The sequence below is a fragment of the Wolbachia endosymbiont (group A) of Tromatobia lineatoria genome, from assembly GCF_964028565.1.
GTDB lineage: Bacteria > Pseudomonadota > Alphaproteobacteria > Rickettsiales > Anaplasmataceae > Wolbachia > Wolbachia pipientis.
In genome coordinates this window covers 288,358-346,028 of sequence record NZ_OZ034791.1, presented here as the reverse complement: position 1 = coordinate 346,028, position 57,671 = coordinate 288,358, and the positions used below count along the sequence as shown (strand labels likewise).

The 57,671-nt window shown below is 36.1% G+C and carries 49 protein-coding genes, 1 other RNA gene and 7 pseudogenes (1 of these 57 running past the window's edge); 28 read left to right on the top strand and 29 right to left on the bottom strand.

All coding sequences use genetic code 11. The features are described from left to right. Positions 1-262 carry the 3' end of a hypothetical protein gene (locus tag ABWU48_RS01810; protein ID WP_264705779.1) on the top strand. The gene continues 521 nt to the left of window position 1, outside the view, so the window shows 262 of its 783 coding nt (coding positions 522-783); the start codon falls outside the window, past its left edge; it ends in the stop codon at positions 260-262. On the opposite strand, the pseudogene ABWU48_RS01805 reads toward ABWU48_RS01810, so the two are convergent. Both ABWU48_RS01805 and glpX read right to left on the bottom strand, forming a co-directional pair. Further along, positions 237-1,069, bottom strand: a pseudogene (locus ABWU48_RS01805) (IS5 family transposase). The gene ABWU48_RS01810 and the pseudogene ABWU48_RS01805 overlap by 26 nt on opposite strands. A gap of 168 nt (positions 1,070-1,237) precedes the next feature. Next, positions 1,238-2,155, bottom strand: a complete 918-nt coding sequence (gene glpX / locus ABWU48_RS01800) for a class II fructose-bisphosphatase (RefSeq protein ID WP_264706164.1) — start codon at positions 2,153-2,155, stop codon at positions 1,238-1,240. Between the two features lie 126 nt (positions 2,156-2,281). Here glpX and ABWU48_RS01795 point away from each other — a divergent pair, with 126 nt between their 5' ends. Further along, positions 2,282-3,643 (top strand): ankyrin repeat domain-containing protein, encoded by a 1,362-nt coding sequence (locus ABWU48_RS01795; protein ID WP_353288451.1) that lies wholly within the window; start codon positions 2,282-2,284, stop codon positions 3,641-3,643. A gap of 85 nt (positions 3,644-3,728) precedes the next feature. Here the strand turns inward: ABWU48_RS01795 and ppdK are convergent, their stop codons facing one another. Continuing rightward, positions 3,729-6,464: a pyruvate, phosphate dikinase gene (gene ppdK / locus ABWU48_RS01790; RefSeq protein WP_353288510.1), complete on the bottom strand. Its 2,736-nt coding sequence runs from the start codon at positions 6,462-6,464 to the stop codon at positions 3,729-3,731. A 210-nt stretch (positions 6,465-6,674) separates the two neighbouring features. Here ppdK and ABWU48_RS01785 point away from each other — a divergent pair, with 210 nt between their 5' ends. Further along, positions 6,675-7,526, top strand: a complete 852-nt coding sequence (locus ABWU48_RS01785) for an Rpn family recombination-promoting nuclease/putative transposase (protein ID WP_015589151.1) — start codon at positions 6,675-6,677, stop codon at positions 7,524-7,526. Positions 7,527-7,632: 106 nt separating this feature from the next. On the opposite strand, the gene ABWU48_RS01780 is transcribed toward ABWU48_RS01785, so the two are convergent. Beyond that, positions 7,633-8,988, bottom strand: a complete 1,356-nt coding sequence (locus ABWU48_RS01780; protein WP_353288450.1) for a phosphomannomutase/phosphoglucomutase — start codon at positions 8,986-8,988, stop codon at positions 7,633-7,635. 34 nt (positions 8,989-9,022) lie between these two features. Between ABWU48_RS01780 and ABWU48_RS01775 the strand changes: the two are divergent. The 4 genes and pseudogenes from ABWU48_RS01775 to ABWU48_RS01760 all read left to right on the top strand — a co-directional run. Further along, positions 9,023-10,795 (top strand): annotated as a pseudogene (locus tag ABWU48_RS01775) (hypothetical protein); the annotation flags it as partial. A 69-nt stretch (positions 10,796-10,864) separates the two neighbouring features. Continuing rightward, the gene (locus ABWU48_RS01770) at positions 10,865-11,209 is read left to right on the top strand and encodes a hypothetical protein (RefSeq protein WP_353288448.1); all 345 of its coding nucleotides are present in this window, start codon (positions 10,865-10,867) and stop codon (positions 11,207-11,209) included. A 509-nt stretch (positions 11,210-11,718) separates the two neighbouring features. Next, positions 11,719-11,982, top strand: coding sequence for a hypothetical protein (locus ABWU48_RS01765; RefSeq protein WP_007552904.1), 264 nt, complete (start codon positions 11,719-11,721; stop codon positions 11,980-11,982). Next, positions 11,972-12,487 (top strand): transposase, encoded by a 516-nt coding sequence (locus ABWU48_RS01760; RefSeq protein WP_353286540.1) that lies wholly within the window; start codon positions 11,972-11,974, stop codon positions 12,485-12,487. The genes ABWU48_RS01765 and ABWU48_RS01760 overlap by 11 nt, the downstream gene beginning before the upstream one ends. A gap of 352 nt (positions 12,488-12,839) precedes the next feature. Here the strand turns inward: ABWU48_RS01760 and tsaD are convergent, their stop codons facing one another. From tsaD to ABWU48_RS01740, 4 genes are all read right to left on the bottom strand, one after another. Then, positions 12,840-13,847, bottom strand: coding sequence for a tRNA (adenosine(37)-N6)-threonylcarbamoyltransferase complex transferase subunit TsaD (tsaD, locus tag ABWU48_RS01755; RefSeq protein WP_209473117.1), 1,008 nt, complete (start codon positions 13,845-13,847; stop codon positions 12,840-12,842). A gap of 156 nt (positions 13,848-14,003) precedes the next feature. After that, the gene (locus ABWU48_RS01750; RefSeq protein WP_264706012.1) at positions 14,004-14,204 is read right to left on the bottom strand and encodes a hypothetical protein; all 201 of its coding nucleotides are present in this window, start codon (positions 14,202-14,204) and stop codon (positions 14,004-14,006) included. 82 nt (positions 14,205-14,286) lie between these two features. Next, positions 14,287-15,024: a hypothetical protein gene (locus ABWU48_RS01745; protein WP_209473121.1), complete on the bottom strand. Its 738-nt coding sequence runs from the start codon at positions 15,022-15,024 to the stop codon at positions 14,287-14,289. Positions 15,025-15,552: 528 nt separating this feature from the next. Then, positions 15,553-16,689, bottom strand: coding sequence for a cysteine desulfurase family protein (locus ABWU48_RS01740; RefSeq protein ID WP_209473123.1), 1,137 nt, complete (start codon positions 16,687-16,689; stop codon positions 15,553-15,555). 155 nt (positions 16,690-16,844) lie between these two features. On the opposite strand from ABWU48_RS01740, the gene ABWU48_RS01735 reads away from it, so the two are divergent. Beyond that, the gene (locus ABWU48_RS01735) at positions 16,845-17,543 is read left to right on the top strand and encodes an alpha/beta hydrolase (protein WP_353288447.1); all 699 of its coding nucleotides are present in this window, start codon (positions 16,845-16,847) and stop codon (positions 17,541-17,543) included. 238 nt (positions 17,544-17,781) lie between these two features. On the opposite strand, the gene ABWU48_RS01725 is transcribed toward ABWU48_RS01735, so the two are convergent. Together ABWU48_RS01725 and ABWU48_RS01720 are read right to left on the bottom strand one after the other, a co-directional pair. Further along, the gene (locus tag ABWU48_RS01725; RefSeq protein ID WP_007549198.1) at positions 17,782-18,456 is read right to left on the bottom strand and encodes an ABC transporter ATP-binding protein; all 675 of its coding nucleotides are present in this window, start codon (positions 18,454-18,456) and stop codon (positions 17,782-17,784) included. 39 nt (positions 18,457-18,495) lie between these two features. Beyond that, positions 18,496-18,957, bottom strand: a complete 462-nt coding sequence (locus ABWU48_RS01720) for a HesB/IscA family protein (RefSeq protein ID WP_010081891.1) — start codon at positions 18,955-18,957, stop codon at positions 18,496-18,498. 47 nt (positions 18,958-19,004) lie between these two features. On the opposite strand from ABWU48_RS01720, the gene ABWU48_RS01715 reads away from it, so the two are divergent. The 3 genes and pseudogenes from ABWU48_RS01715 to tnpC all read left to right on the top strand — a co-directional run bounded on the left by ABWU48_RS01715 (position 19,005) and on the right by tnpC (position 22,736). Next, positions 19,005-20,204 (top strand): deoxyguanosinetriphosphate triphosphohydrolase, encoded by a 1,200-nt coding sequence (locus tag ABWU48_RS01715; RefSeq protein WP_353288446.1) that lies wholly within the window; start codon positions 19,005-19,007, stop codon positions 20,202-20,204. Further along, on the top strand, positions 20,204-21,286 hold the full coding sequence (gene ribD, locus ABWU48_RS01710; protein WP_209473133.1) for a bifunctional diaminohydroxyphosphoribosylaminopyrimidine deaminase/5-amino-6-(5-phosphoribosylamino)uracil reductase RibD: 1,083 nt from the start codon (positions 20,204-20,206) through the stop codon (positions 21,284-21,286). Before ABWU48_RS01715 ends, ribD begins: the two co-directional genes overlap by 1 nt. Before the next feature lie 111 nt (positions 21,287-21,397). Beyond that, positions 21,398-22,736 (top strand): annotated as a pseudogene (gene tnpC / locus ABWU48_RS01705) (IS66 family transposase). Positions 22,737-22,888: 152 nt separating this feature from the next. On the opposite strand, the gene rpe reads toward tnpC, so the two are convergent. Then, positions 22,889-23,569: a ribulose-phosphate 3-epimerase gene (gene rpe, locus ABWU48_RS01700; protein WP_264706008.1), complete on the bottom strand. Its 681-nt coding sequence runs from the start codon at positions 23,567-23,569 to the stop codon at positions 22,889-22,891. Positions 23,570-23,663: 94 nt separating this feature from the next. Then, positions 23,664-24,092, bottom strand: a complete 429-nt coding sequence (locus ABWU48_RS01695; RefSeq protein ID WP_353288445.1) for a zinc-ribbon domain-containing protein — start codon at positions 24,090-24,092, stop codon at positions 23,664-23,666. A 75-nt stretch (positions 24,093-24,167) separates the two neighbouring features. Here ABWU48_RS01695 and dapD point away from each other — a divergent pair, with 75 nt between their 5' ends. Further along, on the top strand, positions 24,168-24,998 hold the full coding sequence (dapD, locus tag ABWU48_RS01690) for a 2,3,4,5-tetrahydropyridine-2,6-dicarboxylate N-succinyltransferase (protein WP_264706007.1): 831 nt from the start codon (positions 24,168-24,170) through the stop codon (positions 24,996-24,998). 6 nt (positions 24,999-25,004) lie between these two features. Here the strand turns inward: dapD and ABWU48_RS01685 are convergent, their stop codons facing one another. Beyond that, a complete protein-coding gene (locus ABWU48_RS01685) occupies positions 25,005-25,289 on the bottom strand; it encodes a DUF2610 domain-containing protein (RefSeq protein WP_010962783.1) in 285 nt (94 codons plus the stop codon). Then, on the bottom strand, positions 25,290-25,661 hold the full coding sequence (locus ABWU48_RS01680) for a hypothetical protein (RefSeq protein WP_022626336.1): 372 nt from the start codon (positions 25,659-25,661) through the stop codon (positions 25,290-25,292). It abuts the gene before it with no gap. A 101-nt stretch (positions 25,662-25,762) separates the two neighbouring features. On the opposite strand from ABWU48_RS01680, the gene ABWU48_RS01675 reads away from it, so the two are divergent. Next, entirely contained in the window at positions 25,763-26,812 is a 1,050-nt protein-coding gene (locus ABWU48_RS01675) for a class I SAM-dependent methyltransferase (RefSeq protein WP_209473138.1), read from the top strand. 256 nt (positions 26,813-27,068) lie between these two features. Here the strand turns inward: ABWU48_RS01675 and terL are convergent. The 5 genes and pseudogenes from terL to ABWU48_RS01650 form a co-directional block, all read right to left on the bottom strand. Continuing rightward, positions 27,069-27,593: pseudogene (terL, locus tag ABWU48_RS01670) on the bottom strand (phage terminase large subunit); the annotation flags it as partial. Between the two features lie 20 nt (positions 27,594-27,613). Then, positions 27,614-28,446, bottom strand: a pseudogene (locus tag ABWU48_RS01665) (IS5 family transposase). A gap of 57 nt (positions 28,447-28,503) precedes the next feature. Next, positions 28,504-29,439, bottom strand: a pseudogene (locus tag ABWU48_RS01660) (terminase); the annotation flags it as partial. A gap of 741 nt (positions 29,440-30,180) precedes the next feature. Next, a complete protein-coding gene (locus tag ABWU48_RS01655) occupies positions 30,181-31,755 on the bottom strand; it encodes a penicillin-binding transpeptidase domain-containing protein (RefSeq protein ID WP_353288444.1) in 1,575 nt (524 codons plus the stop codon). Then, positions 31,710-32,549: pseudogene (locus tag ABWU48_RS01650) on the bottom strand (polysaccharide deacetylase family protein). The gene ABWU48_RS01655 and the pseudogene ABWU48_RS01650 overlap by 46 nt, the downstream one beginning before the upstream one ends. Before the next feature lie 122 nt (positions 32,550-32,671). On the opposite strand from ABWU48_RS01650, the gene ABWU48_RS01645 reads away from it, so the two are divergent. The 4 genes from ABWU48_RS01645 to ABWU48_RS01630 all read left to right on the top strand — a co-directional run bounded on the left by ABWU48_RS01645 (position 32,672) and on the right by ABWU48_RS01630 (position 36,574). Continuing rightward, entirely contained in the window at positions 32,672-34,180 is a 1,509-nt protein-coding gene (locus tag ABWU48_RS01645; protein WP_353288443.1) for a YifB family Mg chelatase-like AAA ATPase, read from the top strand. 83 nt (positions 34,181-34,263) lie between these two features. Beyond that, positions 34,264-34,731, top strand: a complete 468-nt coding sequence (locus ABWU48_RS01640; protein ID WP_353288442.1) for a hypothetical protein — start codon at positions 34,264-34,266, stop codon at positions 34,729-34,731. Positions 34,732-34,979: 248 nt separating this feature from the next. Then, positions 34,980-36,176 (top strand): cell division protein FtsZ, encoded by a 1,197-nt coding sequence (gene ftsZ / locus ABWU48_RS01635; RefSeq protein WP_353288441.1) that lies wholly within the window; start codon positions 34,980-34,982, stop codon positions 36,174-36,176. After that, on the top strand, positions 36,176-36,574 hold the full coding sequence (locus ABWU48_RS01630) for an EVE domain-containing protein (protein ID WP_007549395.1): 399 nt from the start codon (positions 36,176-36,178) through the stop codon (positions 36,572-36,574). The genes ftsZ and ABWU48_RS01630 overlap by 1 nt, the downstream gene beginning before the upstream one ends. A 33-nt stretch (positions 36,575-36,607) precedes the next feature. On the opposite strand, the gene ABWU48_RS01625 is transcribed toward ABWU48_RS01630, so the two are convergent. Next, positions 36,608-36,787 (bottom strand): hypothetical protein, encoded by a 180-nt coding sequence (locus ABWU48_RS01625; protein WP_353288524.1) that lies wholly within the window; start codon positions 36,785-36,787, stop codon positions 36,608-36,610. Positions 36,788-36,802: 15 nt separating this feature from the next. After that, positions 36,803-36,934 carry a hypothetical protein gene (locus tag ABWU48_RS06275; protein ID WP_255322244.1) on the bottom strand — a complete coding sequence of 44 codons (132 nt, stop codon included), beginning with the start codon at positions 36,932-36,934 and terminating at the stop codon, positions 36,803-36,805. 24 nt (positions 36,935-36,958) lie between these two features. On the opposite strand from ABWU48_RS06275, the gene ybeY reads away from it, so the two are divergent. After that, positions 36,959-37,411: an rRNA maturation RNase YbeY gene (ybeY, locus tag ABWU48_RS01615; RefSeq protein WP_010082473.1), complete on the top strand. Its 453-nt coding sequence runs from the start codon at positions 36,959-36,961 to the stop codon at positions 37,409-37,411. Between the two features lie 86 nt (positions 37,412-37,497). Beyond that, positions 37,498-38,286, top strand: coding sequence for a succinate dehydrogenase iron-sulfur subunit (locus ABWU48_RS01610; protein WP_353288440.1), 789 nt, complete (start codon positions 37,498-37,500; stop codon positions 38,284-38,286). A 3-nt stretch (positions 38,287-38,289) separates the two neighbouring features. Here the strand turns inward: ABWU48_RS01610 and ABWU48_RS01605 are convergent, their stop codons facing one another. The 4 genes from ABWU48_RS01605 to ABWU48_RS01590 are packed head-to-tail and all read right to left on the bottom strand — an operon-like array spanning position 38,290 to position 41,723. After that, positions 38,290-39,426, bottom strand: coding sequence for a hypothetical protein (locus ABWU48_RS01605; protein WP_010962793.1), 1,137 nt, complete (start codon positions 39,424-39,426; stop codon positions 38,290-38,292). Between the two features lie 42 nt (positions 39,427-39,468). Continuing rightward, entirely contained in the window at positions 39,469-40,248 is a 780-nt protein-coding gene (locus tag ABWU48_RS01600) for a GNAT family N-acetyltransferase (RefSeq protein ID WP_353288439.1), read from the bottom strand. Continuing rightward, a complete protein-coding gene (locus tag ABWU48_RS01595) occupies positions 40,238-40,720 on the bottom strand; it encodes a phosphatidylglycerophosphatase A (RefSeq protein WP_006279290.1) in 483 nt (160 codons plus the stop codon). The genes ABWU48_RS01600 and ABWU48_RS01595 overlap by 11 nt, the downstream gene beginning before the upstream one ends. Before the next feature lie 19 nt (positions 40,721-40,739). Beyond that, a complete protein-coding gene (locus ABWU48_RS01590; RefSeq protein WP_010962796.1) occupies positions 40,740-41,723 on the bottom strand; it encodes an NAD(P)H-dependent glycerol-3-phosphate dehydrogenase in 984 nt (327 codons plus the stop codon). Between the two features lie 325 nt (positions 41,724-42,048). On the opposite strand from ABWU48_RS01590, the gene ABWU48_RS01585 reads away from it, so the two are divergent. Next, positions 42,049-42,819 (top strand): response regulator transcription factor, encoded by a 771-nt coding sequence (locus ABWU48_RS01585; RefSeq protein WP_010962797.1) that lies wholly within the window; start codon positions 42,049-42,051, stop codon positions 42,817-42,819. Positions 42,820-42,870: 51 nt separating this feature from the next. Here the strand turns inward: ABWU48_RS01585 and rnpB are convergent. Both rnpB and ABWU48_RS01575 read right to left on the bottom strand, forming a co-directional pair. Further along, positions 42,871-43,220: RNase P RNA component class A (rnpB, locus tag ABWU48_RS01580), an RNA gene on the bottom strand. A gap of 157 nt (positions 43,221-43,377) precedes the next feature. Continuing rightward, a complete protein-coding gene (locus ABWU48_RS01575) occupies positions 43,378-45,480 on the bottom strand; it encodes a hypothetical protein (protein ID WP_353288438.1) in 2,103 nt (700 codons plus the stop codon). Positions 45,481-45,704: 224 nt separating this feature from the next. Here ABWU48_RS01575 and nuoE point away from each other — a divergent pair, with 224 nt between their 5' ends. The 3 genes from nuoE to ABWU48_RS01560 all read left to right on the top strand — a co-directional run bounded on the left by nuoE (position 45,705) and on the right by ABWU48_RS01560 (position 47,929). Beyond that, a complete protein-coding gene (gene nuoE, locus ABWU48_RS01570; RefSeq protein ID WP_264329512.1) occupies positions 45,705-46,205 on the top strand; it encodes an NADH-quinone oxidoreductase subunit NuoE in 501 nt (166 codons plus the stop codon). Then, on the top strand, positions 46,206-47,420 hold the full coding sequence (gene tgt, locus ABWU48_RS01565) for a tRNA guanosine(34) transglycosylase Tgt (protein WP_010082445.1): 1,215 nt from the start codon (positions 46,206-46,208) through the stop codon (positions 47,418-47,420). A 191-nt stretch (positions 47,421-47,611) separates the two neighbouring features. Then, positions 47,612-47,929, top strand: a complete 318-nt coding sequence (locus ABWU48_RS01560) for a hypothetical protein (protein WP_010082444.1) — start codon at positions 47,612-47,614, stop codon at positions 47,927-47,929. Between the two features lie 6 nt (positions 47,930-47,935). On the opposite strand, the gene ABWU48_RS01555 is transcribed toward ABWU48_RS01560, so the two are convergent. Beyond that, on the bottom strand, positions 47,936-49,207 hold the full coding sequence (locus tag ABWU48_RS01555) for a M16 family metallopeptidase (protein ID WP_353288437.1): 1,272 nt from the start codon (positions 49,205-49,207) through the stop codon (positions 47,936-47,938). After that, positions 49,204-49,824: a superoxide dismutase gene (locus tag ABWU48_RS01550; RefSeq protein WP_010082437.1), complete on the bottom strand. Its 621-nt coding sequence runs from the start codon at positions 49,822-49,824 to the stop codon at positions 49,204-49,206. Before ABWU48_RS01550 ends, ABWU48_RS01555 begins: the two co-directional genes overlap by 4 nt. Positions 49,825-50,745: 921 nt before the next feature. Between ABWU48_RS01550 and ABWU48_RS01545 the strand changes: the two genes are divergently transcribed. The 5 genes from ABWU48_RS01545 (at position 50,746) to ABWU48_RS01525 (ending at position 57,303) form a co-directional block, all read left to right on the top strand. Next, positions 50,746-52,152 (top strand): cytochrome ubiquinol oxidase subunit I, encoded by a 1,407-nt coding sequence (locus ABWU48_RS01545; RefSeq protein WP_006280502.1) that lies wholly within the window; start codon positions 50,746-50,748, stop codon positions 52,150-52,152. Further along, entirely contained in the window at positions 52,145-53,167 is a 1,023-nt protein-coding gene (cydB, locus tag ABWU48_RS01540; protein ID WP_353288509.1) for a cytochrome d ubiquinol oxidase subunit II, read from the top strand. Before ABWU48_RS01545 ends, cydB begins: the two co-directional genes overlap by 8 nt. A 250-nt stretch (positions 53,168-53,417) precedes the next feature. Further along, positions 53,418-54,302 carry a GTPase Era gene (era, locus tag ABWU48_RS01535; protein WP_010082484.1) on the top strand — a complete coding sequence of 295 codons (885 nt, stop codon included), beginning with the start codon at positions 53,418-53,420 and terminating at the stop codon, positions 54,300-54,302. Continuing rightward, a complete protein-coding gene (locus ABWU48_RS01530; protein WP_353288436.1) occupies positions 54,295-55,116 on the top strand; it encodes a 3'-5' exonuclease in 822 nt (273 codons plus the stop codon). The genes era and ABWU48_RS01530 overlap by 8 nt, the downstream gene beginning before the upstream one ends. A gap of 207 nt (positions 55,117-55,323) precedes the next feature. Further along, entirely contained in the window at positions 55,324-57,303 is a 1,980-nt protein-coding gene (locus tag ABWU48_RS01525; RefSeq protein WP_353288435.1) for a porin, read from the top strand. The last annotated feature ends 368 nt before the right edge of the window (positions 57,304-57,671 follow it).

The following is a 57,671-nucleotide window of genomic DNA, read 5'->3' as shown; positions in this document are numbered from 1 at the left end:
CAAGTTCTCTTGTACTCACGATAACATGATTTCAATAGTGCAACCGGCATTTAAGAGTGCTGTAAAAGAAGCAATAGAAGAATTGGAAAAGGAGATAAAAGAACTTCAAGGTAAATCAGATCAAAACTCAAAAAGAAAATTGGAAAGAAATCAGGTATGGCAACGTGAGTTTGAGCGAATGACAAATGAAGGCAAGTTAGAAGAGAATATAAGAGGTTGTCCGGAAACTAGTAAATTCAAGCATATTCCCTCTTTAACATAACCCTACTCATAGCTAGGTATATGAAATTCTCAGTGGATGTTGTGAGTAAATCATACTCCTTCGATAGCCTTCTATTCCTATTAACCCAAGCAAAAGTCCTTTCTACAACCCATCTTCTTGGCTGTACTTTAAACCCTTGTTCTCTTGTTGGTAGTAGCTCAGGTGGCGTATCTTTGTGCACCCAAAATCTACATGGAGGCCTTTTAACAATTTCAATATCTATGTCATATTCTTCCTTTATGTGATTCTTTAAATTTCTTCCTTGGTATCCCATGTCAGCCCACATTTTTTTAACTTTAGTATATTTTGTTCTCATATTGTTTAATGCTATTTTAATACCATCTCTATCATTTTCGTTAGCAGCGCCTACGTAACAACCTAGTATAAAACCCTGAGTGTCTGTAATTATATGCCTTTTTCTACCCTTTACTTTTTTACTTCCATCATAGCCTTTGATCCCCCCTTTTCTGTAGTCTTTACAGATTGACTATCTACTATACAGGCACTCGGCTGCTCATTCCTTCCTATTTTTCTTCTACTATATTTTGTAATTTCATAATTCATTTTCTCAAAAATTCCCTGCTTCTTCCATTGCCTGAACTGCTCATACACAGTCTTCCATAGCGGAAAATCATTTGGTAAATACCGCCATTGACACCCTGTACGCAATACATAGAAAATTGCTTCTAATATTTCTTTTTTGCTATACTTTGGCGGCCTTCCTCCTTTCTTGTATGATACTCTGAAGTGTTTTTCTATTCTTGCCCATTCCCTTTCGCTTAGATCTGTTGGATACTTTTTTCTCATCTTTACCCCGTACTAAAATTTCAGATATTATAGCCTTTTACTTGTTTCCGGACAACCTCTCAATAGATTTACAATACTAGAAAACATTTCACACCTCTATTGTTATAAGTAAACTTGATTATATCTTAATGCTAAATGTTGTAAAGCTAAAATTAGAAACTAAAAAAGCTAACATAAGTTCTGCATTGTTTGCAGCTTTATCAGCTTATTAGGTAGAATTATTAAAGAACTAGTTGAACATATGTTATCAACTCCATCCACAAGTTCTCCGCTTGTTACTCCAGTTGCAATAAACACTGATTCACCTCTTGCCATATCTTTTACGGTGTAGATTTTTTCTGGGTCATGGATATTTAAATTTTTTGCTCTTTCTTTTAATTGATCCGTGTCAAATATTAATCTTCCCTCCATCTGCCCACCGATTGAACTCAGCGCTGCAGCCGCAAGCACCCCTTCTGGTGCCCCTCCTATTCCGATATACATATCATGATTGCCATTTACTAGTGAAACTACGGCTGCAACATCGCCATCATCTATTAGTTTAATTTTTGCTCCTAATTTCCTGATTTTCTCTATTAATTCATTGTGCCTTTCACGTTTAAGTACAGTTACCACGAGATCATTCACTTTGCATTTTTTTGCCTTGGCTAAATTGTCTAGATTCTTTTCAATGCTATTTTTTAGTGAGACTACACCCTCTGGAAGATTTTTTCCTACTGCTATCTTTTCCATATAAACATCAGGTGCATGTAAAAAATTACCTTTTTTCGTTGCAGCAAGAACGGACATTGCCCCTGATTTGTAATGAGCACAAATCGTAGTGCCTTCAAGTGGGTCAACGGCAATGTCGATTTCAGGACCATTTCCAGTGCCAACCTTCTCGCCAATATATAGCATCGGCGCTTCATCTCTCTCACCTTCACCAATTACGATAGTACCATTTATTTCCATTGAATTTAATACTGTACGCATTGCATCAACTGCAACCTGATCAGCCCTTTTTTCATCACCAAAGCCTGCCAATTTATACGCAGCAAGTGCTGCAGCTTCGGTCACTTTAACTAATTTATAGGCTAAATCTTCCATCATTTGCTTTAAGAACTATATTCAATATGTATCATGATATATCATGCTGCTTGAAACTGCAATATGTCTTGACTGATTATTAGGGAGTTGATATAATATAAGCATTATAGTAGTGGGATTATAGTTATGGCATATAGTTATGATGATGTTAGAAATTTCTATCTAGATATAGATAGAATTACAGGACGTGATAACACAGTTACTAGTTTGGAAGAACTAAAAAAGAGGTTAAGGAAAGAAGTTAATTTTCAAGATGAATGTGAAGGAGGCAATTCATTAGGGAACCTACTTCTAAAACATGCAACCGAAAATAACAACCCACGCGTTAAGGATTTTCTCCTCCAAAATGGGTATGAACCCCTTCAACAAGAGCAAATAACCGCAGCAATAAACAAGGAAGAAGAGGCACCTAATGTGGAAGAGAATAGAGCAGACAGTAATGAAGTAGATTCTAGTAACTTCATAAACCCTGGTATGACTGCTGAAGTACTTTACGAGCAACTAATACAAGGGAAAGAAACAAATCTGGCAATTTTTGACTCGTTTGCAAATGCTGTAAGAGAGTCCAATATTACCGGCGATCGTGGCATATTTCTAGATGTTGTAAAATTGTTTACAGATTTAGATGCTGTAATCCATCTTACAGATACTGCTTCCAGAACTATATTGGGCATAGCTACAATAACAAAACAAGCTGACGTTGTTAAGGTACTTTTGGATAGTGGCAAATTTTATGAAGAAGAAAAATTTAACGCTCTGTGTCTTGCTATTACTCAGGATAATGCCCAAGAAGCTGAGCTAATTTTAGGTTACGTGAGTCCTGCAAACAGGAAAGAGGCTTTACAAGTGGCCATACAGGTAGGTAAAACTAAAATTGTTAATGCGTTCTTGAATAGAGGTAAGCTTAATGAAGAAAATAGAGCAGAACCCAGCAGCAGTAATGGAAACATTGGTAGTAGACCTGTAGCAACAGTGCCTCCAGTTAGTACTAATGGTGATAATCGCAATCACGACAATGAAATACCTGTAGTAACAGAGACTAACCAAACTACCACGCCAAATAGTGATAATGTTAATGGCCAATCAAATCATAATAACAAAAATAAAACGCCTGTAATACCAGAGGCTAAGCAAACTGCCACACCAAATAATGATAATAAAGCTAACGGCTTTGTAGATGCTCAATTTTCTGTGCCAAATGAAAAAGAAGCTAAATATAAAAAAAGCAAGGAAAATTTTTACACCTCATTAACAAAAGATGTTGTTGGAGTTGTTATTACAGGATTATTCATTACTGCTGCTGTGATGGTTCCATTTGTAACTGGTGCAGTGATTTGTGGTGTTATAGCTGCTTTGGTTGCAATAGCTACCGGGTTGCATGTAAAAAATTCTACATTACCAAGTTATAGGGAGATGAGAGAGAATGAAGTTGAACGTGTAACAGGATGTCATCCCAGTGCCCAGACACTGGGATCCAGAAGGTCATAATAAAAACTAGATTCCAGCGTCACGCGCTGGAATGACACCCTCTGGTGGGCTCAAACCATATGAGTAGCCAACACTGCCACTATACTTACCTAGCAAATTTAGATCTAACACTAAACTGTGCTGCCACTAACTTTGCAACCGGTACTCTATAGGGTGAGCATGAAACGTAATCCACCCCTGATTCGATGAGAAACTCTATGGATTTTGGATCTGCTCCATGCTCTCCACATATACCCAGTTTTATTTCTTTTCGGGTTTTTTTGCCTCTTTCAATGGCTATCTTGATTAACTCCCCTACCCCTTCGATGTCCAGCACTTCAAATGGATCATTGTCAAATATGTTGTTTTTCTTATAGGAATCGAGGAAATTAACTGAATCATCTCTTGAAAGTCCCATGGTTGTTTGCGTTAAATCATTAGTGCCAAAACTAAAGAACTCTGCATGTTTTGCTAACTTATCAGCAATCAGTGCCGCTCGTGGTAGCTCTATCATTGTTCCAATTGAGTACGCCTTGTCTGATGTCATTCCAGCGCGTGACGCTGGAATCTGCTTCTTGATCCTAGCTGAGATGACAGAGGATTCTTTCTTTGCTAGCTCGCATATCAGAATAAATTCTTTCTCATTCATTATAAAAGGGATCATGATCTCAGGCTTGATTTCTACATTTTTTTCCTTTTTTAGCTCATTTGCAGCACTAAGTATTGCCCTAATCTGCATGCAATATATTTCAGGATGAGAAATAGCAAGTCTACAACCTCGATGACCAAGCATTGGGTTCTTTTCTGATAACTGTGCTATTTTATTTTTTACTGACTCAACTGACTTACTAAGTGATTTGACAATTTTTTCTATAGTAGACTGATCATTGGGTAAAAATTCATGCAAAGGTGGATCAAGCAACCGTATAGTGACTTCCCTGCCCTCCATAATAGAAAATATTTCTTTGAAATCAGACTTTTGCATTTCTTCTAGTTTAATGAGCGCATTTGCCCTTTCATTTTCATCGTCAGCTATTATCAATTTTTGAATGAATTTGATTCTATCACTAGCGAAAAACATATGTTCTGTGCGACATAAGCCTATACCTTCTGCACCGAATTCTTTTGCAATTTTTGCATCTTTTGGAGTATCAGCGTTCGCTCTCACTTTGACCGTTTTGATTTCATCTATCCAGTTGATTATCGTTTTGAATTCTTGCGATAATTCAGGTGAAATTGTAGGAAGAATGCCAAGCATAACCTCCCCTGTTCCTCCGTTGATGGTAATTGGTTCACCTTTATTTACTTTTGTATCCCCTACAGAAAAGAAAGTTCCATCTTTATCGATATAAAGTCCACTCACACTGCAAATGCATGGCTTACCCATTCCACGGGTTACAACAGCAGCATGCGAGGTCATCCCTCCCCGTGCTGTTACTATGCCACTTGCAGCATTCATTCCATTAATATCTTCAGGACTCGTTTCTGACCTTACTAAAATCACTTTTTTACCCTGCTCTGCAGCTTTTTCAGCATCACTTGCACTAAACACTACATATCCAGAAGCAACCCCTGGAGAAGCCGGCAGTCCCTTCCCTATTACTTTCTGGTCACCCTTAACGTCAAGAACTGGATGCAATAAATTGTCAAAGGTTTTTGGATCAATTCTCAATATTCCTTCTTCTTTTGTAATCGTTCCTTCGTTTACCATATCAACTATTATGCGAATAGCAGCTTCAGCCGTGCGCTTGCCAGACCTAGTCTGCAAAATCCATAACTTACCGTCCTGCACAGTAAATTCGATATCCTGCATGTCTTTATAATGCCTTTCAAGTTTTTCACATACCGCGCATAATTCCAGGTAGACACTTGGCAGCAACTTCTCCATGGTGTTTTTTTGCTCTCCGTCAATTGGCATAGGAGTATAAACACCAGAAACCACATCCTCACCCTGAGCATTAACCAAAAACTCACCAAAAAGCTTTTTTTTCCCAGTTGAAGGATTTCGTGTAAATATCACACCAGTTGCAGAATTATCATTTAAATTACCAAAAACCATTGCTTGCACGTTGACCGCTGTTCCAAGGTTTTCAGGAATATTATGTATTCTTCTATAGGAAACAGCCCTATCATTTTTCCAAGAGGCAAATACTGCATTAACTGAGTTTAACAATTGCTCTTCAACGTTCTGCGGGAAATGTTTCTCAGTTTTTTCATATACTATCTTTTTAAAATCGTTAACAATTCTCTTTAAAACATCAACATCAAGATCAGCTAAGCTTTTTGCTCCACTCTTTTGCTGCTCATTATCAACAACATCTTGAAATAGGTGATGATCAAGCTGTAGTACAACATTGGAGTACATCATGATGAAACGGCAGTAGCTATCGTAAGCAAAACGTTCGCCACTTTTCTTTGCAAGCCCAACAACGGTTTCATCATTTAGACCAACATTTAAAATAGTATCAAGCATGCCCGGCATTGAACTAACACTACCAGAGCGTATTGAAACTAATAAAGGATTATTTAAATCCCCAAATTTACAACCGATGTCATTTTCGAGCATCGCCATGTAGTTTTTGATTCCACTACATATGTCATTCCAGTGCGTGACCACATTTTTTTCTGGATCCGAGTAGTCAGCTACTTGGATAACAGAAGATCTATTGTCTTGATAATAGACTTTGCAAGCAGAGGTGGAAATTGTGAAACCAGGTGGAACAGGAATGCCAACATTGCACATTTCTGCTAAATTTGCCCCCTTTCCTCCCAGCAGATTTTTCATTTCTGCATTGCCTTCGCATTTACCCTGGCTAAAGTAATGTATTAACTTTTCCCCCATCATTTTCTTCGGATTTTCACTGATAAACACATTGTACATATAGCTCCAATAAACCTGTGAGAACTTGAAACCTTAGGATAATAAATTTTACAAAATTTTGCAACAACGTTCCTTACAACAACATCAGTAAAGTTAACAAAAAAGACGACAAATTATTGAATTATTATTAATAAGAATATATAATATAAAGATACATTTAAAAATTTTTTTATGGCTCTTTCTAAATTTCTCGACCCCAAGAATGATGTTGCGTTCCGGCGTATTTTTGGTACTGAAAAAAATAAAGACATCCTCATTCACTTTCTCAATGATATTTTGGGGTTCACTGGCAAAGATGAAATAAAAGAAATAGAATTCCTCAGCACTATTCAAGATGCTGAAATTGCCTCTAAAAAACAAAGTATCGTTGATGTTCTTTGCAGGGATGAAAATGGGGTGCAAGTAATAGTCGAAATGCAAGTTGCCAAAACTAAAGGCTTTGAAAAACGCGCTCAATATTACGCTGCTAAAGCTTATTCAAGGCAAGCTGATAAAGGTGATCAATATCAGGGTCTTAAAGAAATCATTTTTATAGCTATTGCTGATTGTATTCTCTTTCCTAATAAATCTGAGTATAAGTCAGATCATGTAATGTTAGACAAAGATAGCTATGAACATGATTTAAAAGATTTTTATTTTACATTTATTGAGTTACCAAAATTTCCTAAAACTAAAGAAGACCAATTGGAGAGTATAGTTGAAAAATGGATCTATTATTTTAAATATGCAGATGAAACTAGCGAAGAAGAATTGGAAAAGATAATAGGTAGTGATGTAATAATTAAAAAGGCATATGAAGAACTAAATAGATTCAACTGGTCAGAGAAAGAATTTATTGCCTACGAACAGGAAATAAAACGTATTCGTGATGAACGGGCTGTTCTTGAACAAAAACTTGATGATGCTAAAAAGGAAGGAAAAATTGAAGTTGCAAAAACAATGCTGGCTAATAATGTTGATGTCACCACTATTGTTAAGTTTACTGGCCTCTCCATGAGTGAGATCAAAGAATTGCAGAATTAAGTGGACCCGCAAACGGTTACACGAAATAATGCTGCAGCCTGACCAGGTGATAAGTACATTTAGCCTATTTATCTTTATACTTTCATGTCAATTTTATAAATCAAATTTATTTCTGTGAGTAGCTACAATTTAAAGACCTTGCTTCATCAATGTAATGGAACAAAACCTTTTTAGTAAGTTCAAAACCCTCTAAAGTCTCTCCTTCGCATCTTGCTGTAATGCAGTTTTGCGTATTTGATACCCTAAGAAGCCACCAACCTTTATTATCGGTTACCTTAACACCATCAAGATCTGAAAATACAATATTTTGCTGCTCCAGTGTTTTCTTTATTGACTCAATTATTTGAAACTTTTTCTCATCTTTCACTACAATCTTCACTTCATGAGTGATATATAACTTCGGTAAATCCTCAATCACCTGAGATAGGCTTTGGTTTTTCTTAAGCAAAATGTCAACTGCTTTAACAGCAGAATATAGCCCATCATCAAAACTTAGCTCAGAAAAGAAGAAGTGCCCGCTTAATTCACCAGCAAACTTTGCCTCTTCCTCTACCATCTTCTTCTTAACTAGTGAATGTCCAGTAGCACAGGTGATAACTTGCCCTCCTAACTTGCTAACAAAATCATGCACTTTCATACTCATTTTTACGTTAGCAATAACTTTGCTTTCTGGATATTCCTCCAACACTTCACGTGCAAAAATTATAAATAAATGGTCATTGGAAACAACGTTGCCTTTATTATCAATTAAGCGCACCCTATCACTATCGCCATCTAGCGCAATGCCAAGATCACATCCATATTCCTTCACAATGTCAATTAATTGAGCAAGATTTTTTTCCTCTATGGGATCTGGATCATGCAGTGGAAATGCCCCATCTATAGAGTTATTGGTTACGATGTGCGTATGACCAGGCAAGATCTTTTCAATATAACTTATAATTCCACTTGCTGGACTATTTCCACAATCCCAGGCTATTTTTAATTTCTGTGTAGTATTATTCTTCACTGCACTTTTCAATATGCTAATGTACTCACTATATATATTTATGTTAATTAAGCTTCCAATTCTTGTGCTGTTTTTAATTGGACTGCTTATAATTTCCTTCATTTCTTGATCTGAGAAGACTTTTTTATTACTAAAAAATTTAAAGCCATTATATTCGCTGGGGTTATGAGAGGCAGTTATTATGATACCAAGATCCGCCTGTGTGATTTGTGTTGCAGCGTAAAGCATAGGTGAAGAGCATAGTCCAACGCGTATAACATTTGCACCGGATAAAGTTAAGCCCCTAATTAATTCTCTTTCTATACCTGGTGAATCTATTCTGCTGTCGTAGCCGACACAAACACTAGCTACGGTTTGGCCAAACTTTCTACCTATCTCGTACCCATCATTAATCTGCAAATCTTTGCCTACTATACCTCTAATATCGTATTTTCTTATAATGGTATTGTCCATACTGTACTTCTTGAAGTGACTACTATATAACATTTTGGCCAAATGCTCAAGTTTATTTATCCAACAATTAGTTGATTTTTTAAAGAAATCTGTTAATATTATAGTATATTTTTTAAAATGTAAAATTATGCCACAGGAAAACGAAAATGTATTTATAGCTGAAAGTCAAAGTTTAGATGTAGATGAACAAAAGAAAAATGATACTTTAAATGTCATTGAATCTTGCAACGATCTTCAGGATTTTATCAAAAGACTGGAGGAAGAAAATTTAATCTGGTACTTCATTGGTCCTTTACGCAAAGATGAGGACATTACAGGACAGATAAATTTAAAGTGGGAAAAGGAGTTCCAAAAATTTGAGCAATCAATAGACGCAATGCATAAAGAACTTAAGTCGTCTCTGCCTGGTCAAAATTTCTTAGTGTATCCAACAAAGGATAATGACTTCAAAATTAGATTTGAAAATGAAGAAAAACCAATAGAAATTAGCAATATTTTAAGGACCAGCAGTGAAGGTAAGGTTTATAACATATCTTTAGGGAAAGATAGTCAAATAACTGCAACCAAAAAAGGCAGCGAAAGGCACTATGATTTTACTGGTTCAAGCTCATGTGAAATGACCATTAATTGGCAGGCTAAGGATTCTGAAGGTAACAGCATAGACTGTAGCATGACCGTAAAATTGGATTCTGGTGGTATACAGAGTGTTATTGGTGAGCCAAAATTTGGAGGAATAACGAGTTCAGAAGAAGTATTAAAGTTAGTTGGACAAAATAAAGAAGTTTTTATCAACGGAAAAACTCTGTATCAAGCTTTTACTGGCATATCCAAGAGTGTAGACGATCAGCAAGTACCAGCAGAGGAAATATTTACAAAAGATCTACATATATCACCACAGTCACCTACACCAAGCAGCAGTGGGTATTCCTCTCCTAGCACACCTTCTTCACGTAGAAGTTCTATATCCACCAGCAGTGAATTTAGTGATGAAGATGAAATATTTGAGGATGATATGTCTGGTGATGAAGAAGAGTATGAGCAAGAAGGATTAAAAGATGAAGTTGAGGAATTAGAGGAAGAAAAAGAAACATTTGCTAAATATTTTGCAGTGCAGGCAAAGCAGCTTGAGGATCTAAGATTAGAACGTGACTCCTTGAGAGATAAAGTCAATGAACAACAGCGAGCGATATTTGAAAGAGGTCAAAGAATAAAGGAACAAGAGGAAGAACTACAGGATAAAAATGATGTAATAAAGAACTTAAATGATCAGTTGAAAGATAAGGAAGGTGAAACAAATGAGGCAAATAAAGAATTACAGAGAAAATTGAAGCAAAGTGAAGCTAATTTAACTGTACTAAAGGAAAAGAATGCAAATTTGGAGAATGACCTGAAGAAAATAGTGGAAGGTTTAAACGATGATCATAAAAAGCAGTTGGCAGAACAGTTAATGGAAACAAAAAAGGAAAACAATACATTGGCTGAAACGGCGAACCAATTGTCTAAAGAATTAAATGGATTACAGAGAGAAAAGGAAGACTTAGAGAGGAAAATTCGACAACTTGAACCTGGAAGATCACTTGCAGATGAGCTAAGCGAAGAAAATACGAAGAGGGAAATAGAAAAACTTCAATATCAACTTAAGGAAAAGGAAGGGATGTTAACGTGTACACAGGAAGAGCTGGCATCTGTCAAAGAGAGTCTAGAGCAACTGCAGAACATATTACAGCAGGAAAAAGGTCAGGCAGCTACATCAACTCAAACTGAAGTTGAATATGAAAGTAGAGGAACAAGCATGCAGCAGCAAGACTAAGGTATACAAGCTGTAAACAACAACTCAAGCAGAACAGCTAGTGGGTTAAGACAAGAAAACAAAAAATTGACTAGAGACAAACTAACTATATCTGAACAATTAAAACAAAAAATAAGAGAGATTGACGAGTTAAAGAAAAATTTAAAGCAACTGCAAGAAGAAAATAAACAACTAAAACAAGAAGTTACCAAAAATGCAGGAGTTGATGCATCATCTTCAACAGGTCAAAAAGAAGCTAAAGAAGCAGAAGTTATACCGCAAAACATTATGGATTGGCCTGTTCCAATTCCAGATGATAAACCGGAAGAGCAGAAAACTCCATTAGAGCCAATCAAGGTAAATACAGAATTATCAGATCCAAAATCAATCTCCGCTGAGGGTCCGGAAAAATCTCCTCCTCTTTCAAAATGATGAGTTTTGCTTCTATAGCTGACCCAAGCAACACGTCATCCCGCGATTTATTCGCGTTATCTCAGCCGCTAACACGTAGCGGGATACTTAACCGTCATACCGTGATTTATTCACAGTATCTCTTAGCCACTAACAAGCAGCGGGATGACAGCAATCCTACGTCATGCCGCCGCGGTACCTCTAGATCCCGCTAACTAGTAGCAGAATGACGAATTTTTGTTTTTCAAATTATAGCTAAACATACTCTAATTGCTATTGAATGATGGAGAGACATACTCCATTATTTTAGCACGAAGTAACAAATTCAATGAATTGGTTCTTCAAAAATAATTTAAACTTTTACAGTAGGTCATGAAATATTATAGCGATCTCATTAAAAGAAACTTTTATAAGTATCGTTGATGAGAAAGGAAAAGTTGTTAAGGAAGAAGTTGTTGCAAGCGAAAGTAAGGCAATAGCAGATTAGCCAAGGCAAAAAATACGAACCCATAGGAATAGAAAGTGGATAGTTGTCAATATCAATGTGCAAAGAGTTAAGGAGTTTTGGATTACCAGTAATTTGTGTAGATGCAAGGCATATGGCAGCAGCGTTGTCTGCAAGAATCAATAAGAATGATAAAAACGATGCGAGGGGTATAGCGCAGATGATGAGAAGTGTTAGTAAAATCAGTTGTCAAATTAAAATAGCGCTTGGAAGCAGAAGACAGCTAATGTGTAGCAAACAGCAGGTTATTGGAACAATAAGAGGGTTGTTGAAGATACATGGTCGGTAAAGGATCAAAATTTGAAACTTTCGCTTTAAGAATACAAGAGGCAATAAATAATTTGGATGAAATCAGTAGGAGTTCAATTGAAGCGTTAGTTTGTAGTTTGGAAGCAATAGAAAAGTCATTAAGAAAGCTTGACAAAATGCTTTCAGAACAAGGTGAAAAAGACGATGATTGTAAATTGTTAACTACTGTTCCAGGAGTGGGGATTATAGTAGCAATGACGTATAAAGCTGCAATTGATAACCCACATAGGTTTGAGAAATCTGATACAGTTGGAGCATATATAGGGTTGACACCAAGGCAATATTCTTCTGGAGAAGTTGATCGGCATGGCAGCATATCAAAGATGGGACCAGCGGAATGTAGAAGTATGTTATATGAAGCTGCACAAACAATGCTTACAGTTACCAAGAGGACATTTAAATTAAAAAACTGTGGTTGCGAAGAAAAAAGGAATGAAAAAAGCAATTGTAGCAGTAGCAAGAAAATTAGCTGTAATTATGCATAGGATGTTGGTTGATAAAACAGAATTTTATTATCAATAAACATCAAAAGAGCATAGGACAATAATTTTATTGAAAATAAAGATAGCAATGCCGATGGAAGGGACAAGCAAGAACTTAGTTAGACTTCGTGGTAAACATGTTGCCGTCCACTTCCGCCTAACAAGTATAATGCGGCTTGACAAATTTATTGTCATCTCAGACCGCGGAGAGAACCATATGCTACTTTTAACTTATGTAAAATTACCAAGGATTATGGAGAAGATATGCTGTTTTGATTTGTGTGAAAATTATTGTTGACTTATGTGCAATTAGAGAACCTAAGTCACTTTAGCTATAATTCAGAATTGAGAGCTTTTAATAACTCTCTAACTCCCACTTAGGTCTTGGTGCAAAATTGAGAGAATCTATATAGCTTTTCTGTAACATTTCAATTCCTGCCCATCCAACCATTATTGCATTATCTGTACATAGGTTGTTGGGAGGAAAAAATATGTTTAAGTTTATGTGTTGCTTTAATTTTTCTCTCAAGAAATTATTTGCTGCAACTCCGCCGGTAATCACAAAGTCATTGATTTTGATATTTAAAGATTCGGCTATAATAATCGCATTACTAACCCTGTCCAGCAGTATGTCACTAATACACTCTTGAAACGAAGCACATACATCACACACATCTTGCTCGCTCATTTTCAGTTCTTGCACTAAGTTTTTTACTGCTGTTTTAATTCCAGAAAACGAAAAGTTACATCCAGAACGTTTTATCATTGCCCTTGGCAGTTTGAATCTTGTGCCATTGCCTTTTTTAGCCAACTTTTCAATTAATGGGCCTCCTGGGTAGCTTAAACCCAGCATCTTAGCAACTTTATCGAACGCTTCACCCAGCGAGTCATCAAGCGTTTCTCCAAGTTTAACGTATTTGCCTACATCCTGTGCAATTAAAAATTGACAGTGACCACCTGATATTAATAGGACTAAAAATGGAAATTTTACCTCATGCAGTAACCTAATAACCAATGCATGCGCTTCTAAGTGATTCACTGCAATGAACGGTTTTTGTGCTACATGCGCAATTGCTTTAGCCATCATTGTACCAACTATTAATCCACCTATGAGTCCTGGTCCTGATGTTGCTGCAATTGCATTGAGGTCACAAAAGTTAAGGTTAGATTTTTTTACAGCGCTTTTTATCAGGCCACTTAAATGTTCCATATGAGCACGTGAAGCTATCTCAGGAATCACCCCACCGCGTTTTTTGTGTTCTACTTGAGAAAGAATCTTGTGAGCAAGGACTTGCTTGTCACTATTTACAATCGCTACTGCAGTTTCGTCGCAGCTTGTTTCAACAGCTAAAATGGTTTTCATGTATATTTAGTTACTGTATTACCAAAACTATACTTTGAAACGCTGTAGAAGTTAACTGCAAAGTTAACTTCTATAGCTAAAAGATTTACCGACAACCGTCATTCCGCTACGTGTTAGCTGATGAGATACCGCGCACAACTGTACGAACATTCATTCTTAAAGGTAAACTGCACAGCAAATGGTGTCATTCCAGTGCTTGACACTGGAATCCAGCCTTGCCGTAATCTCATCAAGAACGTTGTGTTTTAACATAAGATCAGCCACTTTTATGCTCACCAACTTAGTGCCCAATCCAAATTCCTGGATTCCAGTGTCAAGCACTGGAATGACACCATCTACTACTAAAATTACCTGCAAATTGCAATGTTCGTACACCAAAAGAATGAATCGCGGTATGACGGTTCGCGGCGGCATGACGTAGGAAAACCTGCACTATAAGCTAATCATCATCTCCAAATATAGAGCTAATTTTTTTGCCCCCAGGAGAAAATTTATTAGTCCAACTGCTTTGCACTTTGGTTACATCTTTAAAGACAGTTTTATTGCTGTATTCCTTGATTTCTTTATCTACTCTCTCCATTATTTGTGGATCCAGGTAGCTCTTTTTCCATTGGTCAGTAGCAAGGAACACTTTGTTTAAGTCTTGAGTGCGGATTAAGTATTCTTTATCTTTAGGGTAAACCTCCTGCGCCCAAGCAAATAGCTCAAAATAGCGTGCAAATAATTCAGATGCGCGTGATTTTGCAGTTTGATAAGCCTGTATCTCCTTAAATATAACTTGGCCGATAATTTTCTGCACAAGAATATTTGCTTGCTTTAGGTTCTGCTCAATATCCTGGTAAACTTTATGGAGAAATTCCTGTTCCAAACTTAAGTTCAGTTCATTTTCAACCATGTGTGAAAGTTCATGCACTATAATGTATGGGTTTGACTTCCTCAGTACAATAACATATCTATTTACACTGGAAGACCTGATTGTCTTACACACTCCCTCTTCCATATCCACTAATCCCTCTTGGTATATTTCAAATGAGAGCCTGTTTTGCTTTATTAGTGATAAAGTGAGGTTTAATGTGTTTCTAAACTTCTCAAATTGATAGAGATATTCGACATACCGTATTGCATTTTCACTGCTTCCTACTTGAGTTGCTTGTTTTATTAAATTCCTGATTAGCATACCTTATTATTAAAGGAATTCTTTTTATACTCAAGAATTGATTGGCTACAAAGTGTTTTTAGGAAGCCTGATTGCATAGCTAAAGTAATTCATGTTTACTGATAACCGTCATACCGCTGCTTGTCAGCGGGATCTATGGTGAGATACCGCGAATGAATCCATAGCTGTACGAACATTCATTTTTGAAGGTAAATTGCACAGCAAATGGTGTCATTCCAGTGCTCTTTTTTTGTCATCCCAGTCTGGGATCTATTTTGCATGTAACTCCAATTGTGTTTTGGCATAAAACGCGACACGTATTAGACTTATTTGCAAGCAAAGCTTGCTAGATCCAAGTAGTCAGGACACTGGAATGACACCATAGGGGCACTGCCGTCATAAAGGAACCAGTGTCAGCTACTTGGATGACAGCTAGCCTAACAACCGTCATCCCGCTGCTTGTTAGCGGGATCTAGAGATACCGCGGGGTTGTAAAGTAATTTTTTACATCTAATGCTCGGCCAGTGCCTGCATGATACCACGTATTATCTATACCAAGGTGTTCTGCTTGTAGATATTATACCAACAATCCACTATTTTTTTTATGTCTTGTGGTTTAGTTTCTGGACCTATACTGATTCTAATTGAACACTCTGCTTGCTCTTTTGTTGCCCCCATTGCAAGCAAAACATGGGAAGGCTCAACTTTTCCAGAAGAACATGCGGAGCCATTACTAACTGCAATATGATTCAAGTCAAAATGCATAAGCTGCACATCACTCTTTACTCCTGGCATATAAATAAAACTTGTGTTTGGCAGCCTCTTAGAGTTTTTACCGAAGATTCTTATGTCACTGGCAAGATTTAATAATTCACACTCTAATTGATCACGTAGCTCCTTTACTTCATCCATTTTTGATAGAAGGTCTGGAATATTTTGCAGTGCAGCAGAAAGGCCTGCAATCGCAACAATATTTTCCGTACCACCACGAAATCCCTTCTCTTGTCCACCACCTATTATAATAGGTTCTATCGCAAGTTCTTTATTGAATATTAAAACTCCACTGCCTGCTACACCGCCAAATTTATGGGCGGATAAAGTGAGTAAATCCACTCCTAAATCTTCCATATTAACTTTAATTTTCCCAACACTTTGAGCAGTGTCAGTGTGGCAAATTGCTCCAAACTTGTGTACTATTTTAGCCATTTCCTCAATAGGTTGAATAACTCCGGTTTCGTTATTTGCCATCATAACTGAAACTATTGCTTTGTTTCCTTTAAGTTCGCTTAGAATTTTTTCTAGCTCTAAAAAGTCAACAATGCCCTCCTGATTAACAGGTATTATATATGGATTACATGCAGAATTAAGAATTGAAGGATGCTCTATAGCTGAAATTATATGCAGGTAGCCTGCTATTCCTCTCATAACAAGGTTATTCGCTTCAGTTGCACCAGACGTAAAAACTATTTCTTTATCACTTGAAACGCCAATAGCACCACGTACGTTATCTCTTGCATCCTGAAGAATCTTCCTCGCTTCTTGTCCTCTTTTATGTAGTGATGATGGATTGAGCGTTTGTTTTAACAAGACCTCAAATATACTTTTTTTTACATTTTCACTAATTGGAGCAGTTGCATTGTAATCAGCATATACGTAACCACTATTTTCTAAAGAGAATGGACTCATCTGTCACTTAAATAAGTTTACCATCAACTATAGCCATAACTATGTACGTTAGCTTTAACACGATAAAAAATTTATTGCAAAAACAGCGAAATTAATACATAATTAATAACTCACGTCATTAATACCTGTCAAGCGGGTTCTTATTAGGGGTTACCATGGTTGAAGTTTTTTTGAATAATGCAACAAGAAAGATAGAAGGTGAATACCACCAAAGCAAAGATGCCAACGCGCCGGTTGTGCTGGTTTTACATCATCATCCTCAATATGGTGGTAATATGGATAGTAAAATTGTACATAGTACATATACGTCTTTTATCGATAACAATTTTTCTGCATTGAAAATTAACTTTCGTGGTGTGGGAAAATCTACCGGAACTTTTGATAAGGGTATAGGAGAATTAACTGACGCTGCGGTAGCCATTGATTGGCTTCAGGAACATAATCCTAGCAATGTTCCAATTTGGATCGCTGGTTTTTCTTTTGGAGCATGGGTGGCTATGCAGCTAACAATGCGCCGCCCTGAGATAGTGGGTTTTATTGCTCTTTCTCTTCCGGTAACTAAGTACGATTTTTCTTTTCTTTCTCCCTGTCCAGTTTCTGGGCTTATAATGCAAAGCAGTAATGATACAATCTCAGAAGAAAGCGATGTAACAGAATTAGCAAAAAGGTTGATAAATTCAGTAAGAAGTGATCACATGAAATACTATATAATAGATGATACTAATCACTTTCTAAAGGATAAAGAAGAGGAAGTGACTCAAATCGTGGACAATTATATAAAACTGCGCTTGAATAGTGCAACTATTTCTTCTCAAAAGGTCAAAAAAGAGGTAAGGGTAAAAGAATATGCCTAATCTTTACAAACAAGAGAAATGAGTGTAGTAATATAAATGAAAAGGTTTTGTTATGTTTAAAAAGCTATTATTTTTTGTTTTAGCTGTGTTTATGTTATCGGGGTGTTCCCTAAGTAAACAGCGTAAGTTAAAAAGTCCGTGTATAAAAAGCAATGAAAGCATTTCATGCGAGTTATACTCTGTTAATGATCATTGGTTAGATAAGTATAGGGCATAGAAATTGTGCTATTTTTCCTATTCACAACTTCACTAATGATCGATCTCTCAATTGGAAAATGCAGTCTGCCTTTTCTGCAAGGAGATGATTGTGTGTTACTATAAGCATAGAGCTGTTATTTTCCTTTACGTATGAATGTAGCAGTAAAAACACCTTAAAAGAATTTGTTGGATCTAAATTTCCTGTTGGCTCATCTGCAAGTAAAAGCTTTGGAGAATTTACAATGCTTCTTGCAATTGCAACTCTCTGCCTTTCCCCACCCGAAACTTCAGATACCATGCTACTTGCTTTGTTTTCCAGACCAAATTTTTCCAACATTGCTTGCGAATTTTTTTTTGCTTCAGCTTTGCTTTTTCCTGCAATGAGTTGAGGAAGCATAATATTTTCCAACACCGATAACTCTTGTAACAAATAGTGAAATTGATAAACAAAACTAAGAAAATTTCTTCTTACATGAGTTTTATGCTTATTACTGGCTTGTGTGCAATTTATTCCATCTATCGTAACTATACCTGAAGTTGGCTTGTCCAACAAGCCTGCGATTTGCAATATAGTTGTTTTCCCTGCACCTGAATCGCCAATCAGCGCTACTACTTGCCCTCTTGTGACACTTAAGTTGATATCCTTTACAACAGCAGAATTGTTCTTGAAGCTTTTATCTACGGAAGTTAGTTCTAGTGCTACATTACCACCCATGTTTAAAAGATCCAGAAGGCATCTAAGTTTTAGTAATAATTAAACCGAAAAACTGTTACCACAACCACATTGAGACTTAGCAAAGGCATTCTTTATTTGAAAACCAGAACCACTGAGATCCTCAGTATAATCTATAACTGAGTTATTTAAAAATTTTGCTGAACAATTATCAACCATTAATACAGGGTTTCCATTTTCATCATTAATTACTATATCTTTACCTTTTTCGCTAAAACTGGAGTGGCTTCTATAGTCCTCACTTTCTTCATAGTCATCATCTTCGTCTTCGTCATCAAACTCATCATCGTAATCATCGTCTTCATCATCCAAAGATAGATTTTTATTCATTTGATCCATAAGAAAATTGTATTTGAAGCCAGAACATCCACCACCTGAAACTGCAACCCGTAAAATGGAACTCTTATCCCCTTCCTGCTCTGCAAGAGAGTGGATTTTTTTTAGTGCATTATCAGTTAAGTTGATGTTGTAATTTGTTGACATAGTAACCACCGTTTATTATTGATAACTTATTATAGTAGAAATTTTACATGTCAAGCAATAATTTTCTATTAAATTATGCATGTTTTCCAAGCAAAACAAAAGGGAGATACTTCAAAGAGCCAGAAGATGAGAATCGCAGCTGCTTTCAGCGTGATAGGGACCGTATCATTCACTCTAATGCGTTTAGAAAATTGGAGTACAAAACACAAGTTTTTATCAATTATGAGCACGACTACTATCGCACTCGGCTTACTCATAGCCTTGAAGTTGCACAAATTGCAAGGTCCATTGCGCGTAGACTTGGCTTAAATGAGGATATCACTGAATGCATAGCGCTCGCACATGATCTTGGTCATCCTCCATTTGGTCATGCAGGTGAAGATGCTCTAAAGAAATCAGTTCAAGATTTGAATCTTGATAACGAGAAGTATGAGTTTGATCATAATGTTCAAGCTATAAGGATTTTAACTTACCTCGAACAAAAACATGCTGATTTTGATGGTATGAATCTAAGTTGGGAGGTGATTGAAGGAGTTGCAAAACATAACGGTCCCTTGCTTGGTCAAAACGCGGAGTCTTCTACAAATAATCAGCTGTTATTAGAATACAACAAAAAATATGATCTAAAGCTTGAAGAATTTTCAAGCATTGAAGCGCAAGTTGCTTCAATTGCCGATGATATTGCTTACAGTGTTCACGATCTTGATGATGCACTCAGGGCGAATTTAGTAACCATCGAAGATTTGCTGAATGTTCCTTTAATTGAAAAAATGTTTAAAGACATAAGGAGCAGATATTCAGAATTGCCTCAGAGCAAACTCATACATGAATCACTGAGTGGAACTATAGGAACTATGATAAGTGATGTTGTTTCTCAGACTGAAAGAAATATTGAAGATCACAAAATAAAAAGCGTAGAAGACGTAAGAAGTCTAAATAAAATGCTAGTCACATTTTCACCAGAAGTTGCGAATGCTACAAAAGAAATGAAAAGATTCAACATGGAGAAAATATACAGAAGCTATAAACTGAGTAGAACGATGAACAAAGCAAAACGCATAATACAGGAACTCTTTCAATGTTTTTATGAAAACCCAGGATTACTTCCCACAGAGTGGAGCAAACTCGCTTGTGAATCTCAGCGTTCAGTAATAATATGTGACTATATCTCAGGTATGACAGATAGATTTGCTATACACGAGCACAGAAGAATTTTTGATACCTCATACGAAATGACTTCTTTCTAATGACTGATGATCATTTCATGTCAATTGCATTAAGGCTTGCAGAAAAAAATCTTGGAAATGTTGCACCAAATCCTGCTGTCGGGTGTGTTATTGTAAAAGATGGTACAATTGTTAGTGAGGGATATACAGGGATTGGTGGGCGTCCGCATGCGGAGGTAGTCGCTTTGCAAAACGCTAAAGATTCAACTCATGGCGCAACTATATATATCACTCTTGAGCCATGTTGTCATCACGGAGTCACGGGGCCTTGCACTGCAAAAATCATAAAAGCTGGCATAAAAAGAGTAGTAATTGCAACTATTGACCCAGATAGTAGAGTTTCAGGCAGAGGCATGAAAGCTCTGAAAGAAGCAGGAATTGAAGTTGAGCAAGGTATTATGCAAAAAGAGGCAAAAGAACTGAATGTCGGTTTTTTCACCACTAAAGAATTACATAGACCATTTATAGCTTGCAAAGTCGCAACAACTCTTGACGGAAAAATCGCAACATTTACAGGCGATAGCAAATGGATAACAAGTGAAAATACGAGAAACTGGGTGCATGAGCTCAGAACGAAATATGATGCAATTATGATCGGCAGCAATACTCTTATTAATGATGATCCACTCTTAACTTGCAGATTACCAGGACTCGGAAGTAGATCGCCAATAAGGCTAATTATAGATAGTCAAGGGAGATTAAAGGAAGAGCATAACATTGCAAAGACTGCAGACAAAGTAATAACTTGGGTCATCACAAATAAAGAAGTAGAGAAAAAAATAAAAAACATTAACTACTTGAAAGTCAATTCAAACGATGCAGGCAAAGCCTACCTAAAGGACATGGCATCAAAACTTGTTTCAGAAATTGGTATAACAAGATTATTAGTTGAAGGTGGAGGAGTGTTAATCACAGAACTATTAAAGTGTAATTTAATCGACAGGTTGATAATATGCCGCAGTGGTAAAATTTTAGGCAATGATGCCACTCCTTTTGTAGGAGATTTAGGGATTCAATTCATTAACAACTGTTATCAGTTTAAAAAAACAAAGATAATAGAGTTTAGTGAGGATATAGTTGAGGTTTGGGATAGGTCGTCATAATCCTTACATACTCAAACAGTAAAAAAAGGTATCCGTTCAGCGGAGCGGTAAAATAAAAAGTAGACAAGGAGTGCTAAAAACATAATATCACAAGTAGTATGTGTGGTAAATATGTCTGATCTACTAGCTAGTCTTCTCAAGCTCTGTGAAAGCTTTAAAATAGAGATAGAGCAACTAAAAGCAGAGATAAAGAGGTTAGAGATAGAAAACGAAAATTTTAGATCTGAGAATAAGGCGCTAAGAATCGAAAATGCTGAATTGAAAGAAAGACTAGGTCTGAATTCACAAAATTCATCGATACCGAGCTCAAAAGAGTTATACAAGCTAAAGAAGAAAAAGAAAAAAAGTGACAGGAAAATAGGGGCACAGATTGGGCATGAAGGAAAGTATCGCCCTAAAATGGAGGCAGATGAAGTGGTGAAAATAGAGTTCTTGCGAGTGCGGAGGAGAAATTGCGATATCGAAAGAGCCATACATTCATCAAAAAGTTGATTTGCCAGAAATTAAGCCTTATGTTGTGGAATACCAATGGCCGCTGTTGCAAGTGTGGAAAAAGAAAAAGTAGCAGGCTACCAGAAGGTGTTACTGCGGATACATTTGGTCCAAAAGTTAAGTCAACAATCGCGGCGCTGAGCGGATTTTACAAGAACTCGAAAAGAGAAGTAGCAAATATTATAAAAAATATTTTCAACCTGGACATCAGTGTTGGTAGCGTGTCAAATAGCGAGGCTAGAGTTGCAGAAAAATGCCAAGAAGCATATGAGCAAATCGAGCAAGAAGTAAGTAAAAGTGAAGTTCTGCATATCGATGAAACGAGCCATTATAACAAAGGTAAACTTGGTTGGTGCTGGATGTTTGCCAGTAATACAGCAAGTTTTATAAAATTGACAGAGTCAAGAGGAATGAAGGTTTTACAAAATAGTAAGTTCTGCAATCGCAATAGCTTACGACAGGTACGCAGCATACAACTACTTTGCCGATAAGAACAGGCAAATCTGTTGGGCACATTTATCAAGAGATTTTGAAAGATTAGCACATAGTTGAAGTTAAAGTTCTGGGCTGTTACTTAAGAAACGTAGCCACTGAATTATTTGCACTAAAAAAGGCCTTGCTAAAAAATGAGATAGATGTTTTTAGATTTACCAGACGTGCCAGAAAGTTGCGAAAACGTACAAGGTATTACTTGAAGCCGCTTACCTGAAGCAATTGGAGCTTCTCGAGTTGCAAAAAATATTTTGAAATCTGAAAGAATAATGTGGAATTTTTTAGATGACCCAGAAAACATTCCGCTGACAAACAACCATGCTGAACAGCAGATACGGCATTATGTCGTTTATCGCAAAAATTCATATTTTACCCAATCGAAGTGGGGAACTTGAACGGATAATTTCGTTATACTTAACATGGAAACAAATGGGCTTTCCAAAACCTTCTATCTATTGTTTCTTAAACCACTCTCCTGAACTGATACAACCCAAGAAAGGTTTCCCTACGTCATACCGCAATTCATTCGCGGTATAGATTCCGCTAACGAGTAGCGGAATGACGAATTTGTTGTTTTTCAAATTGTAGGTAAACCTAAGCCACTTTAGCTATATAGGGTCACAACAATGGATTTTTAAGATAGTTTATGGCCTTCTTAATATCTTCAGCCTTGAATATCGCCGATCCCGCAACTAAAATATCTGCACCTGCTTTTATTATATCAGCTGCGTTAGAAAAGTTAATTCCACCATCTACTGAAATTTGTGTTTTAAGGTTACGCTCTTGTATCATTTTTTTTATAGTAGATATCTTGTTCAACTGTGAATGAATGAATTCCTGCCCTCCAAAGCCAGGGTTGACTGTCATAATCAGCACAATATCTAGCTCATGTATTATGTATTCAAGCACACTTGGAGAAGTTGAAGGAACAATTGAAACTCCAACTTGAATCGGTTTTTTTTCGTCGTTTACATTTTTGTATGACTTTATCTTTCTTATCAACCTCTCAAGGTGTATCTCTGCTTCTGCATGTACAGTGATAATATCAGCACCAGCATTTATAAAGCTTTCAATGTGGTTACCAGGAGATTTGACCATTAAATGCACATCAAAAGGAAGATTGCTATATTTACGTATTGCAGAAACAACGCTAGGACCAATTGTAATATTTGGAACGAAATTCCCATCCATAACGTCTATGTGTATGTAATCCACACCTAAATCGCTAATTTTTCTTACTTCTTCCCCTAATTTTGCAAAATCTGCTGAAAGTATAGAAGGTGCAATTTTAATACTCATGAGCTGCCTTTTTTGCTAAAAAATAACTTATTTTCAAAACTCTGTCACCCTAAGCACCATCTGAGTAGCTAGAGACCGATATCGGTATGCCTATTTAACTAGATCTTAAATTAGATAAAAAAAGGTAGTCTTGATAAAACTTATTTACAGCAAGTTTTTTTACATTTGGACTTTCTGTTTGTTCTTTTTTGCACCCTAATTTATAGCTTATTGAATCCTTGTATAAACTGATCGTTTTGTATGCTTTGTTCATCTCTCTAGGAAAGATGCCGTTAGCAATTACGACGCATAACCCTGTAGCTGTTGCAAAAGCTAGAGTGGTAAATGCTAGATTTTGTAAAAAATTCCTTCCACTAACTTTTTTTTCCTGTATATTAGCAGAGTGCGATTTGTTTGACACTTCTTCTAGATATTCATGCCATATGTGATTGCAGTTCGTACATTTTACCTTTCTTCCAGACGCGCCAATTTGCTTAGGAGATACTAAGTAAGTTTTAGTACAACTATTACATTGTATTTTCATAGCACTTACATATAAAGTAGTAACAAGCTCAAATGATACAGAGCTACAAATTTAATATCAATATATATATAACAAATGGAAGGTTTGCAACTAAAAAAAACACAGAGTGAGATAGAAAATATTTGGAAAAATAGAGAAAAATTTAATGACTGTAATCTAAAGAAAACAGCAAGAATAGCAATTAAAGAGGTAATTGAGCTCCTTGATAGTGGCAAAATTAGAGTAGCAGAAAAGCTATCAAGTGAAGAATGGGTAGTACATAAGTGGATAAAGCAAGCAATATTATTACATTTTCTCACCGAAGAAAATAAAATAATAGATAATACCAATTGCTGGTTTGATAAGATCGGTAACAAGTTTAGTGAATGGAATGAGGAGAAATTTCGCCGGTTAAAAATTAGAGCAGTTCCTGGGTGTTTTGTTCGCCGATCTGCTTATATAGGTACAAATGTTGTTCTAATGCCAAGTTTTATCAACGTTGGTGCATATGTTGATTCAGGAACAATGATAGATACCTGGTCAACGATTGGTAGCTGTGCGCAAATAGGAAAAAACTGTCATATTTCCGGTGGAGTGGGAATAGGTGGAGTTCTTGAGCCTATTCAAGCTTCACCTGTCATTATAGAAGATAATTGCTTTATTGGAGCACGTAGCGAAGTGGCCGAGGGTGTGGTAGTGAGAGAAGGATCAGTCCTTGGCATAGGCGTGTTTATTGGGGCATCAACAAAGATTATTGATAGAGAAACTAGCAAGGTATTTTACGGCGAAGTGCCACCTTATTCTGTAGTGGTACCAGGGTCTATTCCATCTAAAAATAATATTTCAATCTATTGTGCAGTCATAGTAAAAAAAGTGGATGAAAAGACGAGATCGAAAATCTCTATAAATGAAATATTGAGGGATTAAACTATCTTACTCCTTGTCGTCACTTTTTTTATCATTATTACTAACCACAGTAATGGCATACGCGCATAACTCTGAGAAAGAGACTCCATTTTCTTGAGATAGTTTATATAATTTTTGTAGACTTTCTTTTACTTTATTAGGAATATTCCCTCCACGTTCTTTTACAAGCCAGGAATCTTGATGATGAATTGGATGAGCATCACTTTTTGGATTTCCTATGTATATTGCAAAAGGTGAACTTTGTCCTTTGAAGTCACATTGTACAGTAAATTTTTTTATAGATTCAGCCATCTAAAGACCTCTACTTTTCTTTTTGGTCGATTTTATAGCAGGTGGAAGAGGTGGTTTCTTTATAAAATCTTGTCTATTGACAACACTTTCTCTACCTTCCAAAGCTCGGCGAACATCAGCTCTGCTTAATTGCGACTCTTTTGCTACCTTCATTCCATGCTTTGCCATAATATTAGCACATGCTAGTACTTTTTTTACCAATTCTAGATCACCATTTAGCATTTGAACTAGCACTTGAAACACTTCCGCTAAAGTTAGCCCATCAGCATTTATAACCTTGTTTTCTATAAAATTGACAGCTTCTTCAAATTTGTATTCAATACTATCATCTTGAGGTATAAGGGCAACATAATCGGTGTTTTTGTCGTCCATAACTGAAGCACTATTACTCACAAACTTAAGTTTATACTATATATATAAATACTCTACTATTTTATATTATGGCACGCTATAGTTAAACATTTATTAATAACATGCTCACTTATATACACGAATTAATTGACAAAAGTCAAGGATCAATATCCATCAGTGATTTCATGAATGCCGTTTTGTACCATGAAAAATACGGCTATTATACAAGTAAATTACCGCTTGGTAAGGATGGTGATTTTACTACCGCACCTGAGATCAGCCAATTATTTGGTGAAGTAATTGCAGTTTGGATAATGCATACATGGGAAAAATTAGGAAAGCCATCAAAATTTTCTCTAGTTGAACTTGGGCCAGGCAAAGGAACACTCATTCACGATATAATAAGAGTCACTAAAAAATACAGCAGCTTTTTTAATTCAATGTTGATCCACTTAGTTGAAATAAGCCCTACTTTACAGAAGATACAAAAGGAAAAATTAAAGGGTTTAGGTATTAATTGGCACAAAAATATTGACAACCTACCAGAACAACCAACCATTTTTTTAGCAAATGAGTTCTTTGACGCTCTTCCGATAGATCAGTTTGTATATCATGATGAGGGGTGGTATGAAAATATGGTGACAAAACAAGATGATGGCAGTCTCTTGGTGTCATGCCAGTGCGTGACACTGGAATCCAGAAAAAAAGAATCATGGATTCCAGTGTCAGCTACTCAGATGACAAATGGAAAATTTTTTAATGGTGCAGTGGTGGAAATATGTTCAGTTGGGGTTGAAATATTAAAAAAACTTGAGAAGAAGATATATAATAATAAAGGAGCTGCTTTGATTGTAGATTACGGTTATGTATACCCCGCATATAAGAGCACTTTGCAATCGATAAAACAACATAAGTATGCTAATTTTCTTGAGAATGTTGGTAATAGTGATATTACCGCACTTGTGAACTTTCAAGCGTTAAGAGATCCATTAAAGCATGTAGATTGTGAGATTTTAACTCAAAGGGAATTTTTATATCTTTTTGGCATAAAAGAAAGAACCCAGGCTTTAATGAAAAGCGCAAGTGATGAACAAAAGAATAGGATCTTTAGTGAATTCTTAAGGTTGACTGAAAATATGGGCACTCTTTTTAAAGCAATGCTATTGATATAGCTAACCCAAGAAAGGTTTCCCTACATCATACCGCCGCGATATCTCAGCATAGATTCCGCTAACGAGTAGCGGAATGACGAGCTTATTGTCATGCCGCCGCGAACCGTCATACCGCCGCGGTATCTCAGCCGCTAACAAGTAGCGGAATGACAACAATCCTACGTCATACCGCCGCGGCGCTAACAAGAGATCCCGCTAACAAGCAGCGGGATGACGGTTGTCTCCTAGCTGTCATCCCAGTACTGGTAGACTCAAATCACAATGCTCGTATAGCTGCAACCCTGGAGGTACTGTTTCTCACCCACTGCAAATATTGCACGGTACTGTCCACTTGGTCGTCGTGGCGCGTTTCAGGAAACATTAAAATCTCATACTCAAAATCGTTCAGCCATACTGCTTGATGTGGCAGAAAAACCTTGCCAGACTCTATAATCGGAACAATTTGATGAAATCGAGTGAGCTTGTCATCATGTGGCACTATTTCAATAATCGGTAAATCACTGTTTGTCTTTAGCTCTTGCACCAATTGCTGACCACTCGTTTTTGCTTCAATCAAAATTGCGTGTGGTGACCATCTTGCAGCTAGTGACAAAACCTGTTCTTTAAGCTTTGGATACTCAAGCTTTGCGCGATATACGTCGAGTAAATAGAATTTATTATCTATTTTTGCCCAGGTGGTGCAGACACTAAAGTTGCTCATGTTACTTGTTGAAACCGCAGTATCCCAACTTTGTGTTATATGCGAGAGATTATCAGGAAATTTTTTATAGCGTTTCAGAGGTTGTCCGGAAACTAGTAAATTCAAGCATATTCCCTCTTTAACATAACCCTACTCATAGCTAGGTATATGAAATTCTCAGTGGATGTTGTGAGTAAATCATACTCCTTCGATAGCCTTCTATTCCTATTAACCCAAGCAAAAGTCCTTTCTACAACCCATCTTCTTGGCTGTACTTTAAACCCTTGTTCTCTTGTTGGTAGTAGCTCAGGTGGCGTATCTTTGTGCACCCAAAATCTACATGGAGGCCTTTTAACAATTTCAATATCTATGTCATATTCTTCCTTTATGTGATTCTTTAAATTTCTTCCTTGGTATCCCATGTCAGCCCACATTTTTTTAACTTTAGTATATTTTGTTCTCATATTGTTTAATGCTATTTTAATACCATCTCTATCATTTTCGTTAGCAGCGCCTACGTAACAACCTAGTATAAAACCCTGAGTGTCTGTAATTATATGCCTTTTTCTACCCTTTACTTTTTTACTTCCATCATAGCCTTTGATCCCCCCTTTTCTGTAGTCTTTACAGATTGACTATCTACTATACAGGCACTCGGCTGCTCATTCCTTCCTATTTTTCTTCTACTATATTTTGTAATTTCATAATTCATTTTCTCAAAAATTCCCTGCTTCTTCCATTGCCTGAACTGCTCATACACAGTCTTCCATAGCGGAAAATCATTTGGTAAATACCGCCATTGACACCCTGTACGCAATACATAGAAAATTGCTTCTAATATTTCTTTTTTGCTATACTTTGGCGGCCTTCCTCCTTTCTTGTATGATACTCTGAAGTGTTTTTCTATTCTTGCCCATTCCCTTTCGCTTAGATCTGTTGGATACTTTTTTCTCATCTTTACCCCGTACTAAAATTTCAGATATTATAGCCTTTTACTTGTTTCCGGACAACCTCTTAACCACTCTGGTTTAATTATACCACTTGAAAGCGGCAGAGGGTTTTGTTGATATTGCGCAGCAAAAGCGTAACTCCCAAGTTCAGCTTTTATTATCTCAACTTCTTCTTTTCCTCCATCGAGGGGATATAGCAACTGACCTTCTTCTCTTGAATATAATATCCTTACAGGTGACGCTGGTTTATTATATAATCGCCTGGTCGCACAGTGCTGAGCTACTCGGATGATAGGAACGGGAGGTATTGGCTTTTTGATTGAATAAATAACCTGCTTATTTTCAGAAATCATTGGCAAACAAATATGATGCCATATGTTTTTTGGCTTGGAGAGAAGGTGTCCAGTTAAGTCCTCCTGGTGTAGCCTGTGCATTACAAGAACGATGACTCCTTTTTTTCTATCGTTCAGCCTGGTTACTAAAGTCTGATCAAACCAGTTTGTGGCACGCTTTCTAAGCGTTTCACTCAAAGCTTGAGCAGAACTGAGCGGATCGTCCACAATGATAAAATCACCACCTTCACCAGTTAGTGTTCCACCAACTGATGTTGCGATTCTGTATCCTCTCTGCACTGTTTGAAATTTATATTTGGTATTCTGGTCTTTGGATAGTTCTATCTCTGGAAATAGCGCTCTATACCAACTAGACTGCATCACGCACCTGGTGTCGAGCGAGTGCTTTTCGCTGAGCCGCTGAGAATAACTTGCAACTATTATTCTCGCAGTTGGTTGGTTTCCCAGTATCCATGCGGGCCACGCAACGCTTATGCACATGGACTTCATCGAGCGCGGAGGCATATTGAATATTATTCGTTTCACTTCACCAGCGCTCGCTGCTTCCAGCCTATCTGCTATGACTTTTATATACTGATAATCGTTATACTCACACCCCGGCACTACCGTTTGAAAGCACAGTTCAATGAATTTTAGAAAGTTCATGATATAATGTTGAAACCAACGCGTGACGCTGGGATGACAAAAAAAGGAGCACTGGAATGACACCCTACTTAACCGTCATACCGCGATTCATTCGCGGTATCTCTTAACATAGATCCCGCTAACAAGCAGCGGGATGACGAATTACTTAACCATCATCTACACCGTCATACCGCGATTCATTCGCGGTATCTCAAAGCATAGATCCCGCTAACACGTAGCGGGATGACGGTTGTTGTTTAGCTATAAATATTAAGAAATTTACCAAATGAAAAAAAAGGCAAAAGAAACCCTGGGGTTATTATCCGCTTTAAAATATTGGCGTTTTTTATGTTTTAAACGCTTGACAAGCGAGATTCAGCCGCTTTTAATTGCAACTAACTTACGCTGCAAATGTTTAAGAAATTTACTAAGCAGAAAAAAAGACAAAGAATCCCCGAGTTAGCTAGTCTTTTACTATCTCTGTCGAGTATTGGCATTTTTTGATGTCTTGTAACGCTTTATAAGCGCGTTCAGCTTATTTAGATAAAAATCTAGATGTAGATGAAGTTTTGTAAAGACATACAGTATCTATATACTGCAAAAAATTGAACATAAGACGCCGATACATTAAGTAATCCTTACCTTTTAATCTGCAGATTGGCGAAAGCAAATACAATAGCTTCACTATCATGATAAGGGCGCTGGCGAAGGGTGTCAAGTAAGTTTTTTCGTTTCTATTCCCAATAAAAGTTTGTTATATGGTTATGCAAGAAGTTTAATACTCATAGTTTCAAGCATATACTGAAATATTTCATTAGCTATAGCAACATCTTGGCGTGGGGCTTTGCCGTGTTCTATAAACACAGAGATTGCATAGCGCGGGTTATGGTAAGGGCCATAGGCGATAAATAACTTATGACTTTCGCCCTTAGAGTTTATTTCTGGTGTACCGGTTTTGCCAGCAATTTGTATACCGCTTAGCCCTTTCTTATAGGTTCCAGTTTTAGAATTCACCACATCAAACATAGCTTTTCGAACTATGCTAAGATGCTCACAATCCACATCAATATCGGGAAAATCTTGTATCGTTTCATTCATCTTAATGCGGGGAATTACCTCTTTTCCTGTTGCAATCCTCGCTGCAAGAACTGCAAGCTGTAGTGGTGTTGTAAGCATATACCCTTGTCCTATAACTAAGTTGATAGTGTCACCTAAATACCACTGCGAATATAGCTTTCGTGTACGCCAATCTCTATCTGGCAACAACCCTGGAGCTTCTTCTTTAAACGTTCCAATCAGTGGCCCACTTCCAATACCAAATTTTCTGGCCATTTCTACCAGAGAGTCTACACTTATTTTTTTCCCTATATTATAAAAGTAAGTGTTGCATGATAATGCCATTGCCTCATTTAAAGATACATACCCATGGACTTTGCTTTTCAGACAACGAAATTTCCGCTCACCTATTTTCATATAGCCCTTGCACGAGAATTTCTCTTCTGGTGTTATTATCCCGTCTTTTAAACCCGCAAGCGCAACTATTACTTTAAATATTGAACCAGGTGGAATTTGATATGATAACGCACGATTCACAAGCAGTAATGAAGGAGCATTCAAGCTCTCCCAAGTCTCATTTGATAGCCTGCTAGCAAAAAGATTATTATCGTAAGAAGGTGAATTATATAATGCTAAAATTTCTCCATTATTTACATCAATTACCACTGCGGAGCCTTGGTGATCTTTAAATACCTCTGCGGTTTTCTCTTGCAGATTAATATCAATTGTCAGTTGTACATCTTGTCCGTCTTGTTGTGGTATGCTTGATAATTCTTTTATGACGCGTTTTTTAGAATTTATTTCCTGCTCAGATTTTCCTGACTTGCCTTTCAATATATGATCATATGTATATTCAATACCGCTGATTCCTACTTCGCTTATGCCTTGCTGTCTTTTTGTATATCCGATTACATGAGAACACATTGAACCAAACGGGTAATAACGTTTATAAAGAGCAGTTATTTTTTCTGACGATTTTGCTATTTTAGACTCGACTTCTGATAATGTCTGCAAATCAACTTCCTTACCAGAACCATCAAACAAAACAACATACGAAATTTTGTTCATCGCAAGTTCAATGCTATTCCTATCTAAAATTTTGCCCCGCTTAGGCATAATAGTAGCAACTCTTATTCTATTACTATTAGATAGTGCTTCGTACTTTTGTCTGTTTCGTATTTGTAAATTATATAACCTGCAACTAAAAACCGCAGAAATGGTAAGCTGAATACCACCTAATATGAATGCTCTGCGGTTAAAGACTTTGTTTTTTGTCCACATAACATTCCTTCAAAACGCACTTTTTTCCCCTCTTTTATTGTTACACTTCTGGCTTTTACCGTATTACAAACCCTTTTTTCCCACTCACTTAAGGTCACAAACTTATAACCTGATTTTTTTAGTATTTTAATAATATGAGGTAAAGCTTCAATTGTGTTTGACCTGTTATTGTGATCATGAAACAGTATAACTGCTCCATTATGTACATTACTTAAAACTCTTTCAACTAAAGTTTCTGGCTTATCACCTTGCCAATCTAGCGAATCAACTGTCCATAATATTGAATACATATTTAATTGATCAGTATTTTCAATCAGATTATCGTCATAACATCCATATGGCGGACGAAACCATTTTACATCTTGTTTTATTGCATTTTTAATTGCTGTATTTGTCTTTTCCAATTATTGCAATTGTTCCTCACTTGAAAGTGATGTCAACTTCCTATGCGACCAAGAGTGATTGCCTAACTCATGACCTGATTCATGAATTTTCTTTACTATTTCAGACGTTTTTTCATTTATACGTTCACCAAGCACAAAAAATGTTGCTTTTGCTTCATAGCTTTCCAGAACATTAATAATATCGTTTACTCTATTGTTAGACGGTCCATCATCAAACGTAAGCGCAACAAACTTATCGTCGTTATTCAATAATTTTTTTATATTACTTAAATTTCTATATGATAGATCTAGATTACAACTGAGCCCACAGTATGGTAAATTAAAATTACAATCACTACAAAAAGCCGTACTTGAATATAGTAAGAAAAAAGTGATTATCCTTATAAACATTTGTAATCAGCAAAGTGATAGAATACTACACTTTTTTGCTAAGTTAAGCCATCTTTAATTGCTGTAGCCTTTACTTCATCGCTTCTTTAATATATTGTATTAACAATTTTATATAATATATTATGATTGCAAATATAAATACCGTTGCGCTTCAGGGAATTAGCACAGTAAATGTCAATGCACAAATTCATATGGCAAATGGTATTCCAGCTTTTAATATTGTTGGATTGCCAGATAAAACTGTTGCGGAATCCAAAGAACGCATCAGAGCAGCGTTAAATTCAATCAATCTACTACTACCTCCAAAAAGAATTACAGTTAATCTCTCCCCTGCGGATTTACTGAAAGAAGGTAGTCATTATGACTTGGCTATTGCTATTGGACTACTTGTTGTAATGAATGTGATACCAGTTGAAAAAGTTCAGTCTTATATCATTATGGGTGAGCTTGCCCTTGATGGCAGAGTTATTCCAGTTTCAGGAGTGCTGCCAACAGCGATCAATGCAAAACAGGCAAATAAAGGAGTAATTTGCCCAAGGGGAAATGGAGTAGAGGCTTCATGGGTAAAGAATGTTTCAATTCTAGCTATAGAGAAATTAACTGATATTATCAGACACTTTAAGGGTGAGCAATTAATTCAGCCAGTAATTTTTAAATATAGTGATGCACCCAAAGAAAAAAGATTGGTTCCCGATATGAAGGATATTAAAGGCCAAGTTGTTGCAAAAAGAGCAGCTGAAATTGCAGCAGCAGGTGGGCATAATATTCTTCTTGTTGGCCCTCCTGGTACTGGAAAATCAATGCTTGCTAAGCGCTTTATAGGATTGCTGCCTGATTTAACCGAACAGGAGATGATTGATGTTAATATTATTTCCAGCATAACAAAAACTGGTAATGAAATATTCAAAGTAACTCGCCCCTTTCGTGAACCTCATCACTCATGTTCCATGCCAGCAATGATAGGAGGAGGAAAGAATGCAAAACCCGGAGAAATTACCATGGCTCACAATGGCGTGTTATTTCTTGATGAGCTACCTGAATTTCCAAGACTCGTGCTTGATTCTCTGCGCCAACCACTTGAAGATAGAAAAGTTACCGTTGCAAGGGCAAATGCTCACATAACCTACCCTGCCAATTTTCAACTGATAGCTGCAATGAACCCTTGCAGGTGCGGTTATTTAGGTGATGCAAGCAGATCGTGCAACAAAGCTCCAAAGTGTGGCACAGATTACAAAAACAAAATATCAGGCCCATTGCTTGATAGAATAGACATATGCATTGAAATGCCAAACGTTAGCATACTCTCTCCTGAAATCTCTGTGGAGGGAGAAAGTACTAAAATTATAAGAGAAAGAGTGATAGCAGCAAGAAAAGTTCAAACTGAGCGCTATAGTGAATTAAATATTCGTTGCAATTCAGAAGTAAGCGGTGAAGCATTTAATAAATTTACTGAACCAGATCAGGCAGGGTTAGAATTGCTAAAATACGTACTGAAAGAAAATTACATTTCCAATCGAGGCTACACACGCGTATTAAAAGTTGCAAGAACTATTGCAGATCTTGCAAAAAGTGAAGAAGTAAAAAGAGCACACATTGCTGAAGCGCTCAATTACAGAATAAAGGTATATTAAAAAATTAGTTTACTTGACAGGCAATTTTTTTTACTATATGCTTCCTTAATGAAATTTTAACATTCTATTTAAGGAGTAGAGTTATGGCATTAACAAATTATGAGTATAGAAAAGAGGATGGCATTTTTCATGCTATTTCAGAAGGATATATACAAGCTGAAAAATACTGGGGAATTCCTGGTGCTGCTGGTGGAGCTGGTCAGTACGCTATGCATAATAAAGGGAGAACAGCATTATTTCCGCTTGCAGTTGCAAGTGTTGTCTTTACAGCAATGCATATGAAAGCAGGCTTTGTTAGTGCAGCAGAAGCTTCTGGGTTTCTTGCTAAGACTGCCAGTTACTTTGTTGGAACAAATCAAGCAATAGCTGCTTCATTACCTGGATTTATCGGAACAGGTGTTGCTGGTCAGATAGTTGCGGGTGCCATAATGGCAATTGCTGCAGTTGCTGCTGTTTATGGAACATATCAAGTTGCCTCAAAATTAAAAGATGTTGCAGTTGAAGCATTGAAAGGGAAAGAAGGGAAAGAAGGGAAAGATCAGACAATATAATAATCTTCAACAAAATAAAAAGGGATAGGTTTCTGTCCCTTTTTATAAACGTTTTCTATTTTTTGCATCGGTTAAGTGATGTCATCTAAGAATCTAGTTATTATAATTAACGGCACTTATTAGTATAAATGTTAAGAATAAGTAAATCCCGTTTACTATTTACGCCTATAGAAGTGAAAAGTATTTGCATATTATTAAAAAAGCGGTAACTTATTATCAAGTGAATTCGCTAAATTTGAGTAATTTAAATGTCTATTGATCTTAGTCTGCCGGAGTTGCCTATATTACACCCAAGGATTACCGTTGTGGGAGTGGGTGGTGCTGGTGGAAATGCTGTGAATAACATGATCCAATCTAATTTGCAAGGAGTGAATTTTGTTGTCGCAAATACCGATGCTCAAGCACTAGAAAAGTCGTTATGTGATAAAAAAATTCAGCTTGGCATTAATTTAACTAAGGGGCTTGGTGCTGGTGCTTTGCCTGATGTTGGCAAAGGTGCAGCAGAAGAGTCAATTGATGAGATTATGGAGCATATAAAAGATAGTCATATGCTTTTCATCACAGCAGGAATGGGCGGTGGTACTGGAACCGGTGCAGCACCGGTAATTGCAAAAGCAGCCAGAGAAGCAAGAGCCGCAGTTAAGGATAGAGCGCCAAAAGAAAAAAAGATATTGACTGTTGGAGTTGTAACTAAACCGTTCGGTTTTGAAGGTGTGCGCCGTATGCGCATTGCAGAGCTTGGACTTGAAGAACTGCAAAAATACGTGGATACACTTATTGTCATTCCAAATCAGAATTTATTTAGAATTGCAAATGAAAAAACTACATTTTCTGATGCATTTAAACTTGCTGATAATGTTCTGCACATTGGCATCAGAGGAGTAACTGACTTGATGGTCATGCCAGGGCTTATCAATCTTGACTTCGCTGATATAGAAACAGTAATGAGCGAGATGGGCAAAGCGATGATCGGCACCGGAGAGGCAGAAGGAGAAGATAGAGCAATTAGTGCTGCAGAGGCTGCAATATCTAATCCATTGCTTGATAATGTATCAATGAAAGGTGCGCAAGGAATATTAATTAACATTACTGGTGGCGGAGATATGACTCTGTTTGAAGTTGATGCTGCAGCCAATAGAGTGCGTGAAGAAGTAGATGAAAATGCAAATATAATATTTGGTGCTACTTTTGATCAAGCGATGGAGGGAAGAGTTAGAGTTTCTGTTCTTGCAACTGGCATTGATGGTCGCAATAATAAATCAGAAACTTCACCTATAAGTCAGAGCGAAGACTCAGAGAAAGAGAAATTTAAGTGGCCATATAGTCAAAGTGAAAGTACACAAGACAAAACACTGGAAACAAAACCAGCTAAACAGGTAAGCGAAGGAGCTAAGTGGGGCAGCAATATCTATGATATACCAGCTTACTTAAGAAGAAAAAAATAATGCAATTTTGGCTACTTAAGTCAGAGCCAAGTGAATACTCATGGCAAAAAATGGAAAAGGAGCAGGTAGTTGAGTGGGATGGTGTGCGCAATTATCAAGCTCAAAATTACATGAAAATTATGAAAGCAAGCGATCTTGCGTTTTTTTATCATACAGGTAAAGAGAAAGCAATACTTGGAATCGTTGAAGTATTTAAAGAGTATTATCATGTTAATGATCCCAAGTTCGGATTAGTGAATGTAAAGTTTTTGAAACCTTTAAATAACCAAGTAACGTTAAATAATATAAAACAAAACCCACTTTTGAAAAATATGACTATATTAAAACAACCACGTTTATCAATTGCCCCAGTTTCGGAAATTGAATGGAATGAAATAATAAGGATGAGTGATGTGTAATACCTGTCATTTCAGTTCCTAAATGATGTCATCTCAGCACACAACGCACAGCTGTATGAATATTTGTCTCGAAGGCAGTGCATTAAACGTTATAGCCGATTTTGTATCAAACACAAAGGTGTCATTCCAGTGCTTGACACTGGAATCCAGCCTTAATGCAACCACATTAAAGCCGTTGTGTTTTAATATAAGATTAGCTACTTTTATATTCACTAACTTGATGTCTAATCAAAATTCCTGGATCCCAGTGCCTAGACACTGGGATGACATCCTTCTAGTGTACAATATTCGTACAGTTGTGTACATGACACAAGGGTCTATAACTCTTCTTTTTTGGATTCCAGTGTCAGCTATTTGCATGACACCCTTACTGATGTGTCACTCATGTTAGAAGTAAATATTCTTGACAAGAAATGGTGCAGCATTATAGAAAATCCTAAAAATTTTGTATTAGGTGTCATCAATGCTTCTCTAAAAGAATTAAAAATAGACCACTATAAACCAAATATATCAATAGCTCTGGCTGATGATGACTTGCTACATCAACTTAATTTAAAATTTAGAGAAATGGATAAGCCAACTAACGTACTATCATTTCCGTATGAACAATTGTCTAATGAGTGCGATTTAGGAGACATAGCAATTTCAATAGACACAATAAAAAGAGAATCGCATGAGTATTATATACCCATTCTTGCTCACATTGCACACATGTTAGTGCATGGATTACTGCATTTACTTGGTTATGATCACCAAAAAAAAGATGAAGAAATTATAATGAAAAATCTAGAAAGAGAGATTTTAGCTTCGCTTGGCTACAATATGTGTGCGATTTAAAAGGAATTTAATAAAAATATAGTAGATGATAATAAAATATGTTATCTACAAAGGGTTTTAGCTATAAACAATAAAAGGTAAGTGATATGGTTCAGTTTTCTTTGCCAAAGAATTCTAAAATTAATCAAAAGGGCAAAATTTATCCTATTCCTGCTAGAGCAAAAAACATCAGAAGATTTAAAATTTACCGTTGGTCTGCTGATGACGAGAAAAACCCTAGAATAGACACATTTTTTATTGATATGGATAGTTGTGGCCCTATGGTACTTGATGCATTAATAAAAATAAAGGATGAAATAGATTCGACTTTAACTTTCAGACGTTCTTGTAGAGAAGGCATATGTGGATCTTGTGCCATGAATATTGACGGAACCAATACTCTTGCATGTACTAGATCTATACATGATATAAAAGGTGACGTAAAAATATATCCATTACCTCACATGTATGTAATAAAGGACCTAGTCTCGGATTTGAGCCAATTTTATGAGCAATACAAATCAATTAAACCTTGGTTACAAGCAGATAAGCCTGCCCTACCAAATAAAGAATACTCTCAATCTTCTGAAGATAGAAAAAAATTAGATGGCTTGTCCGACTGTATATTATGTGCTTGCTGTTCGACTGGTTGCCCAAGCTACTGGTGGAATAGTGATAAATTTTTAGGACCAGCAATACTATTACAAGCTTACAGATGGATTGCTGACAGCCGTGATAATAAGACAGGTGAAAGACTTGATGTTTTAAACGACCCATTCAAGTTGTATAGTTGTCATACAATAATGAATTGCACAAAAACTTGTCCTAAAGGACTTAATCCAGCAAGAGCAATAGCGAAAGTAAAACAGCTCATGGTAGAGAGAGAAGGAGTTTAAGTATTATCTTTTGCATTCTTCGTAAGAGAACAGCAAACCTTCCGAAGCGTAGGGTATTGTTAATACCCTGAACGCTTTTCCGTTTGTGAAGTGCATCGTATCATCGTACGATTCAAATAATTTTTTGAACAACTCATGTCTTTGGTTACTAATAGTTTGAAAATCCTCTTTTTCTAAAAGCTTTTTAGATTCGAAGAGGTAAAGCATAACTTCGTGATAAGTTGGGTAAGATGCCAAAAATTTTGGGTCAAATTGAAAGGTTTTTATAAAAGCATTATTATAAAATTTTAGCTTTTGATTCTTACTATATATTACTATAGCAACCGGTAACCTCTCAAGCAAATTTTTCTGTGTAGCTAAATAACTGTTTAATTCAGTATATAATTTCTCTGCATCACTAACATCTTTCCCATACATTACTATGCTACCAGAACCTTGTATTGGAATTTTAACAAAATCGAAAACCTTAGGTTCGTTCTTATAAGTTATGACATGTCTTCCTGGTTTTGTGCTATGAGCGCTACCGGTAATAGCAAATTTCTTAGAACCATCTACATATTTATCATAAAACAAGTTATAAAATTCCACCTTTCTACTCTTGTTATATCTTAGTATTGGAAATGGTAAAGAGTTGAAAACGTTTTTATAGCTCTCCACTTCCTGTGTAAGCTTACTATTTTCTAACTCAAGTCCGTTAGCCTTTATCTTACAGTCTGAGACATTCCTTATCCATAACAGCACACCTATCACATTGTTAGAATCATCTATTATGCTTCTACCGTAACATATGCAATAAACCTCACTGTCTTTTGACTTTAAATCTAGAGTAAAAGATTTATTTATTTCCTTTGCCTCAACAAAATTTTTGATTAAGCTTTCTGATTGCTCAAAAAAATTCACAAACTCATTAAATGAGTAAAAAACAGTATTAAGCAAAATTAGTAAATTGGGAGAGAACTTTTCTATACGTTTTTTTGCATCCCAAATATAAAACCCATCATTCACAGTATCAATTAAATTATTTATGATAACATTTTGATGCTGTAAGTTCTTAATCTTATTACTAATTTTTAATTTAGAATAAGAGAGAAAGAATAATATTAGAATCAATATTAAAACCACTTCATACAAAAAAAACATAGCACTTTTAAAACAAATGTAAAAATTTGTAACCGCTCAGAATTATGCTGAAGAGTTATATAAGTAAAGATTGCCTAACATTTGAAAGCCCAATCTCTTATAAAGGTTCACAGAAGATTTCATACAATGTGCTACTATATATTTGCATTCAAGCTGTTTAGCTATCTTTATTCTTTCTAAAACCATTTGGGTACCTATTCCACGATTCCTGTAAATTGGTAAAACTCCATCACTATAAAAACCAGCTACGCTATCTTGAACATAAAGACCGCATGTCCCAATAATTTCATTATTTAGTGTTACAAGAAAAAATCTTAATCTTGAGTTCTTATCATCATAATTTGATAATCCGCGAAAAAATGTGCTGACAATTCCAACGCCATGATAAAAAATTTTAGAAGTGTGTAGATCTAACTGTTCTAAGAGGTTGCTACCATTCACAGCATTTAACCTCAAGTTTGGAATAACATCAGCAGGTAAAAAGTAATTTTTCATATTAAGTAAAGCTTTTTTTGGTGTGCTAACGTGTTTTATTTCACACTTTTCTAAAATATCTCTTATTTTCATATGTGAATTTATTACCCATGTTGCTTCTATATCTCTTGTTCTGAGATAATCTAGAGTTTTTTGTATAGAAAGCTCGGTACATTGATCTCCACAGAACACAAAATTAAATAATGACTCCCTGGTACCATTTATTGTAAATATGATGTTATCAAATTCATCGTGTACTTCCCACTCAGATAAATTCGCTGTGTACAGTATATAATCCTTTAGATTTTGAACAATTAAGCTTGAATAATAAATTTTTTTATCCTGCATACACCAACAATAAACAATAAAAGGCTCCTATAAGAACACAGGCTAAAATTGCAGCTATAACGTCATCTAGCATAATACCTAAAGGACCTTTGGTATTTTTATCGATTAAATTTATAGGCCACGTTTTTATTATATCAAAAAACCTAAAAGAAAAAAAGCACAACAACAATGAAGAACAATTCATCTCTTGGCTTAACAATATCGAAACTAAAAGTATCGTCAGCAATTGACCAACCACTTCGTCAATTACTACCTCTTTTGGATCACATGAAGTCTTGTAATGTTTTATATAATTACCTGTAGACCATAATCCAATTAAGAATAAAAAAGAAATAATTGCTGCACCTAAAATTTTGTTGCTCAGGATTACAGGAACAAGCGGAAAAGAAGCCAAACTACCCACAGTACCTGGCATTTTTTTTACTGTTCCAGACAGCCACCACGTTGATATTAATTTATATAAAAATTTCACAATATATCCAAATACAAAATTAACTTATAAGAACAGAAAGAGTATCCTCTATAGAGGCGCTTTCATACAATAATCTATAGACCGCTTCACATATAGGCATTTTTATCTTTAGCTTTCCTGCTAAATTAAATATGGACTCAGCAGTGCTAAAACCTTCAATCACTGACTTGCCTTCTGACAAAATCTGCTGAACATTAAAGCCATTGTCACTATTACCTATTTTAAACCCAAAAGATAAGTTTCTTGAATTCAAGGATGTGCATGTCATAATTAGGTCACCCAGACATGCTGGCCCAAGTAGTGTATTTATATCCACACTACCGTCACCAATTTTTGCTGAGTATAAAGCCTTAATTTCGCTCATACTTTTCGTAATCAATGCTGCATGAGCATTAAACCCAAGTTTACTACCTAGAACAATCCCACACGCTATAGCAAAAACGTTCTTTAACGCTGCACAAATCTGTACTCCTATAATGTCGTTACTAAACTCCAATTTAACATTTTCTTGTTGCAGCTCTGATACTAGCTTTGAACCTAATGTGTTATTTTGGCATGCAAGAACCATTGAATAGGGTAATTTTCTTGCAACTTCTACAGCAAAGCTAGGACCTGAAAAAATAGCAATAGGATTGTTAGGTAAAATTTCATTTACTATTTCACTAGGTAATTTTAATGTAGACTTTTCTATTCCCTTACAAGCTAAAATTATTGCTACATCTTTTTTCAGATTACAATTATGCAATTGCTGACATACCTTCCTCAGAGACTGAGTGGGAACAGCGAGGATTGTTACTGAAGCATTAATTATGTCTTCAATAGCCAATTTTACTGACACATTATCAGAAATTCGACAACCGGGTAGCTTGTCACTTTCTCTTTTCCCGTTGATTGATTCAAATGTAGTTTCATTGTGAGTCCACAAAATCACATCTTTCTTACTACCTAATGAAATTGCGATTGCTGTACCCCATGCACCAGCACCTAAAATTGATATTGCCACACAATATTCCTGAAAATATTACTTATACTTTAAAATAGTAGGATAAGTAAATTAAAAATATAACACAGACATATAGAATAGTTAAATATTTATTAACCGAAGTATTCTTTTAATAATAGTAACTTTAATTCAATATTTACTAAAAATATTATTACTATCATGGTATGTCTATTATATTTTAGATCTATTTATATAACTTTGGAACAATATATTTACTATTAATTAATAAGTGTAATTTTGATCATTTGTTAATAAAAATTTGATTTATTACTTTCCTTAGTTATATATATTACTAAAATTATAAATTATTTATGGGGTGTAAAATATGCGTATATTATTAATTGAAGATGATCAAGTAAGTGCAAAGACTGTAGTTAACGCCTTAACTTCTGATGGACACTTCTGTGACGTTGTTACTTCTGCACAAGATTATAACAATAATATGGTTTCCTCAAACGGAGATTACTATGACCTAGTTATTTTAGATATACACTTACCTGGTGATATTGACGGATATGATATATTGTTAAGACTAAGAAGTGCAAAAATCAAAGTTCCTGTCTTAATACTTTCATGCATATCCGCTGTCAATCACAAAGCTAAAGGACTCGGGTATGGTGCCGATGATTACTTAACCAAGCCATTTCATAAAAGCGAGTTATTAGCTCGAATTAAGGCCATAGTGCGTCGTACTAAAGGCCATCCTGAATCGGTGATAAAGATTGGTAATATAAATATCAATTTTGATCACAGGGTTGTTGAGGTGAAAGGTAAAACGGTTCACCTTACTAATAAAGAGTATTCTATGATAGAATTGCTAGCACTGCGTAAAGGAACAGTACTAACAAAAGAAATGTTCTTAAATCATCTTTACAATGGCTTGGATGAACCTTCAGATAACAAGATAGTTGATGTTTTTATGTGCAAATTACGTAAGAAACTTGAAAGTGCAAATGATGGAAAAAGCCACATAGAAACCGTTTGGGGCAGAGGGTATGTTCTGAAAGAGTATATTGATGATGATGAATATTCTAATGTTAATGTAGGCGAAAGTAGTGATGGCTATCAAGCAGAACAAGTGAAGGACAACGCATGAAATGCCTACACATTTAAATATAGCATGGCTTATATCGTACGTATCATGTGAACGCCTAGGTGAAATATAAGCCGAGTTCTGTTTATGTAGCTATTTATCTGGAGTAAATGTTACCATTTACCGCATGCGATTTACCCGAGTAGATATGAGGAAAACATAAAATCTACTTCTATTTAATCTTGCTCCTAGTGTTGGTTACTCGACTACCAATGTTGCCATTGCCATGGTGTGCTCTTACCACACCTTTTCACCCTTACCTAAAAATATTTTAGGCGGTAATTTTCTGTAGCCCTATAACTGGAGTTACCTCCGGCGGGCATTACCCGTCACTATTTTTCCTTGGAGCCCGGACTTTCCTCTGCTATGTTTATCACACAACAGCAGCTACTTATTTCACCTAGGAATTATACTTTAACATGAAAATCACAAAAGCAAAAGACAATTTCCTAACAGTCTACATATTAAAAACATTTAGACAAATAGCTAAAGGTGATATTCCGGCACATCATCACTATCCCAAGATAAGCTTTTTTCACTTTTAGACTCCGCTTCAGTTAGTCAAGAGCCTGGTCCACCGCTTGAAGACGATGAGCTACTTCTTGATCGACTACTACTTTCTACTGATATACTATTTAGCACTGTTTCAGATTGATATATAGTTCGCATTCTGTTACCAGTGGTAAAAATTTCTTCATCGCTACTTGAAGATGATCGCCTTCTATAACCCAAATCAGTTAGTTCTAATACAGGAGCAGCATTACGACCCTTAACATATCTATATGCTATGAATCCTATAATTCCAACAATACCTATTGCTCCAACCAAAGATCCCCCTATCATTCCTGCCTTATTAGACCCTATAGCAAGTTGAGTAGGTTGTGGTGAAGAAGTAGACTGAGGAAGTAAAGTCGTGGTGAATATAGGAGTTGTTGACTCTTTTGTTCTAGTACTTGGTATACTAAATACTGTTTGTGTAGTTTTCTCTGAGCTTGTTGTTGGCACAGTTGGTTCCACTGTTACTGTGCTTGTTTGAGTCGTTGACTCTGTTGAAGGTTTATTCGTTGTAGAAGTAGGTGCAACGGCTTCTGTTGTTGGCTTCACTGTTACTGTACTTGTTTGAGTCGTTGACTCTGTTGAAGGTTTACTCATCGTAGAAGTCGACGCACCAGTCGCTGCTGTAGGTTTTACAGTACTTGTCTCAGTCCCTGAAGTTACTATCGGCACACTAGTTGACGTTGTAGCAACCGTGGTCGCTTGTGAAGTAGTAGTTGTTTTTGCTACTGTCGTTGACTCCGTTGAAGGTTTACTTATTGTAGAAGTAGGTGCAACGGCTCCCGTTGTCAATTTAGTAGTCTTCACAGCGTCGGTTTCTGCTGTGCTAGTAATTGCAGCAGTCGGCGTCTTCTTAGAAGTCACAACCGTTTCTGCAACAGTTATAGGAGCCACGGTACTACTAGAAATAATATCTGGCGTTAATCGACCGTTAATGATATTAACAAAATCACTGAGAGTTTTGATGCTATTTGCCGGTATTATTGTTGCTTCAGAAGATTTTCCAGAGCCGTTTTGATTAAAAGTTACAATATTTTCTCCACTTACCGCAGTTACGATAAAACCACCCTGACCGTTGCCTTTAATATATAATTGCTCTATAGGATCTGTAAATTGATAGATAGGAAAATCTGACACTGATCCATTTTTAAGTAGAGTTGCTATATGTAACCTCTGATCATTAGCTGATTGGTCATTTTCAAGAAAAGCAACTAGATCATTTCCTTCCGTTTGTTCAACATACTGCAAAAAGCTTATTTCATGTTCTCTAGAAAGAGATAGTGCTTTATTATCTATTTGACCTTTTCGATTACCAAGTAAAAAGCCATTAACTCCATCCTTCAGACCCTGAATCACTTTAGCCATATCAAATTTAAAAATACGTGTTTTTCTCACCTCTTGATTTTCCTTAGTAATCCTTTTGCTCACTTGCGAATAAAGCATCGTGTTTCCATTTAATGCCAATTGCCCCTGATTATCAAAATTGAACAATTTTCTTTCTGTAACACCTTTTTCTCCAGTCAATACCTTAAATTTTCCGCTCTCGCTTGACTTTAAGTACCAAGAAACTAAAGTTTGATCCTTTAAGTTATGGGCGATTACAATTACGTCACCATTACCAACTTTCACTGCTCTTGGTTGAAAGTAACTATTGCCCACATTTGCAAGACTATTATTATCAATATTCTTTTGTAATTTTCTTTTATCTAAATGTTCAACTGAAGGAGTATTAACTGATTGTTTAATTCCGTAAGTGTTAAAAGATAAGCCTTTAACGCATTTTTCTCCTTCTTCGCTAATTCCTTCTTCAGGAAAGATAACTCCAACTTTATCTATTTCAGCTGAATCTTCTATTAATGTGAGAGATAATTGATCTTTGAATTCATTTGCTACGCTGATATTTGTACCACATTCGTATGTTTTTGATTGATATAATGGACTAATAAGTAATTTTACTTTACTGCTCCCATTACCATTATCTTGATAGCTGAGTCCGTAAGCAACTCCATTCCCCTCAATTAATTCTACGTTTGTTGGATTAAAACCTATCGCTTCTTTAATTTCCGGTGTATTTGAGTTGATCCCGAGCAATCTTCTTAATATAGACATAATTTTATTTAAAATATTAATAAAATGCTATTATGATTACTCCTGTGTGTTAATGTCAATGAAAATTTTAACTAAAATTAAAAAATTAATATAATATTTTATACTAAAAGGTAAATATAAGCTTGAAGAGGGCTAAGAAGCTTTATGCTATTTCTCAAAAAACCAACAATTGCAATCATTGGTTCTACAGGTATAATCTGTTAAAGTTTACACGAGTCTCATGAATGATAGAAAAAGAAGAGCAGTTTAGTTTTACATCAGAAAACCTCAAGAAAGCGGGAAAGTTTATAGAGATGTATCCCAAAGGTAGAGAAGGTAGTGCTGTTATGCCTTTACTATATCTGGTTCAAGAGCAATGCGGATGGGTTTCTGAATCTGCTATGCGTTATGTTGCTGATATGCTGCATATTCCACATATTCGTGTATATGAAGTGGCAAATTTTTACACCATGTATAATTTAAAACCAGTAGGCAAATATCTAATACAAATTTGTAGAACAACTCCTTGCTGGTTGTGCAATAGTGAAGAAGTTTTAAATACCTTAAAAAAAAAACTTGGAATCAATATCGGTGAGACTACTAAAGATAATTTGTTCACTTTAAAAGAAGTTGAATGCCTAGGTGCATGCGTTAATGCTCCCGTTGTGCAGATCAATAATGACTTCTATGAAAATCTTACTCCTGAGAAAGTAGAAAACATCATAACAGAACTTTCAGGCAAATAGATGAAAGAAGAATTTTCATTCAAGAGAATCAAGCAATCAGGTTCTGCAAGAGTTGGAACAATTAAAACTCCAAATGGAAGCGTAGAAACCCCCGCTTTTATATTCTGCGCAACAAAAGCTGCAATTAAAGCTGCAGATATTGAAAGAATAAGTGAAGCTGGTACCCAAATCATACTTTCCAACACCTATCACCTAATGCTTCAACCAGGAGAGAATACTGTTGCAAAACTTGGTGGTTTGCGCAAGATGATAGGATGGAATGGGCCAATGCTAACTGACTCAGGTGGATATCAGATATTTAGCTTAGGCCACGGATCAGTTTCGGAAGAGATAAAAGGAATAAGAAAAAAACAAAAAACTTTGATCAAAATTAATGAGGATGGGGCAATTTTTCGTTCTTACATTAATGGTAAAATTTATTGCTTAACTCCTGAAAAATCTGTACAAATTCAACAGAAATTAGGTGCAGATTTAATCCTAGTTTTAGATGAATGCACTCCATTTCACGTAAGCAAAGAATACACAGCAAAATCAATGCTCATGAGCCACAGATGGGCTGAACGTTCTTTAAATGAATTTGAAAAAAACAATAATGGCAAGCAGGCACTGTATGGAATTAGTCAAGGCGGAGTGTATCAAGATTTACGTAGAGAAAGTTGTGATTTTATCAACGATTTGCCATTTTTTGGTCAAGCAATAGGTGGATCACTTGGTCAAAGTAAAGAGCAGATGCATGATGTAGTTTCTTTCACTATGGACCACCTGAAAAAAGACAGGCCTACTCATTTGCTTGGTATTGGTGGAATTGTGGACATCTTTCGCGGAGTAGAGCTTGGAATTGACACGTTTGATTGCGTGCATCCAACCCGCTTAGCAAGGCATGGTGGCGCACTTGTTAAAGTAAAAAACAGAAATTCTATTTCTTCAAAGTGCAAAGAGCATATTAATTTGCGGAATCAACGATTTGAGCTGGACAACAACCCAATTGAAAGTGACTGTTTATGCTTTACCTGCAGAAAACATTCAAGAGCTTATATACACCATTTACTGAAAGCTAAAGAGCTCCTGGCTTACACGCTCGTTACCATTCATAATATTTTCTTTATGAATAAGTTAATGGCATCAATAAGGCAGGCTATATTAGATGATAGGCTAGATCGGGAGAAAAATAATTGGATTAGTGAGACACCACTACACTGTGAATTATACACCTAGTTCATATTTTTCTACGCTTATTTTATATTCCCTAAAACAGAAAAAGCCTTCCTCTTCCTACTCTTTCTTCCTTGGCTAATCCATAGTTAGCGTTTTTTGCACATGTGCGTTGCATTTTTTAATCTTCTTTAAAAACTTGACAATACATGACAACACTGTTATGTTAAAAATATAGTTTTTGTGAGGTATTTATGGTTAACAATAAAGAAAAACATCAAATAGCGTTTTGCGTTTCAGCCGTTACATTCTTAGCTGGGTTATCATTAATCGCAACTGCAATTGCAGTGGGTACCGTACCTGCTATAGCTGCTTGTCTAGTGATAGGAGGAATTTTGACTGTCTTGTCTGGTGTGCAAGCAGTAGAAAGCTATTTATTTTTACGAAACAGCGAGAAAACTTTGAATAAACTGATAAGTAATATACGCGATGAACCAGAAAGCAAACTTTTTATAGAAAGGATTTTGCAACCGTTCATTGAACTTTTTAGTGAGCTTAAGCAACATAATTAAAGTACACTAAGCTTTAAGCATAGAAACCACTTTATCGTAACTTGGCAATGATTCAATTTCTCCAATTGCAGCTAGAGTGGTTTTTTCATGCTGAGATAACAATTCTTCTGCTGCTTTTTTTACGTTAGCAGTGGTAACTGCACTAATTTTTTCTATTAATTCATTTTTACTGATGTACCTATTATAGTTACCGTAGTAGTGTCCCAATGTTTCAGCACGTGAGCTAACACTTTCGCGTGACATTAAAATTTGGGATTTTACTCGCTCTTTCACTCTATTTACTTCTTCTTCCTTCAGATCATCTGTAGACAACTTCTTCAACTCTGTCGTTATAGATTTTAAAAGCTTATCTAAGTTACTACTGTCTGTACCAGCAAAAATGGAAAACATTCCTGTATTAGTATAGCTGGAATTAAATGAATAAACAGAGTAAGCTAATCCCTGCTTTTCCCTTACTTCCTGAAATAAACGTGATGACATTCCGCTCCCTAATATAGAATCAAGCACTTGAAACGTGTGATATTTATCGTCATGGCGAGAAACACTAGGTAGACCAATTAGCAAGTGTACCTGATCTAATTTACGATGTTCTAAATACTCACCACCAGTACAGCTCGCATTTTGGCTTTTTTTCAGCTTTTTAGAATGAATCTTTGAGAGAAAATCTTTGGTTAATGCAACAACTTCTTCATGTTCAACATTTCCTGCAACGGCAAATAGCATATTCTCACCAAAGTAATGCTCATTTATGTAATTATCTAGATCTCCTCGAGTAAAAGATTTTACAGTATTTTGCGTGCCTAAGATTGACCTACCAAATAGTTGGTCTTTATAAGCTGCCTCAAAATATTTGTCGAAAATAATGTCACTTGGTGAATCATTAGTTTGAAAAATCTCTTGTATTACAACACCCTTCTCACGTTCCAATTCATCTTCTGGAAACGTGGAATTCATCAATATATCTATTAATATATCAATACCAGTTTTTATGTCTTTCTTGAGGACTTTTGCATAATAGGTGTTGCTTTCCCTACCGGTGCTAGCGTTGAAAACTCCACCTATGTCATCAAAAGCTTTTGCAATTTCAAAGGCAGTTCTTGTCTTCGTCCCTTTGAAAGCCATGTGTTCTAAAAAATGGGATATTCCATTTTGCTTTGCACTTTCTGCTCTACTGCCAACACCAACTCGTATGCTTAAAGCTACGGAATCAATACCACGCACCTGCTCAGTTATTATGCGCAGACCATTATCTAATTTTGTTACCCGGGGTATATTCATCTCATATATTCTTCTAAGTTCTCTTCTGCAAAATCCCAATTAATCAAATGATCAAGGAAAACTTTTATGTAGTCAATTCTACGGTTTTGACAATCTAAATAATAGGCGTGCTCCCACACATCCATAGTGAGTAGTGGCACTTGGCCATAAATTATTGGCAAATCTGCATTTGGAGTCTTGGTGATTTTGAGCTTTCCTAACCTACCTTTTTCGAGCACTAACCATACCCATCCACTGCCAAACTGGCTTACTCCATGACTCGAAAATTCTTCATAAAATTTATCAAAGCCACCGATATCGTCTTGAATTTTTTTTGCTAGAAGACTACCATCTTTAGGCTTACCACCACCATTTTTTTTCATTGAATTCCAATAAAAAGTATGGTTCCAAACTTGTGCTGCATTATTAAATATAGGCAAGTTGCCGCTATTACCATGCACTTTTGTTATTAATTCCTCAATTTTTACATGTTGATAATCCGTATTTTCAACTAGCTCATTGAGTTTATTTAAATATCCTTTATGGTGCTTATCATAATGAAAATCTAAGGTTTTTGCAGATATATAAGGCTCCAAAGCTGTTTTATCGTATGGTAATTCAGGTAAAGTAAAACTCATAAAAACCTCTTTATTTCTAACCTACTTGGATGGTAGGGCAATATATGCTTTTGTGCAACATATAATTAATAGCTAAAACATTTAGGTATCTATTGCATTATTCTAAATTATACTACAATAACGATTATTATATAAGCCATAGAAATGGATTAAATGCAAAAGTTACTTGACACCCTTCGCCAACCCCCTTATCATGAAACTGAAGCTATTTATTTATCTTCTCTGTACAGATTAAATGACAAAAAAACTCACGTATCTGGCGTCTCATGTTTAATTTTTTGCACTATGTGCACCTTATGTCTTATAAAATTTCTACCCACATAAGCTGAAACGCGCTTATAAAGCGTTTAAAACATAAAAAAACGCCAACTTAAAAAATGGATAGTGAATAACTAGCTACCCTAGGGTTTCTTTTGCCTTTTTTTTCTGTTTAGTAAATTTCTTAACGTTTATAATTTAGATTAGTTGCGGTTTAAAAGTAGCTGAATCGCGGTTATTAAACGTTTAGAATAAAAAAACGCCATACTTGAAAGTATAATGTAAGTAATTAGCCAACCACGGGGCTTCTTTTGCCTTTTTCTCCGCTTGGTAAATTTCTTAATGTTTATACGGAAGGTGTCATTCCAGCGCGTGACGCTGGAATCCCAAAAAAAGGATGATGTCATCCGAGTAGCTGACACTGGGATGACATCATAGGGGCGCTGGCCTGACAATCGTCATTCCGCTACGTGTTAGCGGGATCTAGAGATACCGTGACGGTATGACAAGGGAGAACAGTTGTATTCCTGCACAATTTATTCTCATGACAAAAACGTCTTAACTTTCTCTCTACTTTTTCTGGGTAAGGTCAATTTTGTGAAAAAATGGATTGAATTATAGGCAGATTTGGCTATTATTTGTAATACATGGGTATTAGGTAAAATGTTTAAATTTGATCCTTTATTATTAGCTCGAATTCAGTTTGCCTTCACAATAGGCTTTCACATTATATTTCCTGCTTTCACGATCGGGCTTGCAAGTTTTCTAGCCTTTTTGGAATGGTGTTGGCTTAAGACTGGTGATACACGTTTCCGTGATGTTTATAAATTCTGGATCAAGATTTTTGCCGTTGCTTTTGGCATGGGAGTGGTATCTGGAGTTGTAATGTCATATCAACTTGGTACCAATTGGTCGATTTTTTCTGACCGCATAGCCAATGTTCTCGGCCCTCTATTTTCCTTTGAGGTTTTAACAGCCTTTTTTCTGGAGGCATCTTTTTTGAGTATTATGCTATTTGGATGGAATAGAGTAAGTTCTCGTATGCACTTTGCTTCTACTTGTATTGTTGCAGTGGGAACGCTTATTTCAGCTTTTTGGATTATTGCGGCCAACAGTTGGATGCAAACACCCGCTGGATTCACGATTGGTGAGAATGGTCTCCTATATCCAACCAATTGGTTAGAGATTATTTTTAATCCTTCTTTCCCTTATCGCTTTATTCATATGGTAACAGCAGCCTATCTTACAACAGCTTTTGTGGTTGGTGGTGTAGGAGCATTTTATCTTTGGAGAAAACGACATGCTCCTCAAGCAAGAATTATGCTTGGTATGGCAACCATTATGGTAGCTTTAGCTGCACCATTTCAGCTGTTCATGGGAGATAGGCATGGATTAAATACACTAAAGCATCAACCTGCTAAGATTGCTGCAATGGAAGGTATATGGGAAACCGAAAAAGGGGCTGGCTTACTTTTATTTGCTTATCCGGATCAGCAAAATGAAATTAATCACTACGAGATAAAAATTCCTAATCTTGCCAGCTTGATCTTAACACATGATTTTTTAGGAGAAGTAAAAGGATTAAAGGAATGGAAAAAAGAAGATAGACCACCTGTAGTATGGGTATTCTGGTCCTTCCGTATAATGGTTGGAGTTGGAATTTTAATGATCATAATTGGGTCAGTAAGTGTTATACAGTATCTTCGTGGCAAATTATTCCAAAGTTGTTTCTTACATGGATGGTGGATATCAATGATGCCGTCTGGGTTCATAGCGTTACTTGCAGGTTGGTTTACTACTGAAATTGGCCGTCAACCTTACACTGTATATGGAATTATGCGCACAATTGAATCATTTTCATCTGCGATTACCGGTCCTCAGGTTGCATGGTCTTTGATTGCATTTATCGTTATGTATACCCTTATATTTGGAGCAGGTAGTTACTATATTCTGAAACTTATATACAAAGGAATTCCTGTCATTAAAGAAGAAGAGCAATTTTATAAACACGGTATTGGAGCTTCAGTGATTGATGCTGGTACATCTGGAAAGGACAACAATCATGTTTGATTTTTCTTCCTTAATTAATTTACCCCTAATCTGGGGATTACTAATTGCCATAGCTGTTTTACTGTATATTTTAATGGATGGGTTTGATTTAGGTATTGGTATTTTACTTCCTTTTGCACCGTCAGATAAATGCCGTGATCACATGATAAGCTCAATTGCACCATTTTGGGATGGAAACGAAACATGGTTGGTATTGGCTGGTGGAGGGTTGTTTGCTGCTTTTCCTCTTGCATATTCAATATTAATGCCTGCTTTTTATATTCCAATCATTATTATGCTGCTTGGCCTTATAGTGCGCGGAGTATCCTTTGAGTTTCGTTTTAAGGCAGAAGGAAAATACAGGCGATTATGGGATTATGCCTTTCATTTTGGGTCACTTGGTGCTGCATTTTGCCAAGGCATGATTTTAGGTGCATTTATACATGGTGTAGAAGTAAACGGACGCAACTTTTCTGGTGGCCAATTTGATTGGGCAAGTGCTTTTAGTGTAATGACAGGCATTGCTGTGATATTTGGATATGCACTTTTAGGTTCTACATGGCTAATAATGAAGACAGAAAATATAACACAAGAATGGGCACGCAAGGTTGCTTCTTATACGCTTGGTTTTGTAGGTATTTTCATGGGACTAGTGAGTGTAGTGACACCATTTTTAAATGAACGTATTAAAAACTTTTGGTTTAGCATGCCAAATTTTTATTATTTATTTTCTATTCCATTACTCACATCTTGGCTATTTTTCATGCTGTGGTTTGATCTTCAGAATACTAAACGGGAGTACCGTCCATTCTTTCTCAGTATTGCTATTTTTTTTATGGGATATTTAGGTTTAGGAATTAGTATCTACCCATGGATTATACCTTTTCAATATACCATTCTGGATGCAGCCGCTTCTGGGCCAAGTTTATCTTTAATGCTCATTGTTATAATACCGCTTTTACCAATCATTTTAACTTACACTGGTTATTGCTATTATGTCTTTCGTGGAAAATCAAATTATGAACACACATATTAAGGAGTTAGTGACCTTATGGTTAAAACGTTACCCTTAAATCAAGCAGTCGTTCAGGCAATGGCGTCAACTCAAGAACCTTCATTAGCAAACCCTCCTATGGATTTTCTGAAAAGTTTTTGAGTATATTGTATTTTTAATTTGTAGAATAAGTTTTTTTCCTTTTTGCATGCTAACCAAAAAGGGTTCTGTCATCCTTCTTGTCATATAAGTAGCTTGACGCGGGCATTCAGTTTTCTTTATAATTTTCTTTGTGAAAGAACAAAAATGCTTATTTGTAACCATAGCTGGCTTACCAAATGCTGGGAAGTCTACATTAATTAACAGCATCATAGGCAAGAAAATTGCAATTGTCACCCCTAAAGTGCAAACAACAAGGACGCAAATAAGGGGTGTTGCAACATGCAACAACACACAAATTGTCTTTACTGACTCCCCAGGAATTTTCTCAGCAGAAACAAAACTTGAAAAAGCTTTAGTCAAATCTGCATGGTCGGCAGTTAAGGATAGTGACATCACTTTGTTGCTTGTTGATGTAAGCAATTATTTGAAAAATATAGAAAGAATTAAGACTATATTTATGCGGCTGCAGCGCACAAAAGGCAGATGCATTTTGGTTATCAATAAAACTGATTTGGTAAAAAGGCCTGAATTAAAGATGGCGCATGAGCATCTGAATTTGCTTTATAAATTTGAAAAGGTTTTTATGATATCAGCATTAAAGAATGATGGACTTTCTGATTTGATGAATTACTTGTCTGAAGTTGCATCGGTGAGCCCCTGGTTTTATGAAGAAGATCAAATAACCGATTCCTCGACAAATTTTTTATCAGCAGAAATTACGAGAGAAAAATTATTCTTGAACTTGCGTGAAGAATTGCCATACTCTACAGCTGTTATAACTGAACAATTTGAGGAAAAAAAAGATAAGAGTTTAGTCATCAAACAGATCATATTTGTGTTGAAAGATAGTCATAAAAAAATAGTACTAGGAAAAGATGGCAGTAATATTAAAAAAATTAATATCGAAGCGCGTGCTGAACTAGAAAAATTATTTGAGTGCAAGGTACACCTCTTTTTATTTGTGAAAGTGCGACCTTGGATCGACCGTCCGGAGGAGTATATAGGCAATGCTTAATTCTTTATTGGTATTTGATATTGAAACTATACCAGATGTAAATTCCTGCAAAAATTTACTCAATATTAGTGATGATAGTAGTGTAGAAGAGAAGAGGGATGCATTAACAAAATATCATCTTGAAATAACAAACGGGCAAAACTCTTTTCTGCGTCAGCCTTTTCACCTTGTTGTAGTTATTAGTTTTTTACTTTGCAATATAAGCTACCAGAGTGGTTATGAGGTGTTCACACTGCAAGAAATAAGATCTGGAGGCACACTAAATTCCAGTGAAAAGGAGCTAGTGAAAGGATTTTTTAACTACATATCAGAGAAAAAGCCAAGATTAGTTTCGTTCAACGGACGCACTTTTGATATACCAGTGCTGAAGTATCGTGCTATGATCCATGGCATTCAAGCAGAATATTTTCATAAAGCTGGCGATAAGTGGAATAGTTACAATCAGAGATATAGCAGTGATTGGCATTGTGATTTGCTTGAATCCCTCTCTGATTTTGGAGCTTCTGCGAGAGTAAAAATGAACGAAGTTTGTGCAGCATTTAATCTTCCTGGTAAGATTGGAGTTGATGGGTCACAAGTTATGGACTTATACGATAGCGGCAAGATACAAGAGATTCGAGATTATTGTGAAACAGATGTAATTAACACTTATTTGATTTACTTAAGGTTCATGCATCATCAGGGAAGGATTACTACTGAAAGCTACAACAAAAGTGTGGAAGAGCTACTTTTAGAGTGCGAAAAAAAAGAATACCTAAAGAAATTTAAAGAAGAATGGCAAATAACTTGTGGTGGAAAAATTTTACTTCCATAGAATAAATAGTCGAGTTATAATGCACTAACAAGCGAACCTCTGTACTAAATTTTGGTTAATATACACGTTGAGCATATTAAGAAAGTTGCTTTTAAGGTATTGCATTTTACTTTTATTTTCGTTATAAGGTTGCTTTAAGTTGAATTTTCAACATTTTTATACTATTTACATTTAAGATATGATTTCGAAATTTTTTGGGGGCACTTCATGAAAAAGTCTATGTATACTAGAACTGCTCTAGTTTCTTTATTAACTTTATGTTCTTTCAGCAGTTTTGCAGCTGACTTTCCTGATGAGAGTATGAAGGAAATAAAAAAGCAAGAGAGCACAAAAACTTCTGGAAAAGTGGAAGTTATGAAAACATCAAATAAAAAACTGAAAGAAAAGATGGACAGAATATGTAATGCTGATCCAAGAAAAAAAGCTGAAGAGCTTAAGAAAAAAGAGGAGCTAAGATTAGCAGCCGAGCAGAAGAAAAAAGAGGAGATCAGGCTAGCAAATGAGAAAAAAGCAAAGCTTATAGAGGATTCAAAAGCGAAAGCTCTAAACGCTAAGAATTCTAATATAGAAAAAGGTAAAGTTTCAAAAACTAAGCGTTCTAAAACTAAGAATGCTAAAGTTGAAGCTAAAGATGTAAAGAAGGATATAAAAGTTGTTAACAAAAATACAGAGGAAAAAGGTAAGGCAAGTCCTGTTGTTTCAGTTGGTGGAGTTGATATTATCGATACCAATCAAGGGCAAAGTAATTTAAGAATAACTTTTGGTGGTGTTGTTGATGCTCAAGGTTATGGCAAAGCTGGACCAAGTGGCGCAGATTATAAACGTTATAACGTTATGCCAAACAGATCTACAGAGTATTATAATGCCACTCCAGATATAACAAGAGGAGCAAATCCAATATTCTATGAAGGAATAGGAAATATTGGTGATTACAGCAACGATATGGGTATGATTGCTGACGCGATATTGCACCTCAGAGCAGAAAATAAGAATGAAGATTTAGGTCTTCTTTATGGTGCTGACGTGCAGTTTCATGTTCCAGTGACCGAAGGTAAGGGAGCTTCACAGGGTGTTTATGCTGCAAAAGGCAGAAGTGCGCATGTGTTTGTTAACTCAAAATATGGTGACGTGAAGCTTGGTTACCAATTTGGTCCTGAGGCTCTGATGAGGCTTGATGCAACAAGAATTGCGACTGTTGACGGAGCTGCAGATAGTGACTGGTTCAGAAAAGTGAACTTAGAAGGAAGCGCTGCTAGCTTTCCATTTTATGTAACACCACGTCTTTACACTGAAAGTTTTTCGAGTGAAAGTGAAAAATTCTCTTTCCGCATGGCAGGGAAATATAACAAAGGCGTTATGACTACACTGCCATTTAGAGTTGCTTACTACTCACCAAATTATATGGGCGCAAGATTTGGTATCAGCTACTCACCTCGTTATGATAGTGGTTTGTTTACTGTAAAAGAAACAGTTTCAGAAGATAAAGGCGGTAAGATAGAACATAAGGAAACGATAAAGCATGTCGGCCCAGACTATGAGCACATAGTAAGTGCTGGTGCATCATATGAATATGACTTTGATAAACATAACATAAAAGTTAAAACTTCTGCAGTTGGTGAATATGGCTTTCCAAAGCAACCAAGTAAAGATAAGCATCTTTATAAGGAATTTGTGGAGTATAATGACCTGATGGGTGTTAATTTTGGTGTAAGCGCTGATTATAAGATTAATGAAGATCAAGGCGTAAAGTTTGCTGCCTCTTTTGCATACTTGGGCAAATCTGGTCAACCGAAGGGTATTAAAAAATTAATTGGTGATACCTATACGGAAATTGATAGTAAAGATGCTACTGATGGCAAAAGAGTGGAAGGGCTGAAAGCTCAATTTGGTAAAGATAGTATAGATACCATGTATTGGACTGTAGGAGCTGGGTATCAACATGAGAATATCTACACAAGTTTGACGTATTTTGGCAGCAGAATGAATGACAAAGATATGCTTCATGATGGTGCACTTGGCGTTCAATATGATCTGTCTCCTGCATGCAGTAAGAGCAAATTTGTTCCTTACGCAGCTCTCCATTATTTTATGACTAACGAAACAGGTAAGCTGAAAGATGAGTCTGATGCTGATGTACTTTCTAACCAAGGAATTCTCCTTCTTACTGGTGTGAAGTTTTCTTTCTAACCAGCCAGTACACACCACAGTTAACTGTGGTGTATTCTTGTCTGTTAGTGTTTATTTGTCGATCAAATAAACATATGGTGTCCTCTCTCCTGTCATCCCAGTGCGTGACACACAACTGTACGAACATTGTGATTTGAGGACACTCCACCAAGAAGGATGTCATCCCAGTGCCCAGACACTGGGATCCAGCTTTCCATGCAACTTCATCAAAAGCGTTTATTCAGCATAAGATCAGCCACTTTTTATGCTCACCAAATCAGTTTGCTTACTTACAAGCAAAATTTCCTGGATTCCAGTGGGCTTTGTTGCATCGCTACTTATGAAAGGCTAACTATAGTTAGGATTATAAGTAACCTATTGAAAATCTT

What these genes read in the sequence shown, in the direction of transcription:
- glpX (WP_264706164.1), bottom strand. Translation starts at nt 2,155, where the DNA reads ATGGAAGATTTAGCCTATAAATTAGTTAAAGTGACCGAAGCTGCAGCA.
- ABWU48_RS01795 (WP_353288451.1), top strand. Translation starts at nt 2,282, where the DNA reads ATGGCATATAGTTATGATGATGTTAGAAATTTCTATCTAGATATAGAT.
- ppdK (WP_353288510.1), bottom strand. Translation starts at nt 6,464, where the DNA reads ATGGGGGAAAAGTTAATACATTACTTTAGCCAGGGTAAATGCGAAGGC.
- ABWU48_RS01785 (WP_015589151.1), top strand. Translation starts at nt 6,675, where the DNA reads ATGGCTCTTTCTAAATTTCTCGACCCCAAGAATGATGTTGCGTTCCGG.
- ABWU48_RS01780 (WP_353288450.1), bottom strand. Translation starts at nt 8,988, where the DNA reads ATGGACAATACCATTATAAGAAAATACGATATTAGAGGTATAGTAGGC.
- ABWU48_RS01760 (WP_353286540.1), top strand. Translation starts at nt 11,972, where the DNA reads ATGGTCGGTAAAGGATCAAAATTTGAAACTTTCGCTTTAAGAATACAA.
- tsaD (WP_209473117.1), bottom strand. Translation starts at nt 13,847, where the DNA reads ATGAAAACCATTTTAGCTGTTGAAACAAGCTGCGACGAAACTGCAGTA.
- ABWU48_RS01745 (WP_209473121.1), bottom strand. Translation starts at nt 15,024, where the DNA reads ATGCTAATCAGGAATTTAATAAAACAAGCAACTCAAGTAGGAAGCAGT.
- ABWU48_RS01740 (WP_209473123.1), bottom strand. Translation starts at nt 16,689, where the DNA reads ATGAGTCCATTCTCTTTAGAAAATAGTGGTTACGTATATGCTGATTAC.
- ABWU48_RS01735 (WP_353288447.1), top strand. Translation starts at nt 16,845, where the DNA reads ATGGTTGAAGTTTTTTTGAATAATGCAACAAGAAAGATAGAAGGTGAA.
- ABWU48_RS01725 (WP_007549198.1), bottom strand. Translation starts at nt 18,456, where the DNA reads ATGGGTGGTAATGTAGCACTAGAACTAACTTCCGTAGATAAAAGCTTC.
- ABWU48_RS01720 (WP_010081891.1), bottom strand. Translation starts at nt 18,957, where the DNA reads ATGTCAACAAATTACAACATCAACTTAACTGATAATGCACTAAAAAAA.
- ABWU48_RS01715 (WP_353288446.1), top strand. Translation starts at nt 19,005, where the DNA reads ATGTCAAGCAATAATTTTCTATTAAATTATGCATGTTTTCCAAGCAAA.
- ribD (WP_209473133.1), top strand. Translation starts at nt 20,204, where the DNA reads ATGACTGATGATCATTTCATGTCAATTGCATTAAGGCTTGCAGAAAAA.
- rpe (WP_264706008.1), bottom strand. Translation starts at nt 23,569, where the DNA reads ATGAGTATTAAAATTGCACCTTCTATACTTTCAGCAGATTTTGCAAAA.
- ABWU48_RS01695 (WP_353288445.1), bottom strand. Translation starts at nt 24,092, where the DNA reads ATGAAAATACAATGTAATAGTTGTACTAAAACTTACTTAGTATCTCCT.
- dapD (WP_264706007.1), top strand. Translation starts at nt 24,168, where the DNA reads ATGGAAGGTTTGCAACTAAAAAAAACACAGAGTGAGATAGAAAATATT.
- ABWU48_RS01685 (WP_010962783.1), bottom strand. Translation starts at nt 25,289, where the DNA reads ATGGCTGAATCTATAAAAAAATTTACTGTACAATGTGACTTCAAAGGA.
- ABWU48_RS01680 (WP_022626336.1), bottom strand. Translation starts at nt 25,661, where the DNA reads ATGGACGACAAAAACACCGATTATGTTGCCCTTATACCTCAAGATGAT.
- ABWU48_RS01675 (WP_209473138.1), top strand. Translation starts at nt 25,763, where the DNA reads ATGCTCACTTATATACACGAATTAATTGACAAAAGTCAAGGATCAATA.
- ABWU48_RS01655 (WP_353288444.1), bottom strand. Translation starts at nt 31,755, where the DNA reads ATGTGGACAAAAAACAAAGTCTTTAACCGCAGAGCATTCATATTAGGT.
- ABWU48_RS01645 (WP_353288443.1), top strand. Translation starts at nt 32,672, where the DNA reads ATGATTGCAAATATAAATACCGTTGCGCTTCAGGGAATTAGCACAGTA.
- ABWU48_RS01640 (WP_353288442.1), top strand. Translation starts at nt 34,264, where the DNA reads ATGGCATTAACAAATTATGAGTATAGAAAAGAGGATGGCATTTTTCAT.
- ftsZ (WP_353288441.1), top strand. Translation starts at nt 34,980, where the DNA reads ATGTCTATTGATCTTAGTCTGCCGGAGTTGCCTATATTACACCCAAGG.
- ABWU48_RS01630 (WP_007549395.1), top strand. Translation starts at nt 36,176, where the DNA reads ATGCAATTTTGGCTACTTAAGTCAGAGCCAAGTGAATACTCATGGCAA.
- ABWU48_RS06275 (WP_255322244.1), bottom strand. Translation starts at nt 36,934, where the DNA reads ATGCAAATAGCTGACACTGGAATCCAAAAAAGAAGAGTTATAGACCCT.
- ybeY (WP_010082473.1), top strand. Translation starts at nt 36,959, where the DNA reads ATGTTAGAAGTAAATATTCTTGACAAGAAATGGTGCAGCATTATAGAA.
- ABWU48_RS01610 (WP_353288440.1), top strand. Translation starts at nt 37,498, where the DNA reads ATGGTTCAGTTTTCTTTGCCAAAGAATTCTAAAATTAATCAAAAGGGC.
- ABWU48_RS01605 (WP_010962793.1), bottom strand. Translation starts at nt 39,426, where the DNA reads ATGTTTTTTTTGTATGAAGTGGTTTTAATATTGATTCTAATATTATTC.
- ABWU48_RS01600 (WP_353288439.1), bottom strand. Translation starts at nt 40,248, where the DNA reads ATGCAGGATAAAAAAATTTATTATTCAAGCTTAATTGTTCAAAATCTA.
- ABWU48_RS01585 (WP_010962797.1), top strand. Translation starts at nt 42,049, where the DNA reads ATGCGTATATTATTAATTGAAGATGATCAAGTAAGTGCAAAGACTGTA.
- ABWU48_RS01575 (WP_353288438.1), bottom strand. Translation starts at nt 45,480, where the DNA reads ATGTCTATATTAAGAAGATTGCTCGGGATCAACTCAAATACACCGGAA.
- nuoE (WP_264329512.1), top strand. Translation starts at nt 45,705, where the DNA reads ATGATAGAAAAAGAAGAGCAGTTTAGTTTTACATCAGAAAACCTCAAG.
- tgt (WP_010082445.1), top strand. Translation starts at nt 46,206, where the DNA reads ATGAAAGAAGAATTTTCATTCAAGAGAATCAAGCAATCAGGTTCTGCA.
- ABWU48_RS01560 (WP_010082444.1), top strand. Translation starts at nt 47,612, where the DNA reads ATGGTTAACAATAAAGAAAAACATCAAATAGCGTTTTGCGTTTCAGCC.
- ABWU48_RS01555 (WP_353288437.1), bottom strand. Translation starts at nt 49,207, where the DNA reads ATGAATATACCCCGGGTAACAAAATTAGATAATGGTCTGCGCATAATA.
- ABWU48_RS01550 (WP_010082437.1), bottom strand. Translation starts at nt 49,824, where the DNA reads ATGAGTTTTACTTTACCTGAATTACCATACGATAAAACAGCTTTGGAG.
- ABWU48_RS01545 (WP_006280502.1), top strand. Translation starts at nt 50,746, where the DNA reads ATGTTTAAATTTGATCCTTTATTATTAGCTCGAATTCAGTTTGCCTTC.
- cydB (WP_353288509.1), top strand. Translation starts at nt 52,145, where the DNA reads ATGTTTGATTTTTCTTCCTTAATTAATTTACCCCTAATCTGGGGATTA.
- ABWU48_RS01530 (WP_353288436.1), top strand. Translation starts at nt 54,295, where the DNA reads ATGCTTAATTCTTTATTGGTATTTGATATTGAAACTATACCAGATGTA.
- ABWU48_RS01525 (WP_353288435.1), top strand. Translation starts at nt 55,324, where the DNA reads ATGAAAAAGTCTATGTATACTAGAACTGCTCTAGTTTCTTTATTAACT.